This is a genomic window from Streptomyces sp. NBC_00557 (genome assembly GCF_036345995.1).
Taxonomy (GTDB): domain Bacteria; phylum Actinomycetota; class Actinomycetes; order Streptomycetales; family Streptomycetaceae; genus Streptomyces.
In genome coordinates this window covers 8,201,379-8,258,863 of the sequence record NZ_CP107796.1, presented here as the reverse complement: position 1 = coordinate 8,258,863, position 57,485 = coordinate 8,201,379, and the positions used below count along the sequence as shown (strand labels likewise).

The following is a 57,485-nucleotide window of genomic DNA, read 5'->3' as shown; positions in this document are numbered from 1 at the left end:
GCGCTGCCGATCACCGCCCAGCGGGCCGACCGCGAGGGCTTCCTCCTGGTCACCCACAACGCGTACGGAAATGCCCCAACGGCGAAGAGGGAAAGTGTGATCGCGGGCGGACCGAAGAATGCGAACAGAGACACCATGCGCCCTGACGTTACTTCGAGCGGAGCAACCGCTGCCGGTTCGCCCGGTACTCAGCCCGTCGGAAGGTTCTCGTGGAGGCGCGCTGTACAAGGTTTTGTCGCCGAACCAGAATCTCCTACCGGAGTCCGTTCAGGCGCCGCCAGCAGATGAGTGCGCATCCGAGGGCGAGGAAGGCTTCGTGGATGTCGTCGCGGATCTCCCAGCGGATCCGCAGGCGGCGGAACCAGTGCAGATGGGCGAACGCGCGCTCCACCACCGAGCGTTCGGTGCCCAGGCCGGAGCCGTGCTCCGTGCCACGGCGGGCGATCAGTGGTTTCACACCAAGGTCCCACACTAGGCGGCGGTACTTGTCGTGGTCGTAGCCGCGGTCGCCCAATACTGCGCCCGGGCGGCGCCGGGGGCGGCCGCGCTTGCCGCGAATGGGCGGCACCGCTTGGAGGAGCGGGATCAGTTGGGTGGCGTCGTTGCGATGGCCGCCGGTCAGCGTGACGGCGAGTGGGATGCTGGTCGCGTCGGTGATCAGGTGATGCTTGCTGCCCGTCCTGCCCCGGTCGACAGGGCTTCGTCCAGTCTTGGCTCCCCCTTTAACGCCCGGATGTGGGAGCCGTCGACTGCCGCCCGGGAGAAGTCCAGGGCGTTCGCGGCCCGCAGCTCGGCGAGCAGGGCCTCGTGCAGCCGGGGCCACACCCCGGCTGCGGTCCACTCCGCCAGTCGGCGCCAGCAGGTCATGCCCGAGCCGAAGCCCAGTTCCTGCGGCAGGTGCGTTAGGAGTTCTAAGGCCAGGCCGCTGCCTGGTTGCGGAGGCGGCAGAATCGGCCGCAGACCGGGCAAGCCTCTGGGCGGCGGCGGTGACCATGACGCCGCATGGGTCTGCGCGCCGGCGGCAACCTGGACCCGGCCGGCGGTGGGTGAGGCCCCGGCTCGGCCGGGCTCTCACCCATAGGCCCCACAGCGGCTGCGCGAACCACCGAACCGCCCTACGTTTGCAGTGCCCAGCTCGTGACAGGCAGTGCTCGGGCCTGGTGGTCCTGCGTCCCATGTGCACACGCAGGACCACCCCGGGCCCACCGCCGCATATCGCGGACGGGCTTCTGTGCTGCCGCGGGTGATCCGGCACCCGCCAGCTCCGCCGCCACCGCTCCACCGACCGCTCCGAGACCCGCAGCGCCACCGCGGTGCCCGGCGCGGAGTCGTCTCCCCGACCTCCAACCGCCCCACGGCCTCCAGCCGCACCCGCTCCCGCGCCGCCGTCTGCCCATCAGTCAACCCACCGCCTTGCGCATACCTCATAGGCGCCGGCAGTACCGATCACCCGCATCAACCCGCAGGCGAACCGCCCAACATGACCCGATGAAGTTCAGTAGCACAAGGGGGCCCCGCTGTCCCTGCTGACCACAACCACCGGATCGGCCTCGGGCTAGCGATGGTCGTGGTCGGCTACCTGTCGCCCGTCGCTGCCGACGAGCTCGCCGTAACGGCGTCCATCGTGCACAAGTCCTGCTCGCCGGATGACAAGGACGGCGGCATCGTCGCGGAGGGCGCCGCCGGTGTAGGTGAGAAGGTCCCGCTGGAGCCATTCGATGAGCGCTTCTGGACTGCACTTGGCCCACTGGGCAAGCCGCCCTTCCAGTGGGTAGAAAGCCCCGCTGGCGTCGCGGGCCTCGACCAGACCGTCGGTGAAGAGCAGGAGAGTGTCACCGGGCTCGAACGAGAAGGTGTGAGACGTGCGGATGCCCTGCTCCAGCGCGCACATACCCAGGGGCGGCGCCGGGGGGCTCGGGACACTTGTCACCTGCCCTCGGCTGATGAGCAGGGGCGATGGGTGCCCGCAGTGCGTCAGCCGTGCCACGAAGTCATCGTCGGGGATCTCCAGCAACAGCGCGGTGATGAAGTGCTCCTGCACCTCGTCGTCCGCACCGGGGAACTGGGTCAGGTAGCGGCACGCACTGTGGTCCAGGGCGCTGGCGAGGGCCGGGAGCGTGGCGTGCTGGTAGGCGGCCTCCTGGAACGCGCCCATCAGCGCGGCTGCCTCCCCGACTGCGGCCAGTCCTTTTCCTCTGACATCGCCGATGAGCACACGGGTGCGGTTACCGGTGCGGGCCACGGCGTACAGGTCACCGCCGATACTGGCCTCTTTCGCGGCGGCCAGGTACGTGGACGAGATGTGCAGGGGGCCGAGTCTGCGCGGCAGCGGGCGTAGCAGCGCGCGCTGCGCGGTTTCGGAAACGGAACGCACCTGGACGAGCTCTGAGCTGCGCCGGTCACGCACCAAGCGGACGATCACGGCCATGATCGAGAGGAATGCGAGCCCGATGATCTGCGCGATGTGGTTGGGCGTGGAGAGGCCCCCGTGGAACACGGCTATGCTCACCTGAGCCGCTACCGCCAGTGCACCGACCAGTCCGGTCAGCCAGGCCCCTCCGAATGAAACGGTGATGGCTGGTGCCACGACGAGAAGCGGACCGAGGTGGACTGATTCCGGGGTGCTGATGTCCACGACGGTGATGGCAGCGATCAGTGCTAGGGGGAGCACCACCAACCCCCAGGTGGGATACCACCGGTGCCGGGTGAGGGCGGAGTGCTGCCTAGGAGGGTACATATGTCCAATGTGCACCAACTATCCATGAAGCGGCACAGTCGAAAAATCCCCTTTACGATTGAACAAGTGAACGATATACCTCCGGGCTGCCACGCCTCCGCGTCCTGGACACCTGGCTCGTCCTGTCCCTGGACCGGGCAGGGCAGCACATCGCCGAGGCTGAACGTCGGGATCAGGAACGGCAGCGCGGCGCAGAGGCTCGGCCGCCGGCGCCGGACTGCTTGGAAGACCACGTATCGTTCCAGGTGGTACGCATGCCGACCTGGAAGCCTGGATGACGTGGCTGGACGAGTTGGGGGGCACCGGCCTGCTCATCCCACACCGTGAACGACGAGGTCAGACGCACCTCAGCCCCCACCAAGAAGCGGAGATCGCCGTCCACCGCCGGGCGCGAGCCCGGGTGGAACACGCCCTGTCCCGGCTGAAGAACTGGAAAATCCCGCGGGACTGCCGACTCAAGGGCAACGGCGTGCACCAGGCCATGCTCGTCATCGCCCAGCTCCACAACCTGGCCCTCACCGGATAACTCACGCCCTCATACGGGACAGTCTTCGCCGCGCCACCGCTCAGCCCGCGCACCGGCCAGATCAAGGACTACCTGCGGGGCAGCAACCCGGGGATCCCTTCCCACGAAGCCATGGTCAAGGCGACCCCGCCCGGACGCGGCTCCCGACTACCGCGTCCGCTCGGCGACGATGAGATCGACGGTCGTCACGTCCGGCAGGTCGCCGGCGTACCGCTCATGGTCACCGGCGCCTTTGACGAGAATGACCTCGGAGGGTCCTGCTACCACTCCAAGCTCGGCGCGGTTGAGCTGTACCTCAATCACCTCGTCGACGGTCCCGGCGAGTACGTCGTCGTTGACATGACCGCCGGCGCCGACGCCTTCGCCTCCGGCCTGTTCACATGCTTCGACATGACGTTCCTGGTGGTCGAACCGACCCGCGAGAGCGTCTCCGTGTACTGCCAGTACCGCGACCACGCAGCAGAGTTCGGCATCCTGGTCGCCGTCGCGGGCAACAAGGTCACCGGCGAGGACCACCTGCTCTTTCTCCAGGAGCATGTCGGCGACGACCTGCTCGCCCACTGCGAGCAGTCCTCCTGCGTACGCGCCCAGGAACAGGGCCGCGGCCACGGCGAGCTGGAGCCGCACAACACCCGCACCCTGAACCTGCTACGCGCAGCCGTGGACGCCCGCATCAAGAACTGGGCGGCCTTCCAGAAGCACGCCGTGGAGTTCCACCTGCGCAACGCCACCGCCTGGGCCAACGAGGCCACCGGCCGGGACGTCACCACCCAGGTCGACCCTGACTTCCAGCACGGCCCCGCGGCCCTGAGCGCCCTCACCTGACCTCCACCGCCTCAAGAACAGACCCAGAGAACAGGGCAGCCCTTCAATGTCAAACTGTCGCAAAAGCTGCTCGGTGCGCCGTGATCGGCCACACAACATCAGCGTGCGCACACACGGGCCCGAGCCCCCTCCAACAAGACTCGGGCGTCTGCGCGGCATACGGGATCGGCCAGTTGCGCCGACTCTTACCTTGGCCGTCCGTGAAGATCAGGGCGAGCATTCCCTCTCGTACGTTGCGATGCAGTCGAATGACAAATCGCCCTCCACGATCCACGGCCGACATCACCTGGAAATCCGGCCGGCTCGGGCGCTCCATGGTTCCGCTTCCGCGATCGAGTAGCTTGGCGCGGGCGAGTCGCGTGCTGCTGGTGGGCTGGGCGCACTGTGTTCGCTAGCGTCGACCCATGTTGCGTACGAGATTCACCGAAATGTTCGGTATCACCTACCCGGTGATGGCGGCCCCGATGGCACTGCACAGCGGCGGAACACTAGCCGCCGCTGTCTCCGCGGCCGGCGGGCTCGGCTCCTTCGGGGGTACACATCCCTGGAAAGGGCCGGACTGGATCCATGCGGAGATCGCAACCATCCGCGCTACGACCCACCTTCCTTTCGGAGTCGGCTTCATCACGCCGTTCCTCCCCTTCACCGAACCGCATTTCGAGGCCGCTCTGGAAGAGCGACCAGAGGTCATCGCGCTGTCGTTCGCGGACCCGCAGCCGTGGCTTGCTCGTGCCAAGGCCGTTGGAGCGCGGGTGATGTGCCAAGTACAGAACTACGATGACGCGCAGACGGCCGTCGCCGCCGGTGCCGATGTCCTCGTGGCGCAGGGCACGGAGGCCGGTGGCCATACCGGGAGGATGGGCCTTCTGCCGTTCCTGGCGGGGATCGTGAGGCGTTACCCCGATGTTCCTGTGCTGGCCGCAGGAGGAATTGGCGATGGCCGAACCCTGGCGGCCGTCCTGACCGCCGGGGCGGACGGCGCATGGCTGGGCACGGCGTTTCTCGCCACGCCCGAAGCGATCGAGGTACACGATGCCCACAAGCGCCTGATCGTGGAAAGTGACGGCAGTGACACCGCATGGACACGGACCTACGACATCGTGTCGGGGCTGCCGTGGCCGGAGACCATCGGTGAACGAGTTCGCCGCAATCGGTTCACCGATGAGTGGTCAGAGCGCGAGGCGGCTCTGCGGGACCGCAAGGAGGAATTCGCGCTTTCCAAGAATGTCAGTCCCGTGGAGGGCCCGCCCAACCCTGACACGAGCGCGATTCTCTATGGCCAGTCGGCGATCTTCGTCAATGCCGTCCGTCCCGCCGCAGAAGTGGTCCGGACGATCGGCGACGAGGCCGAGGCGATCCTGGCCTCACGGCCTCGATCGCTGCTGAGCTGACGAGCAACCCCACTCGCGCTGGGACGCCGAAGCTCGAGGGCCCGTTCGTGAACGCCTGAGCCACCGTCGACAGGAAGGCGGTTCCGGATGGTCGCTGGGAGCTGCTGACGCCGGCTGCTCTGTCATTCTCGTGATGTTTCCGAGGCGTGCTCGGTGATGGCCTCGAAGAGGAGGAGGCCCTGATCCACCAGTTCCTCCCTGGAGATGCCCAGCTCTCCGTTGAACCAGCTCAGCAGCATCTCGCTGACGGCCCCCACGACGGCCACGGACAGGGTGGCGGGGTCCATCCGAGGATCGTGAAGCCCTTCCCTCAGGAGGGAGTCCACGAGGCCGCTCATGCGCTGCAGGCCCAGACGCCGTTCGTGTGCTGTGAGAGGACCGGCTCCCAGGGACTCCGTGAGTTTGACGCGCCCTTTTCTCGGTTCTTCCACAGAGAGCGCGACGATGGCGTCGATCACGTTTCGAGCCCGGTCGCGCAGTGGCTGGTCTGTGGCGATCACGCCGGCGCACCGGGTGATCTGTTCCTCGTAGATGTCCCTCATGAGCGCCGCCATGAGATCGTCGAGGGAGGTGAAGCTCTCCGCGAAGTACCTGTCCTTCAGTCCGGCGTGGCGGAGTACCGCACGGATGGAGGTGTGGGCATATCCGCGGCTGGAGAAGAGTTCCAGGCCGCTTTCCATGAGGCGCCGGCGGCGGAGCGAAGCGCGCTCTTCCGCCGTGACTCCGCCATATGTCCTCACGATGTGCCACCTCCTTGAGGCGTACTGCTCTGCTCATGGCGCGATGTCATGCACCGGGGCCCGGCCGCCACCACGATGCTCAGGGGCCTCGTGTGAGGTCTTGAGCCGGCTGCCTGACTTCACCCATCGGGCGACGGCCATGCCTGTGGCCATCTCGCTAATATTCTTCCCATCTGGTAGCAGATTACCCCAGATGGGTGTAATGTCGAATTTATTCAGTTGTGAATCATGAAAGCGCTCCCCCAGGGCCGGCACCAGGCGCAAGGGGCGTCGCAGACGTGGCCCACCCGCAGATTCGACGCGCCGGGCCACCGCGCAGGAAAACCATGACCGTCAGCGGCCTGCGTACCGCGCTGAGCACCCTCGTGCCCGCTGGTCATCCACCTATCGAACACCACGGAGTGTCGTGGTCCCGTGGCATGCCGTGGGGAGAGTTCACCAATGCATCCCAACCATCTTTTCATCGGCGGACGCTGGGTGCACACGTCCAGCGACCGTGTCATCGACGTCGCATCCGCGAGTACCGGCGATCATCTCGGTGCCGTACCGGACGGTTCCCAGGACGACATCGACCGAGCGGTCGGAGCCGCTCGTGCCGCATTCGACGCACCGGCCGGCTGGTCCTCCTGGGGCCCTGAACATCGCGCGGCCGCCATGATCCGTCTCGCGGATGCGCTCGAGGCGAGGAAGGGGGCAACGTCCGCCGCCGTCAGCGCGCAGAACGGCATGCCGATCACCATCGCCCGGTCCTTCGAAGGTGTGGTGCCGTCAGCCCTGCTGCGCTACTACGCGGGTCTGGCCGACAGCATGACGTCCGAGGAACTGCGCACCGGACTGCCCCGTGGCACCACCTTGGTCCGCCGGGAACCCGCAGGCGTCGTAGCCGCAATCATGACGTGGAACTTCCCTCAGACCATCGCCTTCTTCAAGGCGGCCCCGGCACTGGCGGCCGGTTGCGCGCTCGTCCTCAAGCCGGCTCCGGAGACGGTCCTCGACTCGGTGCTGCTGGCGGAGGCCGTCGAGGAAGCGGGCATTCCCGACGGCGTGATCAACATCGTTCCGGGCGGCCGTGACACCGGCGCCTATCTGGTCTCCCATCCTGACATCGACAAGGTGTCGTTCACCGGATCCACCAGAGCGGGACGCCAAGTGGCCGCCGCATGCGCCGAATTGCTGCGACCGGTAAGCCTGGAACTGGGAGGCAAGTCCGCCGCCGTCGTCCTCGACGACGCCGACCTCACCGCGACCGCGGAGCAGTTCTTCATGGCCAGTCTGCTGAACAACGGTCAGACCTGTTACGCCAGTACCAGGATCCTGGCTCCCCGCAGCAGGTATCGGGAAGTGGTCGAGTTCTGTACGGCGATGGCCCGCGACGCCGTCGTCGGTGACGCGCTCGACCCCGACACCGAGATCGGCCCGCTCGTCAGTCGGCGCCAGCGCGAACGAGTCCTGGGTTACATCAAGACCGGCCTCAACGAAGGGGCTCAGCTCACCACCGGAGGGGGCCGGCCACCCGGCCTCGATCGGGGCTGGTTCGTCGAACCCACCGTATTCGTCGACGTCGAGAACTCATCGACCATCGCGCAGGAGGAAATCTTCGGCCCGGTCCTCACGATCACGCCCTACGACGGCGAGGACGACGCGGTGCGCCTGGCGAACGATTCGGCCTACGGCCTCGCCGGCACCGTCTGGACCACGGACCTGGACCATGGTGCCCAGGTGGCCCGCCGTCTGCGGACCGGCACCGTCGGGCTCAACGGCTATCTGCCCGACCTGACCTCCCCCTACGGAGGCAGGAAGGCCAGCGGCCTCGGCACCGAACTGGGGCCCGAGGGACTTCACGCATACCAGCAACTCCAGTCGATCTACCACCCCTGATGCGACAGCCGGCGCCCGTCGCCCGACTCGGGCGAGTCCGGGCGACGGCCGCTCGCCGGGCGAGGGAACCAGCATGACTTCCACCGGAACCGAAGGGTTCGACTACGTCATCGTGGGCGCCGGCAGCGCCGGTTGCGTACTCGCGCACCGTCTGAGCCGCGACGACCGCGTCCGCGTGCTGCTCCTCGAAGCGGGCGGCCCTGACACCGACGAACTCATCCACATCCCAGCCGCACTCGGAATGCTCTTCGGATCGCATACCGACTGGAGCTACCGGACGCTCGAACAGCCCCAGCCGGGACGCACCTTCTCCTGGCCCCGTGGCAAGACACTCGGCGGCTCATCATCCACCAACGTCATGATCTACACCCGTGGCAACCGGCACGACTACGACAGCTGGCGTGACGAACACGGTGCGAAAGGCTGGGGCTACGACGACGTCCTGCCCTATTTCATGAAGTCCGAGTCCAACTGCCGCCTCGGCGAGCCCTACCACGGTTCGGACGGACCCCTGCACGTCGAGGACCGCACCTACACCCACGAACTCTCACAATCCTGGCTGGACGCCGCTGTGGAATGGGGGTTGGACCGCAACGACGACTTCGCGGGTGCATCCCCTGTCGGTGCCGGCCCGTACCAGGTGACATGCCACCACGGGCGGCGATGGTCCACGGCCGACGCCTATCTGCGCCCGGCCCTCGGCCGACCCAATCTCACGGTACGCACCAGCGCCCTGGCAACAAAGATCACACTCAACGGATCACGCGCGGCCGGCATCACCTATCTCCGGGACGGACAGGAGCGGACGGCCCACGCCGACAGGGAGATACTGCTCTGCGGCGGATCCATCAACTCACCCCAGCTGCTGCTTCTGTCGGGCATAGGCGATCCCGATGAGCTGCACGATGTGGGGATAGACGTCCGAGTCCCCCTGCCCGGCGTCGGGCGTAACCTCCAGGACCATTTGATGGCTCCCATCGTGTGGGAGACCCAGAACTCCACCGATGTCGTGCGGGACCTGCTCACCCCGGACAACCTCGACCGGTGGCGCACACACGGCGACGGGCCCTTCGCCTCCAACTACGGCGAGGTCGGCGCGTTCCTCAACGTCACGGGCGGCCGCAGCAGCCGTCCTGACGTCCAGTTGGTGGGAGGGGCCACGGCACTCATTCTCAGCGGTGAGGAAAGACCTGACCGGCCGGTGTTCACGATGAACTGCGTCCCCCTGCACCCGCAGAATCGCGGCACCGTCCGTCTCGCGTCGCCTGATCCGCAGACCCCTCCGCTGATCGATCCCCGGTACTTCGACGTGCCCGCGGATGCGTCGGTCATGGTCGCCGGACTCAGAGCGGTCATGGGCATCGCCCACCGCGCACCGTTCGCCGACTACCTGGGGCGGTCGTACCTGCCCGCCAGTGACGACCTGGACCGTCTGGACGACGCGGCTCTCGAAGAGCACGTCCGCAGATGGAGTGCCACGGCCTATCACCCGGTGGGCACCTGCGCCATGGGAACCGGACACGGCTCCGTCGTCAATTCGGATCTGGAGGTCCACGGAGTCGAGCGACTCCGTGTCGTCGACGCCTCAGTCATGCCGACTGTCATCAGTGGAAACACGAACGCACCCACGGTCATGATCGCCGAAAAGGCTGCCGAGCGGATCGGGCAGCGACCTCGCTGAACTCGACGTATGAAGAGCCCCGGAGTCCGCCCGCGCCTTGGTGGACACACTGGTCACCGCACGCCCCTGAGCGGGCCGCCGTACCTCCCGCTCCCTGGGACGTGCGGTACCCGCAGCGCCCGGTGCGCGCTGCGGGTACTGTCGGTGGTGGAGCACAGGCGCCCAGGGCGTGGACCACGTTGACGATGGCGGTCATCTGCGGTGCGCCCGATGGGCCGCGCACATCCGGCGGGTGCTCACGCCAGGCCCAGGAGGCAGGTGATGCCACTCTCGACGTCGAGGAGGCCGCGATGTTCATCCTCAGCGCCTTGGAGGGCACACCGATAGCGCCCGGGGCCGCCAAGTCTTCCGCGTCCCTTCGATGCCGTCTTCCGCATGGTCTTCGACGTTGCGCTAAACGCGCCTACGGCGGCCAGGCCGTCCTGTCGGAGAGTGCGTACACCGCACCACGAGGACCCGGATTCAGAGGCTGAACAGGCTGGGGTTGTCACGGACGTAATCGGCCACCCCCGATGGAGGCCGCCCGGTGACCTGCTCGACACCGTCCGCCTTGCGGTCGTATCGATTCTCGGCGTGAAGACGAGCCATGGTGGAGATGTGCTGAAAGGCATGGTCCGGCAGCTCCAGCGGCCTGAGATCGTCGTTGATCCATTCCTGCAGCGGGACATCGGTGTACCCGACCGGTCGTCCCAGAGCTGCGGAAAGCTCTGCCGCCATGGCCGCGGTGTCCTCCGAGCGCGGGCCGGTCAGCTCGTAGATCCGGCCGATGTGCGGGCCCGGATCGGCCAGGATCTCCTCAACAACCGCGGCGACGTCCCGAGCCGTCACAGGGGAGGTTTTCGCCCGGCCGAAGGGCAGTCTGATGCTTCCGTTCTTCGCGATCGAGGAGAAGCCGACACGGAACAGCGGGTTCTCCATGAACACGGTGGGTCTGATCTGGACGACGGGCAGGCCTGACCAGCCGAGGACCTGCTCCACCATCCAGTGCTGCCGCTGCTGCACGGACTCGGAGGTGCTGGTGAGATCCATCTCCGAGACGGTGAGCTGCGACATGTTCACGAACACTTCCAGGCGTCCGTACGCGCGGGCGACGGCCGCTGCCGTCACGGCAGCCTCGAGATACTGTGCCGACACGCCCATGCCGAAGTACATACGTCCACAACCGGCCAGGGCGTCGGCGACGTCGACCGTGCGCGTCAGGTCTCCGACGACGACCTCGGCTCCCGTCGCGCGCAGCGCCTCCGCTCGCTCGTCCTTGCGATGCACCATGGCACGGACGCGCAGGCCCCGTTGCCTCAGCCCCTCCACCACAGATCGTCCGACGGCACCGACACTGCCCGCCGCGCCCGTCACCAGTATGGGCAGCGCACTGGCTTCCGGAGTGCCATCCATAGGAGCAGACTGGGCTGTGTACCTCCACGGCGCAACCGGAGGCGGCCAGCCTCGCCGAGGTTGTGCCATGCAGTCACCGTCTGGGAAGCAGGTCGGCCAACCGGCCCAAGGAGGATGCTTGTCGCGTTGGCTCCGTCATGCCGGCAGTTCGCAGCACTCGTTCTCAGGTGCTGAGCCCGAGGACGTCCAGCGCAGCCGCGACGTCCTTGCGCGCTGATCCGGCGAAGACCCCACCGACATGGTCGCCAGCGCCGGCTACCGCTCCCGCGTCGCCGTGCTCCAAGCCTGCGCAGTACCGGGACGGCGACCTGGCCGCTTACCGCGAGAATCTGCTCGACCACATCCGACGCGGCGAGGGCGCCCCGGCCACCTGACCCGACACATTCTCAGCTCCGAACCTCTTCGCACCCGGCACTCCTTCTCGCCCCGCTCAACAGGGCCGGTAACGAACGTCACCTTCCCCCATCAGGCCCCGGCCACCCGCTGACCAGCACGCGCCAAGAACATCAACCACCCGGAGGAAGCCATCAGGCTGGCGGTGCTGGGCTTGTACGCGATCGTGTCCGGGGTCGCCGGCGCGGTGATCGTGGGCCCGGTGTTCGACGCGCTGAGCGGTCACTTCTGGGCGCCGGGATCGGCACGCTGGTGGGAGCTCGGGCGGGGTGTACCCGTCGGTGCTGCTGCGTTGTTGCGGACCAGCATGTGCCCGCGCCCGGCGGCAGTGCCTGCCCGATCGCGCTCCAGAAACCCCGGCCCCCGCGGCCCGGGTTGAGGATGCCCCCGGGGTCGAAGACGCCCTTGATGCCGGCCATCAGCTCCCGCTCGGTGGGGCCGAGTTGTGCATCGGGGCAGCGCGTCTTGAGCGAGCCCACGCCGTGCTCGCCGGTGATCGTGCCGCCGAGCTCCAGCGCGGCGGCCACGATGTCGTCGAAAGAGGCACTGACACGGTCGGCGGTGTCGCGGTCGGTGGCGTCGTAGACGACGGTCGGATGCAGATTGCCGTCGGCGGCGCGGCCGAAGGTGCCGATCAGTACCCCGTGGCCGGCGGCCGCTCGCTCGATCGCGGCACGTCGCGGGTGTTGCCGGCGGAGACGCCGACGAGGAGGGGCAGGCCGTTCGCGTCCGACAGGACGTGCATCGACGTGCATCTTGGAACCCCGCTTGCCCCGGTCCACGGGGTGGGACCTCCGGCTTCGCATGTCTCCTGCCACCGGGGTCGTTGCGTCCGATTCGACCTGGTCAGACCGATCCGGCATCCCCGGCTTGCCTGAAGTACTTCGGAGCCGAGACACCACAGGTGGCTGGCCCTTGCCCTCCGGCCCTGGGGCGACTGTCCGAATCCGGTCGGGAAAACGGTCAGCGAACGGGCAGGCGCCAGTTCGCAAGCGGGCAGCAGTATCCCGCGCCGCTGGTCCCTCCACGGCAGCATCCAGGGGATCCGCACAGAGGGAAGCGGGCATATTCGGTCATGAACCGTTCTACGGCGAACCTGGCTAGTACGGGCATTCCCCTTGTAGAAATTTGGCCACCGAAGCCCGAACGGGCCGGGCTCGGGAAACAGCCGGCGCGGACAGAGCGCATAGAGCCGTGAGATGGAGGTGTCGCCGTGGACGCCGATGAACGAAGACGTGGAATTCTGGAGACGGCACGCCGTTTGGGATCCGTGGACGTCGGAGAGCTGGCTGCCGGTTTCGAGGTCTCCAAGGAGACCGTGAGGCGTGATCTGAACCTGTTGGAGAGGCAGGGGCTGGTCCGGCGTACTCATGGTGGTGCCCATCCCGTCGAGAGCGCGGGCTTCGAGACCACACTCGCCGTTCGCACCACCATGCACGTCCCCGAGAAATCCAGGATCGCGGCCGCCGCGGCCGAACTGCTCGGGGACGCCGAGACCGTCTTCATCGACGAGGGCTACACCCCGCAGCTCATCGCCACCGCTCTCCCCCGCGACCGGCCACTGACCGTGGTCACCTCCTCGCTGGCCACCGCAGGCAACCTGTCATCCGCCGAGAACATCACAGTGCTGCTGCTCGGCGGCCGAGTGCGCGGCGCGACGCTGGCCACGGTCGACCACTGGGCGACCCGCATGCTGTCCGGCTTCGTCATCGATCTGGCGTACGTCGGCGCGAACGGCATCTCCCGCGAGCACGGACTCACCACCCCTGACCCCTCGGTCAGCGAGGTCAAGGCCCAGGTCCTCAGGGCCGCCAGGCGACGGGTCTTCTCCGGAGTCCACACGAAGTTCGGTGCCGTGAGCTTCTGCCGCTTCGCGGACGTCACCGCGTTCGAGGCGATCGTCACCGACGCCGGACTGCCCGCGTCCGAAGCACACCGCTACTCCCTGCTGGGCCCCGAAGTCATCCGCGTCTGAGCCCAGTCCGTTTCCCTCTCCCGTTCCTCGTAAGTCCGAGGCGTGGTTCCCCATGCCCTCGAAACATCACCTGGAGTCAGTCATGCGTACACGAAGAATGATCCAAGTCCTCGCCACGGCTACGGCCGCGGGTTCGCTGCTGGTCGCCTGCAGCGGGGCCGGCAGCTCGGCGGGCTCCGGCGACGGCGGCAAGAGCATCAACGTGCTGATGGTCGGCAACCCGCAGATGGAGGACATCGCGAAGCTGACCAAGAGCACGTTCACGAAGGACACGGGCATCAAGGTCAACTTCACGATCCTTCCCGAGAACGAGCTGCGCGACAAGGTCACTCAGGACATAGCCACCCAGGCCGGCCAGTACGACGTCGCCACCATCGGCGCTTACGAGGTGCCGATCTGGACGAAGAACGGCTGGCTGCACGAGCTCGGCTCCTACGCCGACAAGGACGCGAGCTTCGACAAGTCCGACCTGCTCAAGCCCATGGTCACCTCCCTGTCCGGATCCGACGGCAAGCTCTACGCACTGCCCTTCTACGGCGAGTCCTCCTTCCTCATGTACAACAAGGACGTCATGAAGGCGAAGGGCATCACGGTGCCCGAGCACCCGACCTGGCAGCAGATAGCCGACATCGCGGCCAAGGTCGACGGCGCCGAACCCGGCATGCGGGGCATCTGTCTGCGGGGACTTGCCGGCTGGGGCGAACTCGGAGCGTCTCTGACGACCGTGGTCAACACCTTCGGCGGCACCTGGTTCACCAAGGACTGGAAGGCCGAAGTCAACAGTCCGGCGTTCAAGAAGGCGACGAACTTCTACGTCGACCTGGTCAAGAAGCACGGCGAGGCGGGAGCGGCCCAGTCCGGCTTCACCGAGTGCCTGAACGCCATGAGCCAGAAGAAGGTCGCCATGTGGTACGACGCCACCAGCGCGGCCGGGTCGCTGGAGGACCCCAGCGCCAGCAAGATAGCCGGTCACGTCGGCTACGCCTACGCGCCGACCGCCGAGACGAAGAGCAGTGGCTGGCTGTGGAGCTGGGCGTGGGCCATGCCCAAGACCACCAAGAACGCCGACGCCGCCGCGAAGTTCATGCTGTGGGCCTCCAGCAAGAAGTACGAGCAGCTGGTCGGCGAGAAGCTCGGCTGGGCACGCGTCCCGGCCGGCAAGCGGGCCAGCACATACGAGATCCCGCAGTACCAGAAGGCCGCCGCGTCGTTCGGTGACATCACCCTGAAGTCCATCGAGAGTGCCGATCCGGCCAACCCGGGCGTCCAGCCCAGGCCGACCGTGGGCGTGCAGTACGTGGCCATCCCCGAGTTCCAGGACCTGGGCACCAAGGTCACCCAGGAGATCTCCGCCGCCATCGCCGGCAAGACCAGCGTCGACCAGGCGCTGAACGACGGCCAGAAGCTCGCCGAGGACGTCGCGAAGAACTACCAGAAGTGACCTCCAGTGCCCGGCCGCCCCTCCCCCGGCCGGGCACCGCTTCCACGACTCCGGCCTTCACCGGCAGAGGAACATCCATGACCACACTCACCGCTGCCCCCAAGACGGCATCACCCCCCAGCCGACCGCGCACGTCCACCGGCATCAGCAGATGGAAGCGCCGCATCCCGCTGCTGCCGGCGCTCGTCTTCACCATCGTCGTCACCCAACTGCCCTTCGTGGCCACGCTCGTGATCTCCACGTTCCAGTGGAACATCCTCAAGCCTGGCGACCGTCACTTCGTCGGTCTGTCGAACTTCAGGTTCGTCTTCACCGACGACCGGCTGCGCACCGCGGTGCTCAACACCATGGTGCTGACCGCGTCGGTGGTGCTCATCAGCGTCGTTCTCGGACTCGGCCTGGCGATGCTGCTCGACCGGCGGTTCCTCGGCCGCGGTCTGGCGCGGACGATGCTCATCGCGCCGTTCCTCGTCATGCCGGTCGCGGCGGCCCTGCTGTGGAAGCACGCCATCTACAACCCAGACTACGGTCTGCTCAACGGCACCCTGAACGCCGTTTACCGGCTGTTCGGAGCCGCCAACGGACCCACCATCGACTGGGTTTCGTCCTACCCGATGCCCGCCGTCGTGGTGTCGCTGGTGTGGCAGTGGACGCCGTTCATGATGCTGATACTGCTGGCCGGTCTGCAGGCGCAGCCTGGTGACGTCCTGGAGGCCGCCCGTATGGACGGGGCCTCCGCGCTGCAGACCTTCCGGCACATCACCCTGCCGCACCTGCGCCAGTACATCGAGCTGGGCATCCTGCTCGGCACGATCTACGTCGTGCAGACCTTCGACGCGGTCTACACCATCACCCAGGGCGGCCCCGGCTCCCAGACGACCAACCTGCCCTACGAGATCTACCTGACCATGTTCCGCAAGTACGAGTACGGCCAGGCGGCCGCCGCCGGTGTGGTCGTCGTCCTCGGCTCGATCCTGATCGCGACCTTCGCGCTGCGCACGATCGCGTCGCTGTTCCGCGAGGAGGTGTCCCGATGACCGCTCCCGCAGCAGTCACCGCGCCCGGCGCGAGGCTCAAGAAGCTGCTGCGCCGAAGCGACGACCACGGCGGCACCCCCCGTCTGTCGCCCCTGTGGACCTTCGTTGCCTGGCTCGCCACCCTGGCGTTCTTCGCACCGGTGGCGTGGATGGTGCTCACCTCCTTCCACCAGGAGGCGGACGCGGCGACCAACCCGCCCAGCCTCTTCGCGTCCCTCACCTTCGACCAGTACAAGCTGCTGTTCAGCCGGAACATCACCCCGTTCCTGCTCAACTCTGTCATGGCCAGCGTCATTTCGACGCTACTGGTGCTCGCCCTGGCGGTGCCTACGGCCTACGCGCTGTCCATCAAGCCGGTCGAGAAGTGGACCGACGTGATGTTCTTCTTCCTGTCCACCAAGTTCCTGCCGGCCATCGCGGCCCTGCTGCCGGTCTACCTGATCGTCAAGGATGCCGGGATGCTGGACAACGTGTGGACGCTGATCGTCCTCTACACCGCCATGAACCTGCCGATCGCGGTGTGGATGATGCGCTCGTTCCTCGCCGAGGTGCCCAAGGAGATCCTGGAGGCCGCAGAGGTCGACGGCGCCGGACTGCCCACGGTGCTGCTGCGGATCGTCGCGCCGGTGACCATGCCGGGGCTCGCGGCCACCGCGCTGATCTGCTTCATCTTCAGCTGGAACGAGTTCATGTTCGCCGTCAACCTCACCGCGACCAACGCCTCGACCGCTCCGGTCTTCCTCGTCGGCTTCATCACCAGCGAGGGCCTCTTCCTCGCCCGGCTCTGCGCAGCCGCCACGTTGGTCTCCCTGCCGGTCCTCATCGCCGGTTTCGCCGCCCAGGACAAACTGGTCCGCGGCCTGTCGCTAGGAGCAGTCAAGTGAAAGCCGCCGTCATCGAAGCCCCCGGCCGGGTCACCGTCACCACGGTGCCCGACCCCACACCCGGGCCACGCGAGGTCGTGGTCGACGTGGCGGCCTGCGGGCTGTGCGGGACAGATCTGCATATTCTGCAGGGCGAGTTCGCACCGACTCTGCCGGTCGTGCCGGGCCACGAATTCGCCGGCGAGGTCGTGGGCCTCGGCAGTGAGGTCACCGAACTCTCCCTCGGCGACCGGGTCGCCGTGGACCCCTCCCTGTACTGCAACGAGTGCCGATACTGCCGGGCCGGCCGCAACAACCTCTGCGACCGGTGGCAGGCGATCGGCGTGACCGTGGCCGGCGGCGCCGCCGAGTACGCCGTGGCGCCCGTCGCCAACTGCGTACGCCTGCCCGGTCACGTCGACGTCCAGGACGCGGCCCTGATCGAACCGCTGTCCTGCGCGGTGCGCGGCTACGACGTGCTCAACAGCAGGATCGGCTCCCACGTGCTGATCTACGGCAGCGGCACGATGGGCCTGATGATGCTGGAACTGGCCAAGCGCGTCGGAGCGGCCTCGGTGGACATCGTCGACCTCAACCCGGAGCGGCTGGCGACCGCCGAGAAACTGGGCTGCTCCCAGGCGGCACCCTCGGCCGACGAGCTGGGGCGACCGCATGGCTGGGACGTGGTCATCGACGCGACCGGCAACGCCGCCGCCATCCAGGACGGCCTGCAGCGCGTCGCCAAGGCCGGAACCTTCCTGCAGTTCGGCGTCTCCGACTACGCGACGACGGCCACCATCTCGCCGTACCGCATCTACAACCAAGAAATCACCATCACCGGTTCCATGGCCGTGCTCCACAGCTACGAGCGCGCGGCGGAGCTGTTCGCCACCGGGGTGCTCGACCCGCAGGTGTTCATCAGCCATCGGATGCCGCTGACGGAGTACCCCCAGGCACTGGACCAGTTCGCAGCGGGCCGGGGACGCAAGATCGTCGTACTGCCCTGAGGTCCACCTGACGGCTGCGAACCAACATGCCCGCCGCCGAAGACGTCCTGGCGGCGGGCATGGGCGCTCCTGCTGTGCGGCGGCTAGACGACAAGATCTCCTGCCTGACCCGAAGCCGAACCGCCGTGAACTTACCTCAAACGCGCCGCCAGCCAGCAGCCGAGGCCAGTCGTGCCGCCGCCATCAACGTCCTGACCCGCAACAGCTGACTGCAGATGATCGGGCTGCGGCAGCAGGAGGCGTTGCGGGTGTTCCGCGGTCGCCTGCACCTCGGTGTGCAGACGAGCGTTGTCGACGTGCAGAGCGACACGGTGGGCCAGATCCTCCACCAGCGCCAGATCATCCTCGGCATACGGCCGCTCGCTGCCGCTGCGGGCCTGCCCATGCGACAGGCGGCGGCGCAGGCCTTCGGCAGCGCGCAACCAGCCCGACAGCGGGCGCTGGGCAACCGTCGTGTGCTGACGCAGCCGGGTCAGCCCGGCGTCCAGCCCGTTGGTGTACAGCAGGACGGTGGAGCGCGCCGGCAGTGCGACGATGGCCCGGCTGCGGGGACGGTTGGGGGGTCGACGCCCAGGAGCAGGTCGTGGTTGCCATTCAGGGACCGGGTGTCTCCCTCATCGTGACCAGCAGCGGAGGCAGGTGGCCGGCGATGGAACGGCAGGGGCGACGCCATCCCGGTGGCAGTGCGCCCTGGCAGACAAGCCGCCCTTGCCTGTCGCGCGGAGCTGACACGGCTCGCTCTCACCTGGGTACCCGGGAGCAGGGCATCGCATCCGATGCCTCGACATGGCAGACAAGCGGAGGTGACGAGACGATGCAGCACCACGAGTTCCTCGCTCGCGTACGCGAGCTCGGCGAATACGACAGCCAGGACGAAGCCGCGAAGGTCACCGAAGCGGTGCTGAGCGTGCTGGCCCAGCGCATCAGCCCGGGCGAGGTCGAGGACCTGGCCTCCCAGCTGCCCGGGCCGCTCGGCCAGACGCTGGCTGCGGCCAAGTCGGAGCAGGCCGAGAGCTTCGGGATCGAGGAGTTCTGCCGCAGGGTGGCCGACCGCACCGGCGCCCGGCCGCGCACCGCGGAATGGGACGCCAGCGCGGTCCTGACCACCCTCGCCGGCGCGATCAGCGGCGGGGAGCTGAACCAGATCCTCAGCCAGCTTCCCTCCGGCTACGCCGTCCTGTTCGGCAAAGCCGATCTGGCCAGCTGAAACACACCCCAGCTGGCCCACGCCGACACCAGGCGACGGGCGACGGGCGACTGGGCCCACTGCCCCTCTCCCCCGCACCCCCGCTCGAGGGAGTACAGCCTTCACTGCGCCTGCAGGATGATCGCAGTTTCGGCGTCGACGCGCAGCAGGTGCGGCAGCCGGTCCAGCGCCTGAAGGGCTCGCAGCCGAGCCAGAAGGCAGTTTCGTTACCGGCGGCCGGTGCCCGCGGGTGGCAGCCGCAGGGCCAGCAGGGCGACGTCGTCGCCCGCATGCTCCTCACCCGGCCCAACAACCTCAAAGCCGAACATCACGATCTCCTGGCCCGGCTCACCGGCGCCTGCCTCGAGATACCCCAACCAGCGTTCTCGAAGAGCACGCTGCGTCACCACCGAATGTGAGACTGGGCCGTTCGTTTGACAGACCCGAAGCAATTTCGGTGAGGACTTTGCCTGGGACCGGCGCAGCTCTCACCCGCGCTGATGGTCCGCAGACGTCCGCTTGCTCGCCGTTGTGCGTGGGCGTTGCCACTCAGGTGGACACTCAGGCTTCCTGGCCGGAGGACGCCGGCTCAATTCCGGTGAGCCGGCGTCCTCCAGCATGCGGATCAGGCGGTTGCTAGCTTCAGCCCTCGCCGAATCCGCCGCCTTCGCCGAATCCGCCGCCCTCATTCCCGTGGCGGCAGATGACGCGGAAGCTGGCGATGACTCCGTTCCTGACCTTCACGCCGTCCTCGCGATCCTCGTGGTGCTCGCCCCTCTCGTGGCGACCCTTCTCGTGGTGCTCGCCCTTCTCGTGGTGCTCGCCCCTCTCGTGGTGCTCGCCCTTCTCGTGGTGCTCGCCCCTCTCGTGGTGCTCGCGCTCCTCGCAGTTCTCGTGCTCGTGCTCGTCCTCGTCCTTGAACCTCGGGCAGACGCCGTCGGCGGAGCTGTGGGGGCCGACGACGGCGATGGGGGCACCGTTGTCGCAGACGGCCCCGCGGAAGACCTCGACCACGTTGCGGCTGTCGTTGCGGATGTTGAGGGTCTTGGCACCCAGGCCGCTGACGACGGTGATACAGCCGTCGGGGCGGCCGGAGTATTCGCGCTCGTTGATGAAGACCCTGCCCTCGAAGTGGGGGCGGAACTCCCTTCCTTCTCTTCCTTCGTTGCCCTTGCCTTCGTTGTTGTTGGTGCTGGGACCGCCGAGCGGTGCCCCCATGGCAGCCGCCGGGGCTGACTGGGGAACCGGCGCTGAGACGGCCGAGGCGTAGGTGATACCAGTCGCGGTCAGTGCCGCGGCGGCCGCGACGGCCGTGGTGATCTTGCGGGAATGGGTCATGAACATGTCGCGTGTTCTCTCTCTGAGAATGAAGACAGCAGCGCCCGCTGTGGCAGCCGGTGCGTGATTGAACGTACTAACGCCCCCTATCGCTGTCATATCGAGCAAATCGGAATCCCGGCTTCGTGGGGCCGATCGGGTATGCGGAGGCCCTCTACACCACTCAGAAGTAGAGCTGGTGAGCCATCAAAGTCCTTCCCTCCAGAAGAAGTTGAGTCGCAGTTAGCCCTTGCAGGTGATCTTCCGGCGCCTAGTCACCCTGCGGTGGGGGTGGGTTGCCGGGAAACACGAGCGAGTCGCTGCTTGACATGTGTCCTGTCGTAAGTTCAAAGGAGACCACGTGAACGGTGACTGTCCGGCGGGGGCGGCAGCGCGCAAGCCACCGAGGCACCGGCTTGGCGGCACGCCGCCGTCGCCTCCCACCGACCCTCGGTGGACGGCCAGGCCCAGGCGGCGAGGCCCGGAGACCAGGCTGGTACCTTCCCGGCGGCCCGTGTCCAGGGTTGCGGCCGGCCTTTCCGCTCAGAAAGCCGGCCGCAACCGTTTACGACGCCTCCGACCGCCTGGCAGCACCGGCCGCACCATCACCATCTTCCGACATCTGTGACCTTCGCCCTCGGCCCCCACACAAGGCCAGGCGCGTGTCCCACATGCCGGGAAGTCGTTGAGTACGGCATCGCGCCATGAACATCCGGCCCTGGGCGCGCGAGCCTTCGTGGAGGCCCGGGAACCACCACCTGGCCCCGGCCCTCACCCAGGTATCCCGCGGGTGTCCGCGTCGCGCTCCAGAGTCACCACTTCCGAGCGATGGCCCATGACCAGCAGCCACGCGATCATTCGCACCCGACGCCTACAGCCTTGCCCCGTGGAAGAAACCATGACCGAGCACCTGGACGGCCCTGACGACCGGCAATGCCGTCCCGACGGCCTGAGCGACAAGACGGTCGAGGCGCTCGGCGGGCCGTCCAAGGCGCTGGAGACCACCGAGCGGGCCAGAGGCCGCCTGTACGACTTCCACCAGCTGACCGGCACTGCCGACTTCCAGCTCGACCGCACGGTGGAACTCCTGCACCAGCGGGCCACCCCGAAGGGCCGAAACGGTCCGTACGCAGATCCTGGGCCGCAACGTCGTTCCCGGACACTGAACGTTCCAGATCGTCGAGGCCTACAACGACTCACCGCTCGCCCGGACGCTGCTGCTCGGACGGTACGACAAAGGCCGCCTTCAATACGTCGGCCGCACCACCACCCTGGCCCGGGCGGCGGGTGTCACGGTCTTCCTGACCCAAGCTGCTGAGCCTGGCGCGGACTTCGACAGGACGGAGCATCACTGGGCGCCCGCTCGCCACTTCGCCGCCAAACCCGCAGCGACTGACCGGGTGCGGCGGTTCAGCCGACGGGCGATGACGCTGATCGTCCAGCGCCGGTGGTACCCCGGCGCTGCGGAAGGAGACGACGAGCCCGTCGATCGCCTTCCGATAGTGCCGCCACCGGCCACAACGACCGATGCTGACGGGCAGAAATGGCCGTAGCCGCTCCCACTCGGCATCCGTTAGATCGCCTCGCCCCCGTGTCCGCACCAACGACCCGGACACGGACTGGTCACATGATCGGTCGAATAAATCCCAGGGCCTGTGCGGGTCCTGTTTTGCGATGCCGAGCGCCGGATCCGGGTCTGGGCTCCGAATGATGTCCACGGAAGACATCGGGAGCGTCGCTGGTGTCTGCAGACGCGTATGCGCACTCAACGACGAGTGAGAACGGTATGGAACCATTACAACTCCGCCGAGCAGTTGCGGCAGCACGGGCAACCGCTTCGGAGCTGGGCCTTCAGGTCGACGATGCCATCGTCATCCACAACTCGGACCGCGTCGCGCTGCGCTTGATCCCTTGCGATGTTCTCGTTCGGGTCGCGCCTTCGGGGCATCTGGCGGGTTCCGAGTTCGAAGTGGAGGTTGCTCGCCGTCTCGCCGACGTCGACGCACCGGTGGCTGAGCTCGATCCTCGGGTCGAGGCCCGAGTCCAGGTGCGTGACGCCTTCGCCATCTCGTTCTGGACCTACTACGAACCTGTGGGATCAGAGATCACGCCGACCGACTATGCAAACATCCTCATGCGGCACCATTTCGCCCTGCGCCGGATCGATCTGGACGCACCGCATTTCACCGATCGAGTCGCCGCGGCACTGAGAGAGGTGAACGACCGGGAGCAGTCCCCCGAGCTACCTGATGCTGACCGGGAACTCCTCAGCAACACACTCAGTGGGCTGAGTGCCACGATCAGCACCGACGAGACCGGCGACCAGTTGTTGCACGGCGAGCCGCATCCGGGCAACCTCCTCAACACGAAAAGAGGGCCGCTTTTCGCAGACCTCGCCACCTGCTGCCGTGGGCCGATCGAGTTCGACCTCGCCCATGCCCCCGAAGAAGCGGGAGAGCACTATGCGGGGGCCGACCACGACCTGATTCAGCGGTGCCGCGCCCTGAACTGGGCGATGTTCTCGGCCTGGCGCTGGCGCCGAGACGACCAAATGCCCGACCGAGCCCACTGGAGAGTGGAGGGACTCAACCGGCTTCGAGCAGCACTCGATCGCTGCGCGCCGGCCTGAACTGGAGAAAGTGCTGCCGGGTCCCGATGTGCGGCACCGTGTGCGGCGTCGGCCGCCCTGGCCTGGACTTCGCCCGGCGGGCCGCCAACCGCGTCGCCGACTTCACTCGGCTTCAGGCGGACAGGTAGGAGCAGAAGAGGCCCTGCGGGTCGTACGCGGCCCGCAGGGCTTCCAGGCGCTGCCAGTCGGCGGGGGTGAACGAGCGCCGGGCGCGGCACGGGTCGGCAGTCAGGTCCGCCTCGGCGATGTAGTGCCCGGTTCCGTACGGCTCCACGGTGCGCATGGTCTCGCGCAGCCAGCGGACGTTGTCGTCGTCGTCCGATGGGGCGTCCCAGATGGCATAGGGCACGACATAGCTGTCGCCGAGTACGGAAAAGGCCATGCTCCGCGCCACCGTCTCCTGCCGGGACACCGGTGAGACGGGTGCCAGCACGATGGACTTGCGGGAGGGGGCGGCGGTGAGCGCCTCGCCCATCGCCGCAAGGAGCGAGGCGTAGTCCAGGTGCGACCACAGCGTGTCGGCTGCGTAGCGGTGCCGTTCAGGCCACAGGCAGGCCGCTGCGTCGTACAGAGCACCAAGAGACGAGGGTTCGTCAACGCGTCGGGACAGCGCCTGGTCGCCGAGCGGCACGTCGTGCAGCGGCGCCAGGTCGCGGACGGCCTGGGGGCGCGAGTCGGCGAACGCGGTGGCGCTCACCGTCACGGTGACGGCTGTCCGGGATGCGTCGCCGGCGGCGAGGACGAAGGACACCTCGACGTTCGCCGGAAGCTCAGGTGCCGTCTCGGTCACCCAGCCGGCCACCGGGCCGACCGCCGTGAGAGGAAAGACGTAGGAGGTGGTGGCGAGTGCACCCGGGAACGGATGCAGGCGCAGGCGGAAGGCGGTGACGACGGCGAAGAAGCCGGGGCCGGCTCCACGCGCCGCCCAGAACAGGCCGGGGTGCTCGTCCTCGCTGCACCGGACCACCTCGCCGTCGGCCGTCACGGCGGTGATCTCCTCGACGGCGGCGCAGCCCGGCCCCCACAGCCGGGAGTTCCAGCCGAGGCCGCCGCTGAGGAGATAGCCTCCCAGCGCCACCGAGGGGCAGTGGCCCGCCGCGAAGCCGAGACCGCGCCGGGCGAGTTCGAGAGCGAACCGGCTGCCGATGACGCCGGGTTGCACGGTCGCCGTCGCGGAGTCGGCGTCGATCCGCCGCCGGTTGAGCCCGGAGAGGTCCAGCAGCAGAGTTCCGTCCCGCAGGGGTGAACCGCACCAGCTGTGGCCCCCGGCTCGAACGGCGACCCGCAAACCGCGCGAGCGGGCCAGCCTGAGGGCTTCCGGGACATCCCGCTCGCCGGCGGCCCGCACGATCACCTCGGGGTACCGCTGCGGCTTCAGCTCGTTCCACAACTCGCCGGCGCGGCAGGTCTCGTAGCCCGGGTCACCTCTGCGGATGACTGCGCCCTCAAGTGATGCCGGCCGGCCGGGTGCGCTCATGACGGTGCCGAGCTGCCGGGGCGGCTTTCGTCGTCAGTACGGATGCCGGTCGGGTTTGTGCGACCATGCCGCGTACGCCTTGGCACCCAGCTCCGGATAGATCTGCTCGACGTGGATCCGCCGCTTGTCCAGGGGCTTTTGGAAGTCCTCGTACTGGAAGGCATCGTCGAAGCCGATCTCTCGGGTGGCGTCCAGATCGCAGGCGAAGTAGACCGCGTCGATACGCGACCAGTAGATGGCGCTCATACACATCGGACACGGCGCGCCGCTGATGTAGATCGAGCACCCCTGGAGCATCCGGGCTCGCTCCGGCACGGGGTCGGGGGATCCCTCCGGGCGCGGTACGTATGCCAGGGTGCCCTCGTTCTGGTGGTCCGGGGGAATGGTGGGCGCCTGGGGGTTGAGGATCTGAGCGGCTTTCCGGATCGCCTCCACCTCGGCGTGCGCCGTCGGGTCACCGGTGAGCAGCACGCGGTTCTGACCACGGGAGACGATCTCGCCGTCCTGCGTGATGACGGCGCCGAACGGGCCACCCCAGGCCTGCTCGACCGACTCGGTCGCCAGCCGTACTGCCTCGGCCAGGAATTCCTTTTGGCCCATGGGAAACCTCCGTCCGACGCAACGAGAGCAGTTGCGAAGAATTCCGGTTTGTTATTTTTTGCGAGTAATGTCCGCCTGGAACTAGGCTACTCCGTATGAGTGCCGGTGCAAACCGTGAGCCCGGCGGGGCCGGGGCCACAGTCGTGACCTGTCAGAAGGTCCGCAGCGGCCGGGAGGAGGACTACCGGCGCTGGCAGGAGAGCGTTGACCGGGCCGTGCGGGAGCAGGACGGGTTTGAGGGCACGGAGCTCTATCCCCCGTCCTCCGATGCCGAGAACGAATGGGTCGTGGTGTTCCGCTTCTCCCGCGTCGACCAACTCCGCGCGTGGTTGGGGTCGGCCACCCACCGCGACCTGCTCGCCCGAGGCCGCCCACTGTTCGAGGAGCCCCCCACTCAGGAGGTGCTCAGCGGCGGGGCGCCAGCCCAGGACGTGGTGACGGCGGTCATCTCCCATGACGTCAAGACAGGGCGGGAAGAGGACTTCGCGCGCTGGCAGGAGAAGATCCTCAAGGCCCAGGAGCGGTTTGCCGGATTCATGGGGTCGGAGCTGTTCGCGCCGGTGGAAGGCGTCCAGGACCGATGGGTCGTCGTCTTCCGGTTCGACACCCGCGAACACCTTGACCAGTGGCTGGAGTCGGACATCCGCAGGAAACTCCTGGACGAGGGCCGCAAGTACTTCGCCGGCTACGACGTGCGCAAGGTCGACTCCGCCTTCAGCGGCTGGTTCCGTTTCGGGTCGGAGGCACGCGACGAGATGCCGCCCGGCTGGAAGCAGGCCATGACCGTCCTCCTCGCGCTCTACCCCACCGTGATGGTGCTCAACCTGACAGTGGGCAGCGCGCTGACCCACGCCGGTGTCGCCGGATACCTCGGCCTGTTCATCGGCAACGTGCTGAGCGTGTCGATTCTGACCTGGCTGCTGATGCCCTTGGTCAACCGCGTCCTCGCCTTCTGGCTGCTGCCCGACCGGGCGCTCGGCCGCCGCACCCAGCTGGCGGGCACCGCGCTGATACTGGCCTGCTACGCGGCCCTGATCGCCCTCTTCAGCCTCACCGCCTGAAGGGTGGCCGCTGGGCGGCCACCGATGCCACGTCAGGAAGCAGCGCAGTGTGGCGTGCAGTCGGCGGGCGGCGCGGTGTCACCCGAGTGGCCGCGACGGCCCCCAACCGCATGGCAGGAACTCGACGCCGCTGTCACAGCACATCCTGACCGATTCATCGGCTTCCCCTTCATCAGGCTCGATCTGCCCGCCGGGCAGATCGCCGCGGATGCCGAACAAGCGACCAGGAGTTCCTGGGGGCGCTGCAGGTGGCAGTCGAGGAACCGCACGCCGTCCTGGAAGGGCCTCTTCCCCGCGACAACAGCGGTAGCCGCGCCGCGAAGCGAACCTGCCGGCGGTGCAGCTGGGTCAACAGCACCTGGTGCAGCCGGTCCCACACCCTGGCCTCGTGCGAGTCCCCCAGCCGGCGCCAGCACGTCATCGCGGACCCGAAGCCGCGCTCCGGCAGCCACTCCCACTGGATCCCGGTGTGCAGCGCGAACAGGATGCCCTGCACGTAACCACGGTCGTCAGTGGCAGCCTCTTCCCCATGACTCGTTCAACGAGCCAGTCACGAAGGGGATATGACTACGACCAGGCTTTCTATCAGGTGCTCCAACTCCCGCAGCTGACGACCTGGAAAATAGGGTGCAGTCGGCTGAGCTGGGGTGATAGGCAAGCGATGTGACAGAGAGTCTTGAGTATTCCGCCCTGCTGCAACTGATCGACGAGCGGTCGGCCGCGTTCCGCAGTGCGGTTGCCGCCGCGCCCAGCCTTGACGCGCCGGTGCCGTCCTGCCCCGAGTGGACGTTGTTCGATCTGGTGCAGCACCTGGGTACGGGCCAGCGCTGGTGGGCCGCGATCGTCGCCGCGGGCCCGGCCGAGGCTCCGCCGGCCAAGCATGCCGCAGAGGTGCCGCGCGAGCTCGAGGCGCTGCTGGCCTGGTACGCCGAGTCGAACGCGCTGCTGCTGAGTGCGCTGCGCGAGGCTGGCCCGGAGCGCGAGTGCTGGACGTGGTGGCGCGCCGGCGTGTCGCCGGCGAATGCCTGGGGCGTTGCCCGGCGCCGGGTGCACGAGGTGCTGGTGCACACCTACGACGCCCAGCTCGCCGCAGGCGCCGTGCAGCCGATGCCGGTGGACGTCGCGATCGACGGCGTGGCCGAGTTTCTCGACACCTGCAACTCCACCCCGGCGGCCTGGCCGCACGAGGCCGCAACCATCCACTACCACGCCACCGAGGACCGCTCCTGGCTCCTCTCGCTGGACGGCACCGGCGCCTGGCCCGCACCCCTCACGGACGACGCCGCGCCCGCCTCCGCTTCGGCCACGGGCACGGCCGAGCAGCTGCTCCTCTTCGTCTGGGGCCGCCTCACGCTGAGCGACCTGAAGATCGTGGGCGACCAGCAGGTGTTCGAGCAGCTGATCGCCTGGGAGCCCGAGGAGTAGCCAGTCAGATCCTTTCATGAGCTCTTGCTCGCCCACGCCGTGCGTGGTCCACGTAGGGCCGAGACGCGGACCTGCAGAAACCCCCGGCGGCGTCGCCTCGAGTGGGCCGACTGCGGCTTTGGGCGCTCGGCGGCGACCTGACCACGCAACTCATAGGCTAGGGCCTCGCCTAGGGCAGGAGTGTGCCCGCTCGGCCTCGGCGCCGGCGTCTTCGTGGCACAGGGCGGTCATCGGTTCGCTGAACTGACGCGGCATCAGACCGAGGAGGGTCCGCGCCCTCAGGCATGGGTGTGACCTTGGCCTTGAGTGCTTGGCTGCGTGGGCGGGTTGCGTGTTGAGGATGACGAGACGGGCTCCTCGTCCGCGGGTTCAAGTCTCAGGCATCTCGCCGGCAACGGAAGTCAGGCTCATGTCGTAGCGAAGCTCCCAGCGGCGGTGACCGTCCGGCTGGTCTACGGGGCCGGCGTCTCGAGGGGCCCGTCCCAGGGCCGGCAGGACTGTCACGGGGCTGAGCACCGGGCTGGCCTGCGCCGGACGCGGACCTTTTATCAAGATCATTCTTGAGTGTCAAGTCGCGTCATTCAGTGGCATGACGACGCACAGCCCGGTTGGGCTTACTCGAAACACGACCTCACCGATCCGGGGTGAGGCTCATCCACCGGAAGAAGGACAGATCGTGTTTCGAACGAAGAAGAAGATCGCCAAGGTCGCGGCCATCACCGTAGCCGCCGCAGGTGCCCTCCTGGGCGGCGGCGCCGCCGCGCAGGCCGCACCCGCCACGACCCACGCCGACACCGTGGCAAGCGTCAGCAGCTGGGGCGGCTGGGGCGACGACGGCTGGGGTCACCACGGTGGCTGGGGCGGCTGGGGCGATGACGGCTGGTGTCACCACGGCGGCTGGGGCGACTGGGGTGGCTGGGGGGACTGCGGTGGCTGGGGGGACTGCGGCTGGGGGTAGCCGGCCCGGCGCGTGCAGGACCCACGCTGCCCTGACTCCCGCAGCATTCCAAGGCGGCGCCTGACCGGCCACGAGGAGACCCCGGTCAGATCGCCAAGGCCCGGGCGTGGGTGCGGCAGACGCACCTCAGGTGTGAGATCGCCGCACCCGCGCGCCCGGTGCCGGGCACAGGCCCGGCCCCCTTCTGTGCCCTCGGGCGCGCACCGACCCCCAGGCGCCAGGACTCAGCCCACCGAGTCAACCCAGACACTCAGCCCAGGAAGAGGAACCCATGCGACCGCTACTCCAAGGACCCGACCGGCAGGGGACGCCGGCCGGGACCGCCCTTCCGCCGCTGGGCGGCCCCAACCCGGCACAGACCGCGCACCAGGGTGCCGCAGCCGCGACGCGGCCGCCCGGCCGCGCAGCCAGAACGGGACACCCCATGAAGATCGTGTGCGTCGGCGGTGGACCCGGCGCGTTGTACTTCGCGATCGCAGCCAAGCGCCGGGATGCCGGCCATGACATCACCGTCATCGAACGCGACCCGCCGGGGGCCACCTACGGCTGGGGCGTGGGGTTTGGGGAAGACCTGCTCGACCACCTCTACCGCAACGACCCCGACAGCGCCCAGGCGGTACGTGCGGCCTCGGCCCTGTGGCAAGACCAGGAGGTCCGCCGCGGGGATCAGGCCGCGTATCTGGGCCGGTACGGCTACAGCATCGCCCGCGCCACCCTGCTCGACATCCTCACCCGACGGGCGACCGAGCTGGGGGTGGACGTCCAGCACCGCCGCAAGGTCGACGACCTTGCCGAGCTGGCCGACGCCGACTTGATCGTCGCCTGCGACGGGGCCAACAGCCGGGTGCGCCAGTTGCACGGCGACCACTTCGGCACCCGCCTGGAAGTCGGCCGCAACCCCTACATATGGCTGGGCACCGACAAGGTGTTGCCCCGCTTCACCTTCGCCTTCGAACCGACCCCGGCCGGGTGGATCTGGTTCTACGCCTACCCCTCGAGCGCGGAAATCAGCACATGCGTCGTCGAGTGCGCCCCAGAGACCTGGCGGGGGCTGGGGCTCGATACGCTCGACACCCCCGACGGTGTGCGGTTGCTGGAACAGATCTTCGCCTCCGCTCTGGACGGCCACGCCCTGTTGGGCCAGTCCCGGGGGGAGCCGGCACGCTGGCAGCACTTCGCCGAGGTACGCAACGCCACGTGGTGCCACGACAACGTGGTGCTGCTGGGGGATGCCGCTCACACCACCCACTACACCCTGGGCTCGGGCACCCGGCTGGCGCTGCTGGATGCGATCGAGCTCGCGCACAGCCTGTATACGGAGGCGGAGCTGTCTGCCGCTGTGCAGGCCTACGACGAGCGCCGCCGGGCCGCGCTCCATCCCGTGCAGGCCGCGGCCCGCACGAGCATGGCCTGGTTCGAGCATCTCGACCATTACCTTGAGCAGGATCTGGTGGACTTCGCCTACGCGATGTCGATGCGGCAGGGGGCCCAAGCGCCGTGGCGCTACCAGTTGCACAGGGCCACCCAGGTCCCGGTACTGCGCCGGGTACGACGGGAAGCCGGCAGGGGCCTGCGGAGGTATCTGGCGCTGCGGCGCGGATACGGCCCTCGGCACGGGCGGCGCCACCAGGAGGGCGACGACCACGGCGGCCCTGGCCGCACCGGCGGGGCACCAGTAGTGACGGCGCCGGACACGGCATCTCCGGCAATCTCGACCACTGCGCTTGTCGAGCCGTGATTCCTCATTCCCCGGCGATTTTCGGCCGGGGAGACTCGATGCAAAAACCCCGGAGGACACGAACCCCACCGCGGTGCTTTTCCTCATCCCTCGCGATGCGGCCGGCCCGGCGCACGACGAACACTCACCAACCCGTGTGCCGGGCCGAAGACCCTGCACCCCGGAAAGAAGAAAGCCATGAGCACTCACCGATGCACACATCACCCGGTGCCCGCGGCGGCCGCACCTGCCCAGGGCTTGCCACCGAGACAGCCCAGGCCGGCACCCCGTTCCCGGTTCTGCTACACCGCTCTCGCTGCCCCCGCCGTCGTCTTGGCCAAAATCTGAGCACGCCGATTATCGGCAATGAGGGACTGTCGCGGCTGGTCGAGCTGACCGGCAGCTGCGGCGACCGAGCTGTCTTCGACCTTCGGCAGCCAGCCCCTCATCATCCAGAGGAAATCTGCTTTTCAAGCGCTGTTCCTGCACCGGTCTCATTCGCCGGCGGGGTCTGCCTGACGACCGGTCCGGCGGTTCGCCCGTAATGTCCTTGGCCGGTGAAGGACGGGTCGCGTGACGCGGCGGCTGCGCCGGGCGCCACGGGCCCGGAGGCTGCTGGGTGTCCTCCTTCATGGTCCTCGTCGGGGTGGTGGCCGGGTCGAGGGTGGCAGCTGGCAGGCGGCCGAGCCGACTTCAGCTGGTGGTGAACGCCGATGCCCAGGGCCAGGTGGGCTCGATGCGCACGTGGCGACGGCGAGCGTCGCGGCCAGGCGGGCCGGCAGGCGCTTGAGACGGAACCGCTTGGCGTCCTGTTCGGCGTCGGCCAGGTCCTCGCTGTCGTGCAGGGCCAGCAGACCCAGCCAGGTCTCGAGGTCGCAGGCGAGGTCCGCGGCGAGCATCCATGCCGCATCGATGTGCCATGACTGTGAGGGCAGGTTGCGCAGGCCCATGGACTTGCTGGTGCGGATGCGGGCTTCGACCTCGGCGTGGTCGCGGCGCAGGGCGTCGAGGACCGGCTTTGGCAGGAGCCGGCGGTGCCCCGCAGGGGCCGGAATGTTCCTCGCCGTCATCGAGTAGCGCCAGCCGGTCCTCTCCTCGAAGCCGGTCAGCCCCTTCAGCTGCCGACTCGAGGGCTTGACGCGGCGGACGATCAGTCGCCTGCGCTCCGGCCCCCCTCGCAAGGGTTCAGGCCGGTCACTCTGCTGCCTGACACCCGCCTTGAAGCTCGCCGCGAAGTGTCAGCGAGGTTTCCCACGCGCCGGCGGGCTCGTCTCCCCGGCGCCGTTGTGCTCCGCCGGCGCCACACACTCGCCGGCCGGCAGGAGCAGGTAGACACCGTCGAGGACGAGGCGGTCGGTGCACCCTCGCCTTCCAAACCCGGCCGGCCGACGCGACGGCTGAGCAAGCTCGCAAAGCGGGACGTCCGGTCCGGGTGGCCGCCGACCAGGTCTGCGGCGGGCGTGAACCACGCACGCGGATACGCGAGCCGCGCTATACCCGTTCTGGGTGACTTGCCGCGCTTCGGGCGATGTGCGATACGTGGAGAGGGCCCGTTAAGCGCTCGCCGAGGACCCCCTGTCGGCCGTCCTGGAAGAAGAGTGCCATGACAGGAGCGCAAGAGGCCGCCGGGCGCGTGATCACCGGACGTTACCGGCTTCTGCGTCGGCTCGGCACCGGCGGCATGGGACGTGTGTGGCTGGCGTACGACCAGGAACTGGCCTGCGAGGTCGCGCTCAAGGAGATCATTCTGCCGCCGGACGTCCCCGAGTGCGAGATGGGCTCCCGGATCGCGAGGGCCCGCGGCGAGGCCCGGCACGCCGCCCGGCTGCGCAACCATCCGCATGTCGTCACCGTGCACGACATCGTGGAAGAGGACGGCCTGCCGTGGATCGTCATGGAATACGTCCCCGACGCCATGGACCTCGAGGCGGTGGTGCGAGAGCGGGGGCCGCTGCCGCCCCGCGACGTCGCCCGGATCGGTCTGGCGGTCCTCGACGCCCTGCTGGAGGGACACCGGCTCGGTGTCCTGCACCGAGACGTCAAACCGGCGAACATCCTGCTGACCCATCCGGAGCCCCAGCCCGCCTATCCGACGGAGGGCGGCGGCCGGGTGATGCTCGCCGACTACGGCCTCGCGCTGGAGCCGAGCTCCGGGGAGGACCGCCTGACCGCCACCCTGGAGATCCTCGGGACGCCGCGGTTCATGGCCCCGGAGCGGGCCAACAGTCAGCCCCCCACCCCTGCCGCCGACCTGTTCTCGCTCGGGGCCACCCTGTACTACGCCCTCGAGGGGGTGGGTCCCTTCGACCGCGACACCGCCCTCACCTCACTGAGCGCGCTGCTGTTCGAGTCCCCGAGGCCACCGCGCCGGGCGACGGAGCTGACCCCGGTCCTCGTCGGGCTGCTGGCCAAGGACCCCGCGGACAGGATGGACGGTGAGGAGGCCGCCCGGCGGCTCGCCTGCATCGCCGACCAGCCCCACCCCTCCCCCATACAGGAACCGGTTCCCTCCCCGGAGGTGCCGCCGCCCGAGCTGCCCTCCGCCCCGAAGCCGCCGTGCCCCCAGGAACCGGCCGCGCCGACCGAGGTCGTGTTGCCGGCCGAGGTCCTATTGCCGGCCGAGCTGGAGGAACCGACCCGCCCGCCCCCGGAATCCCTGCCGCACGAAGGGGACGAGGCCCTGCTGCGGCTCCGTCCGCCACGGCCCAGAATCCGCCGGGCCGGGCTCATTGCGGGGGTGACGCTGGTGGCGCTTGCCGCGGCGGGCGGCGGCATCTACCTGGCGCAGTCCCCTTCCTCGGGTCCTGAAGCCGCCGTACCGTCCGTGTCCTCGATCCAGGTCGGCAATTCCCCGGGCGGGGTGGCGGTGTCGCCAGACGGGCGCCGGGCCTACGCGACCAACTACTTCGGCCCGGCTTCGGTGTCGGTGATCGACACCGCCACCAACCGCACCGTGGGCAACCCCATCGAAGTCGGCAGCAAGCCGCAGGGGGTGGTGGTCTCCCCAGACGGGCGCCGGGCCTACGTGGCCAACTCCGGCTCGGCTTCGGTGTCGGTGATCGACACCGCCACCAACCGCACGGTGGGCAAGCCCATCGGAGTCGGCAAGAACCCCATCAGACTGGCGGTCTCCCCAGACGGACGCCGGACCTACACGGCCAACGCCGGCTCGGACTCGGTGTCGGTGATCGACACCGCCACCAACCACACCGCGGGCAACCCCATTCCCGTCGGCGACGACCCGCAGGGGCTGGCAATCTCCCCAGACGGACGCCGGGCCTACACGGTCAACGCCGGCTCGGACTCGGTGTCGGTGATCGACACCGCCACCAACCACACCGCGGGCAACCCCATCGAAGTCGGCAAGAACCCAGTCGGGGTGGCGGTCTCCCCAGACGGACGCCGGGCCTACACGGTCAACGCCGGCTCGGACTCGGTGTCGGTGATCGACACCGCCACCAACCACACCGTGGGCAACCCCATCGAAGTCGGCAAGAACCCAGTCGGGGTGGCGGTCTCCCCAGACGGACGCCGGGCCTACGCGGCCAACGCCGGCTCGGACTCGGTGTCGGTGATCGACACCGCCACCAACCACACCGTGGGCAACCCCATTGTTGTGGACGAGTACCCGGTATGGGTGGCGGTCTCCCATGACGGACGCCGGGCCTACGCGGCCAACGCCGGCTCGGACTCGGTGTCGGTGATCAAGATCTAGCCTCCCCTTTTCGCTTGGGACCGCGGAGTAGAGCTGGCCGCGTGGGGCCGCTGGGTCTCGGCTGTTGGTCACCGGGCGGGCATGGCCGCGGCCGACGCCGGGGTAGGAATCTCCAGGCATCCCCGGTTGCAGGCGGGCCGGGAAAAGTACCGCAGGTCAGGTGGCAGGCCATGGCGGGACGGAGAGGTGGGCGAACGTGCTGACGAGTTCGTGCCGCCATGGCCAGGTGGCGACGGCCGACAGGCGGAGGCGGCATCCGCCACTGGTGACGCGGGCAGCCGCGGTGCCGGAGCAGCAGCGCTGGGCGCCGGCGGAGGCGGTGCCCTTCTTCACGAAGCTGGTGTCGTCGACGATCAGTACACCGTCCGGCTCGGCGACGTATGCCGACGCATGCTTCGAGCTCGTCGCGGACCTTGACCGCTTCACAAAAGGCCGCGGGACTGCAGGTGCTGCAGCCTGTCCGGGGTGTGTGGCCGGCGTACGCGGCGAGCTGCCGACAATTCTCGCGGTCCACCGGGCGAGCAGACCCTGCGCGCAGTCCCGCCTGCATGCGGCAGGGGCACACGTCCGCGGGCCGGCTCCGGAGCGGCCGTCCCACTACCGCCCGCCCCCACCCTCAGGCCGTTGACCAGGGAAATCGCAGTGAATCGGCGGTAGCGCCAGCTGTGGTACTAAACTGCCAAACCAGGAGTAATCCATCACCCCCGGCCACAGGAGATCATCATGGCGACAAGCGCCCGGAGGCGCATCCGGCACCTCGTCGGTGCGTTTTGCCTTGCTGCGCTGCTCGCCGGAACGGTGGGCGTGACGAGTGCTGGGGCAATGCCTCAGACAACGAAGTCCACGGGCCGAAGCGCGGCGCCAAACGTGCCCTGCGCGGGCCCCGAGGACCCGCCGGGCTGTGTCCCTGAGTGAGGCAACCGGCAAGACACGGGGAGCCTGCCCCTGGTGCTCCAGGCGGGGTGAGCCGGCACAGGGACCTGTTCATGTGTCGCGAGCGCTGAGAGACGACGGAAGAGGGCGGGAGACGGTGAGACCGGCTCCCGCCCTCTTCTGTCGGCATCCGCCCTGATCAGCGCGATCTCAGCTGATCTTCGGTCAGTGCCCTCGGTCAGGTTTCGAACCTGCGCACACTGCTTCGAAGGTTCCTGCAGTGTCTGGTGCTCCCGAAGGCCAAGCACCGCGAAGGCTCTCCGAGCGACCAGCGGTCCGCAGGCGGTCCACAGCTCGGCAACTGTACGGGCGTTCCTTCGCGGATTCCGACGGCGACGGCGTGGGCGACATACCCGGCGCATTGTCTCGCCTGGACGATCTGGCCTGGCTCGGGGTGGACGCGATCTGGGGCACGGCGGTGAACGCCTCTTCCGACTACGACCAGCGCGTGCCTCTTTGGTCGGTTCGTCAGTCGATCGGATGTGTCTGTCCGATTAGTGATCACTGATGCGATGTGGGATCGGATCGGCCTGCTCGCGACCACTGCGCGCTGCACTACCTGGCCGAACGCGAGTTCCGTGACCGCGCCATGCTCTATAGAGATCGTCTCGTCCTGAAGTCGCTGGTCACGGGTCTGGTGTGACCGGTGGCCGCGGTACTCGCCCTGGTCGGCGGCGTGATCGGCACCAAGTGATCGCCTGCCTCGGGGTGTTCGCCGGAACCTGCCGCTGTTCGCGCGTGCTGCAAGCGCCCGAGCCGGTCCTACGCGGCAAGCGGCCTGTTGCGGGAGCTGGATCCTGTTCGGCAGCGATGAGTTTTGCGGTGGTACCAGGTCCGTATGTCAGACCGCTTCATCGCATTCGAATCGGGAGGTATCGTGCGGCTTCTTCTCACATCCGCCGGCATCAAGAACGCGAGCATCCACGACGCGCTGGTCGACCTTCTGGGCAAACCGGTTGCCGAGGCCAACGCCCTGTGCATTCCCACCGCGGCGTATGCCATGCCCGGCGGTGTCGCTTCGGCATGGCGGTTCGTCAGTGGACGATCCGTCATCTCCCTGTGCGAGGTGGGCTGGAAGTCGCTGGGGCTACTGGAGCTCACCGCGCTGCCTAGCCTCGGCGAGGAGCTGTGGCTCCCCTCGGTCCGAGAGGCCGACGTCCTGCTGGCAGGTGGCGGCGATGCCCTGTATCTGTGTCACTGGATGCGGCAGTCCGGGCTGGCCGACCTGCTGCCGTCGCTGCGCGAGACGGTCTATGTGGGAGCGAGCGCCGGGAGCATGGTGATGGCCCCCAGCGTCGGGAAGGACTTCAGCGAGTCCTACGTCTGGAAGCCGCCTACCGGTGGCGACGGTGCGCTGGGCATGGTCGACTTTTCGATCTTCCCGCACCTGGACCACGAGAATCTCCCGGACAACTCCATGGCCAACGCGCAGAAGTGGGCCGCCGGGATCCCGCGACCGGGGTACGCGATCGACGACGAGACCGCCATCAAGGTGACCGACGGCAGCGTCGAAGTCGTCTCCGAGGGGCACTGGAAGCTGTTCGCCCCTTGAGCTGGGGATGGTGTGCTCGCACTGGTTACGGGCGAGATCACTGGGCGATCGTCCGTCGGGGGCGGTTTCCGGGGTTCTCGGGCGACGGGGCTGGGCATTCCGTAGGTTCCGCGGCGGGAGGGATGTGGATGACGGACGTGCTGACGTGGACGATCGAGCGGCGGATCCAGCTGGCGGATCGGGCCGATCTGCTCCGCAAGGAACTGGCCGGGATTGAGTCGGAGGTGGCCCGGCTGGAGGCCGCTGAAGTGGTGTTCGGTCAGTGCGCCGAGGCCACGGACGGCGGGCGTCGACAGTCGAGGATCTGGGAGCCGGAACCGGAACCGGAACCGGAACGGGTGGTGGTCGGGCCGGGAGCCGGCGGGATGCGGCTGGTGCCGGACCGGGCCGAGGGCATGGGCGTGGAGGTCTTCACGCCCATGTACCGGCGGATCGTGGAGATCGTGGCCGGCGCGGGCGGGCCGATGATGGCCAAGGATGTCGCGATCACCCTGGGCCGCGAGACGACGCCGGGCAAGGTCGAGCCGCTCCGTGGTCAGTCGCGTAAGTTGTCCGACCGGGGCTGGCCGGCGAGGACCGGGGCGGGCCGCTACCTGCCGCGCTGATCGATCGAGGCGGCGGCAGACCGGCCGGTTGTGGGCGTAACGCGCGGGCCCGCGGCGGGAGTTGGAGCGTGGGTGAAGACGTCCCGCCCCGCCGAGGGCTCGTGTGACGCTGTCTATCAGGTTCGGCTTCCGGTGTGGAAGTCGACCATCACTCTCGTCGCCGACCTGGTACGTGCCCGGCGCAGACAGCTGGGCACCCGCTGGCGGAAGGTGGACCCGGGTAACCTGGCGGTCATCGTGCTCGCCGTGCTCCGCCATGACCAGCGCCTGGCCGATATGGCCGGCGGCAACAACGTCTCCGCTTCCACCGTGCGTCGCCGGCTGCAGGAGGTCGTCGAACTGCTCGCCGCCCGGGCTCCGCGCCTCGACCGGGTGCTGATGAAGATCGCCAGGATCGGCAGTGTCGTGGTGCTACTGGACGTCACTCTCGTCCGCACCCGCCGCCGCACCGGGACGGACAACCGGAAGAATTACAGCGGCAAACACAAGGCCCTGCCCGCCGCGCCGACGCCACAGCTCGACGCGGCGCCTCGTCCCCTCACCGATCCACTGCGCTCGCAGGTCACCGCGGCCGATGCCAGACTGGCGACGTGGCCGCCTTGTGGTGGCGTGGCCGAAGGGGCACAAAAGACGCGCAACGCTGTCAGCCCACCGGGCCGGCCATCCCCACGGAGCGAGTCGGTCCACGGCCGCCCCGACCTGCGGACCCTGCTCGGGCCCCGCCTTAGTGGCACGGCTCAGGGAGGTCTGTTACATGAAGACCTTCATACGGGACGCTGCTGTCGCCGTGCTCGCCATGTCGATGGCTCTTGCTGCCTGTGGGCAGGGGGGCGGGACCGGCGGCCGCGCCGGGAGCGGCCCGAGGATCGGTCTGCTGCTACCGGATGCCATCACGTCCCGCTGGGAATCCAAGGACAGGCCTCTGCTGGAGGAGAAGATCAAGCGGTTGTGCCGCGACTGCACGGTCGAGCACGCCAATGCCAACGGCGACGTGGCCGCCCAGCAGCGACAGGTGGACTCCATGATCACCAAAGGAATCGATGCGCTGCTGCTCGTGGCCGTCGACGCCAGCGCGCTCAGCGCCGCAGTCAGGAAGGCGCACGACGCGGGCGTCCCCGTCATCTCCTACGACCGCCTCGGCGAGGGCCCGATCTCGGGCTATGTGTCCTTCGACGGCCAAGAGGTCGGCAGGCTCCAGGCGAGGGCGCTGCTGGAGGCCATGGCCCGCCGGGGGGCCGGTGATCAGATCGTGATGATCAACGGCGATCCCACCGACCCCAACACCCTTCTGTTCGAAGCAGGCGCCCTGTCGGTGCTCAGGGGCAAGGTCAAGATCGGCAAGATGTACGACACGCCGATGTGGCGTTCGGACATCGCCAACATGAACATGTCCGGCGCCATCGCCGACCTCGGAGCCCGCAACATCGACGGCGTCTACTCCGCAAACGACGCCCTTGCCTCCGGCATCATCTCCGCTCTCAGGGCGAACAAGGTCTCCCCACTGCCCCCCGTCACCGGCCAGGACGCCGACCTCGGAGCCGTGCGCCGCATCGTCGGTGGCGAACAGTACATGACCGTCTGGAAGCCCACCGGCGCCGAGGCCTCCGCGGGCGCCGCCATGGCCGTGGCCGCCGCCCGCGGCGAGAACCTCCACCGCATCGCCACCGGCACGGTGCGCACCCGCGGTGGGAAGGTGGTTCCGGCCGTCCTGCTCACCCCGGTGTCAGTGACCGTCGGCACCATCAAGGACACCCTCGTGAAGGGCGGCGTCTACACGGTCCAGCAGATCTGCGTGCCCCGGCTCAGAACGGCCTGCCACCGGGCCGGACTGACCGGATAGGCCGGTCCACCACAGCGGGCCCAGGGAAGGAGATGGTTTCCGTGCCGGCTCCACCACTGCTGGCGCTGCACGGCGTGTGCAAACGCTTCGGCGTCGTTCAGGTCCTCACCGACATCGAACTGAAGATTCGCGCCGGCGAGGTCGTGGCGCTTCTGGGGGACAACGGGGCCGGCAAGTCCACCCTCGTCAAGGTGATCTCGGGCGTGGCCCCCGCGGACTCGGGCACCATCGAATGGGAGGGCCGGACGGTCCACATCAGGCGTCCCCAGGACGCCCGGGATCTCGGCATCGCCACCGTCTACCAGGACCTCGCCCTGTGCGGCAACCTCGACGTCGTCGGCAACCTGTTCCTCGGGCAGGAGATCCGCAGGCTCGGCTTCCTCGACGAAGTGGAGATGGAACGCCGTACCCGTGACCTCCTGAAGCGCCTGGCGACGGGCCTGCCCGACCTGCGCTCCCCCGTCGTGGCCCTGTCCAGCGGCCAGCGACAGACGGTCGCCATCGCCCGCTCCCTCCTCGGCGACCCCCGGGTGCTGCTCCTGGATGAACCGACGGCATCCCTGGGCATCGAACAGACCGCCGAAGTCCTGGAACTCGTCGACCAGCTGCGTGACCGCGGCATGGGAGTCCTCCTCGTCAGCCACAACATGGCCGATGTCAAAGCCCTCGCAGACCGGGCGGCGGTGCTGCGACTGGGCCGCAACAACGGCTTCTTCAATGTCAACACCGCGTCCCACGAGGAGATCATCTCCTCCATCACCGGGGCCACGGAGAACGTTCCCCACCGGATGGCCCAGCGGGAGGTGGACTGGTGACACAGGACCGCAAGAACACGGACGACAGGCAGCCCGCCCCCGCCGCCGCACCCCGCCGACCGGGTCCCGGCCGGGAAGTCGTCCGTGTGGTGGAGGGCTGGGTCGCCGCGTCACGGCACAAGTTCATCGCCGGCGAACTGGGCTCGCTCCCGGTCGTCCTCGTCCTCCTCGCGGTATGGGTCGTCTTCCAGTGCCTCAACCCGAACTTCCTCTCGCCCCGGAACCTGTCCAACCTCAGTGTGGACATCGTGGGTACGGGTCTGATCGCGGTCGGCATCGTCTTCGTGCTGCTGATCGGCGAGCTCGACCTGTCGGTCGGTTCGGTCAGCGGTCTCGCGGCAGCCGTCTTCGCCGTACTGAGCGTCAACAACGGCGTCCCCGAATGGCTCGCCGTCATCCTCGCGGTGCTCGTGGGCACAGCTGCCGGCACCATCCAGGGTTTTTCCTTCGCCAGGACCCGTGTGCCCGCATTCGTCGTCACGCTCGCGGGGCTGCTGACCTGGAATGGCGTCATGCTCTACGTCCTCGGCACCAGTGGCACCATCGACCTCGACGAGAACGGCCTCGTCGCCAGGCTGACGAACCACTACTTCAGCAACCCCGGCGTCGCCTACGGTGTGGCGGCGCTCGGCGCGGGCCTGCCCTTCGTCATCTCCTACCGGAACAGGAGCCGGCGGCGGGCCCTGGGCCTGCCGCACCGTTCGCTCTCCGAGCTCGGGGTACGCACAGGAGCGCTCACGGTGGTCGCGTTCGCCGCCGCGTACGTGCTCAACCAGTTCCACGGACTGCCACTGGCCCTCCTGATTTTCCTCGTCGTGGTGGCCGGACTGGACGTGCTCCTGCGCCACACATACCTCGGACGACAGGTCTACGCACTCGGCGGCGGTGTCGAGGCAGCCCGCCGCGCCAGTATCGGCGTGGTGCGGGTGCAGACCGTGGTGCTCGCCGCCTCCGGCACGATGGCCGCGATCGGCGGCCTGTTCCTCGCCTCACGGATCACCTCGGTCAGCCAGTCCTCCGGCTCGGGCGTCCTGTTGCTGAACGCCATCGCGGCGGCGGTCATCGGCGGCACCAGCCTGTTCGGGGGACGCGGCACGACCTGGTCCGCGGTGCTCGGTGCGCTGATCATCCAGTCGATCGCCTCAGGCATGGCGATCACAGACACCCCGGTCGCCCTCCAGTTCGTGATCACCGGCGGGGTGCTGTTCGCCGCCGCGGTCATCGACGCACTGTCGCGCCGCTCCCAGGAGGCGCACGGCCGGGCCTGAGCAGTCCGTTCCCCCGACCGCCCTGTCCGCCAGGGACGACGGGCCTCGGGACCGCGACGAGGGCGGGGCCCTGGGGTGGTGCGTGGGCACGGGCATGGGGCCCAGCGAGCGCACAGAACGGCATTCTCATGCGCACGGTCGCCTCGATGTCCGACGCCCGCACGGTGACTGGCTGGCGTCCGCCGGGACCGCGAGGAGTTCCAGGAGTTCGCCGACGCCGGGGTGGCAAGGGTTCGGCGATCGTGCAGCTGTAGGAGAAAGCGTGGGAGGAGTCCACCCCCGTTCCCAGGTTCGACCTGGAAGACGCTTCGAACGCCTTCGGCATCACCTCCGGCGGCCGACTCCCAGCCGCCCGCCGGTGACCGCGACCACCCTGGTCAAGCCCGTCGTCTGGCAGACCCTGCCCGTGGGGTCAGCCGCGCTGAAGTGTCTCCTTCAGCCAGTCGAAGACGACCTCGCAGTGCTGCCTGGGCGCCATCGGCGAGCAGTGCAACTGGGCACCGGTCGCTGCGGTGAGCTTCACGTATTCCTTCGGGGCCGTCAGCCTGTCGAACATCTCGTGCGGCTGGCCGGGGTAGAACTGTTCGAAGTCGTAGTCGAGAACGAGGGTGGGCGCCTTGATGCGGCCCACAACATCCGTGATGTCCAGAGACTTGATGAGCTGGGCGGGGGTGTAGAAATCGGTGAAGAGCCTGCCTTGGCGAGCGGCGAGCATCGCCGGCGCGGAGAAGGGTTCGAAGCGTTTCTTCACGGTCGCCGCCTCAGCGGGTGACAGGTGTGGGGCTACCTCCTTGTTCCAGACGTGGTTGGTCTCTTGCCTGTTCGGAGTGAGAATCTTCCGGAGCTCCCCGAAGCCGCGCCAAGGATCCAGGCAGCCGGGCATCGCGACCACTGCTGCGATCCGATGTTCGAAGGCCGCGGCCCGGGGAGCCAAGTCGCCCCCCATGCTCAGCCCGGTGAGAGCGATCTTGTCCGCGTCCACGTCAGAACGGGCGGTCAGCCAGTCGACGAGCGGCGTCACGACCGTCTCCCACCGAGCGCTGAACACCGTCTGGTCCAGGAAAATCATCTGTCCCTGGCCAGGGCCCTCGTAGACGAGGGCGTTCCAGTCCCGGGCCAGCGCAGCGGAGACACCGTACGTCCACATGTCGACGTTCTGTCCATCGCTGCCGTTGGTGAGGATCACGGTGGGGCGGCGGCGTCCTGATGCGTCCGGGCGGAACAGCCACACGGGCAGCGGAGTCCTTCCGTACGGAACACTCGCCGTCACCGGTGCCGGGTCGCACAGTGTGCAGAAGGTGTCCCAAGCGCCACGGCAGGCCTTGTACAGCTGCTCCTCGTTGCCCGGCTCCTCGGAGCCGAGGACGAAGAAGAGCGCCTGGGAGTAGTACTGCGAAGCTCTCAGCGCCCGGAAGCGCGCGGTCTCCCGGTCGGGTTTCCGGCCCTCCGGCGCCTTCATGAGACGGTCGCCGAGCTTCCTGAAGGTCTCGACGTACACCTGCGCTGACAGACCGGCCTTGTTGATCGCGTTCACAGCCGTGAGCACCTCGCCCACGTCGCCGCTTCCCTGGTCGGACCCGCCGAGCGCCAAGAGGCTGTTGAAATTGAACTCCGGGTTGCTGAACAGCGTCATCGCCCCCGGCGTGGGTCCCCCTGCGGACGGAGAGGTCGTTCCCGAGGCGGGAACCTGCTCCGAGGAGGCCTGCGTGGTGCAGCCCGCCGTCAGCAGCGCGGCCCCCGCCACCCCGACGAGCCCGGACAGGGCACCGCGCCGTCCTACGCCGAGGACCTCATGTGGAGGAACATGACTCATGGCTGTCGAATGTATGCCGGAGTTCCGCTCGGCCCGTCGCACGACGCTCGAAGTGGCCCCTAACAGCCGATGCCGCGGCTGCCGTCCTGGAGCGGCGGGCAGGTGCGGCCCGGGGATTCACCTGTCCCGCCGGTGGGCGAGGCGGTCCGCCGCAACGGACAGCGGCACAGCGGCGGCCCAGGAGCACATCACGGCAGTCGGTGAAAGTTGGGCGATGCCTACGGAGGCGAGAAACACGAACGCCTGGAGGACAACGGAATGGTGCCCAGCCGCTCACCCGCCTGACGGCAAAGGCGCAGGGCGATGAGGTACAGGAGCAGCGCCGCCAGACCGACCACCGCTCCGTACAGACCCGGACCGAGTGGTCGGTCGCCGTAGTCACGCGGGGGGTAGGGAAGGGGATCAGCGACAGCAGTGCCAGGAAGACCATGTTCAGCCAGAACAGAACGGTGTCGGCATGGGCGGCCCCGCGCATGACGGCGTGATGAGCTGTCCAGAAAGTCGCCAAGCGTTCGGGGCGGGGCGGAACCCGTTCGCGCCGGGGCGGGCGTGCGCTTCAGCGTGTGCCTTCTGCCCTGGTCCGCGGCCAGGCTGCCTGGCGGGCACGGCGCTTGACGCAGACGCGGGGACCACGACCCTCATGGCCCACACGCGCGCAATGAGCGCGTCCGCCGGCGAGGCGGTGTCTACGCTGTCTTGCGCTGCGTCTCCGGGGGTGTCACGTCCGATCGATCGCTGCGCGAGCCGGGCCGGGCCGGGCAAGGGGACCGGCGTCCGTGGAGAGCGGCAGGGTGACGTCCGCGACGGTGCCGGCGGGGTGGCGGGGGCGGATGGTCAGGCTGCCGCCCGCCTCCTCGACGCGGACGCGGTGGGAGGCGATGCCGATGTGACCGCTCGCCGTGGCGACGGCCTGGGGTTCCACCGCCGTTCCGACGCCGTTGTCGATCGCCTGCAGCCGGGCGAGGTCTGGCCAGTTGGCGCTGCTGCGCAGCACGGCGGCCCTACGAGCGGCCCGTCGGCTGCCCGGCGCACGCGAAGCGGTGACCGGCGCCGTGGACTCGACCGCGGTGCTGCGCCGCCGCGACGGCTTCGCCTCCCGCTGGGTGTTCATCGCGGCGCGGCCGAGGGGCGACCATCCTCGCGGGCGGGAAGCCGCCCATGCCGACCGCGTCACGGAACGCGTCCCCGGGGCCATCCGCGGGTGCGGGGACGGTCCCCCGGCCTCCACCAGCTGCGCCAGGCCCTCGACCTGCTTCCCTCACCGGCGGGGAGCAGTCGGAGCGAGCGCATCAAGCGTGCTCGTGATCAAGCGCAGCGGCACGGCATCGCCACCGCTACGAGCGGCCGGCAACCATCTGCCTGGCCACACTCCATAGCGCATCTTCACTGGTCACAGGCCGCTGACTGATCACGAGGAAACCGTCCAGGCAGTCGTCCGCCCGTCCCGCCCGCAGGGACGGTGAGCCGTCCCCTACGTTCCCGCTCCGACAGGATCCAGGGTCACAGGCAGACTCCGGTGTCCGTTGGAGATGAAGGAGGGAACCGGCTCGATACGGGCGGCGGATCGGGCCAGTGCAAGGGAAGGGAAGCGCTGGAACAGTGCCGGGAGCGCAGTGGCCGCCTCCATGCGGGCGAGTGGTGCGCCCAGGCAGTAGTGAACGCCGTAGCCGAAGGCAAGATGGTCCTTGACCTCGCGGGTCGCGTCGAAGACACCTGCTGACGGGCCGTGGTGCTCGGGGTCCTGGCCGGCGGCTGCGTAGGACGCCAGGATGGCGTCCCCCTTCGGGATGGTCGTGCCCGCGACGGTGATGTCCTCGACGGCGTAGCGCAGAGGCAGGTGGGCCACGGGCGCGTCGACGCGCAGGCTTTCTTCGATGACATCGGTCCACGTGACTTTGCCGGTGCGGACCAGGTGGAGCTGGTCGGGCGAGGTCAGCAGCGCGTACACGGCGTTGTCGAGCAGGTTCACGGTCGTCTCGTGGCCGGCAGCGATGATCAGCAGGAGCGTGTCGACGACTTCGGTCTCAGTCAGTGACTCGTTGCTGTCGCCAGAGGCGATCAGGTAGCTCGTCAGGTCGTTCCCCGGTTTCCTCCTGCGGTAGTCGATCAGTTCGTTGAGCAGGCGGTAGGTGGCGTGGTGGTTGGCAGCAGCGTCCTCTGGGCCGAGTCCCGTGTTGAAGATGTTGTCGATGCAGGCGCGGATGCCGACGGCCATGGATCCCTCGGGGACACCCATGAGCTCCGTGATCACCAGCACCGGAATCACGTATGCGAAGTGCTGTCGCAGGTCAACCACGCCGTCGGTCACGGCGCCAGGCAGATCATCCAGGACACTCGCCACTATGCGCTCGACCCGAGGGAGCAGCTGGGCCGTTCTGCGGGCGGTGAAAGCCGGCGTCACCAGTCTGCGGAGCCTGCGGTGGTCGCTCCCATAGGCGGTGAACATGCTGGTGACGGACACCCAGGCGTACAGCGGCCACTCGGGCGTGATCTTGCCGGCGATGAATCGGGGCCAGTGCTGACGGGGGTCTTTCGATACCCGCGGATCGGTCAGGAGTTGCTCGAGGAGAGTGTGGCTGCTGATCGACCACGCCGGGACGTCACCGGGAAGGATCACTTTCGTGACGGGACCACGGGCGCGGAGCTGGGCGCCTTCCGCGCGTATGTCGTGACCTGCCGGGTCGAGAACGTACGGTTGCTGATCGTCGGTTGGCAACTGCCCGCCTCTCGTTGGTGTGCAGTGGTTTGCCGATGGCCTCGGTCTGCGACCTGGCCGGCAGAAGCGGCCAGCATGGACGGGCGGGTCCGTCGGCAGGCGCTGGACGCTGCGTTGTGATTGTGCTGTGTAGTCGACGGCGTGGCGATTCCGCCTGTGGCCGGTTGGCCGGGATACGAATCGAGGTCGACGGGGGTCCGTCGGCAGAAAGCCACTTGTGGGCGACGGTGTCGGGGGCGGCGCCTTGGCGACCGGCGTGGAGAGTTCGTCCAGAAGCCCGGCGGCGAGCTTGGCCAAAACCACATCGCAGGCATCGGCTGTGGGATGGGTCAGGACACCCCGCTCGTGAACTGTCCGGTTTGATCACCAGAGTGTCCAAGGCCGCGCTGGGCGCGACGGGTGGGAATGAGCGGCAGGGTCCCCCTTTTACGCGGTGACCGGGCTGCTGCGGCGCGCCGGGGGCCGAGCAGCCCCCGGCAGGGGCGAGCGGCCACGCGCCGCCGGAGGGCGGACCGGCCGCGCCCTGGGCCGTTTCGGGCGGAGCCGGCGGTGCGGGCGCGCCGACCGCCACCACCAGGCAGCCCGGCCAGGGCCCCGCGCCGACCGCCACAAGCCCGCGGTCGCTTGGATCCCTGGCTCGGTGGCGGCGTCCAACGGCTGCGAGGCGTGCATGAACTACCGCAGTGACGGCTTCCTCCAGGCCCTGCTGGAGTCCTGGGGCAACAACTCCAAGATGAACTACTTCCGCGGTCCGACCCAGCAGTTCAAGGACTCCCGGCAGCAGAACGGCACCGGCACGCTCACGACGGACTCCTACTGGGACGGCCCCGGCGTCTGCCTATGGGTGTGCGTGTGGCGGGACGGCTACTACAAACGGTGGTCCGGGAGGCCGGCGGTCCTCTTACAGGACCGCGGAAAACATGACGGGGGCTGTCCCAGACCCCGCCTTGCGGATCATCGCTCCAGCGGGGGGCTGTCCCAGACCGCCGACTGGGCGGGGGTGCCTTCGGCGGACTGAAGGACCGTGCGCACCACATCGTGGTGGAAGCGCCGGATGTGGGCCTCGACCAGGTCGCCGGCGCTTTCCGCGTCTCCGGCCGCGATGGCGGCGTGGATGGCGTGGTGTTCCGCACGCAGGCGGTCCCGTTCGTCCTCCCAGTCCTCCAGCCGGTGGAAGGATGCCAGGAGGGTGTGTCGCACCGCGTTGCGTACGGCGACGGTCAGATCGGTGACCAGGCGGTTGCCCCCGGCCTCGGCGATGGCGACGTGGAAGCGTGTGTCGCGGTCGTTGAACTCCTCGCGGGAGATCTCGGGGGCGTCCATGTGGGCCAGGCATTCGGCCATCCGGGCCAGGTCCGCTTCGGTGGCCTGATCGGCGGCGAGGCGGGCGCTCGACCGCTCCAGCGCGGCGCGGGCCTCCACGACGTCTTTGACGGGAAAGTTCGCCAGCGCGATGTGCAGCCGCAGCAACTGGGTCAGGCCGGCGCTGGGCATGGCGGCGATGACGCTGCCGGAGTCGGGGCCGGTGCCCACCCGGGCCCGCAGGACCCCCTGGGCCTCCAGGACCCGCAAGGCCTCGCGAATCGCCGCGCGGCTGACCCCGAGCAGCTCGACGAGCTCCCGCTCGGTCGGCAGCCGGTCCCCGACACGCAGCTTGCCGGCCAGGATCTGCTCCTCGATCCGCGCGAGGACCAGCTCGTAGGTGCGCGACCGCGGCACAGGTTCCCAGATCGTCGGCTCAGCCATGAAAGCCCTTCTCGTCCTGGTGGGGGTGCGAGCGGGTGTCCGCCCGCCTGGAGTTGATGGTATCCCGATCTGCCCATTACTTGGTCTGACCAAAGGAACAATCTCTCGTCGACATCTGGACGGTAGAGGGCGACAGACCTAGCTTTGAACTGTCCAGGCTATGGTCTGACCAAGCTAGATAAGGGTCCTCCATGTACCAGCCCCACCTCTCGCCAGTCGCAGGCAGCCTCGCGTTGTCCGCTCTCGTGGCCGCCCTTCCCCTGCTCACCCTGTTCGTGCTGCTCGGCGGTGCGCGGCTGCGTGCCCACTGGGCCGGGCTCGCCTCCGTCGCCGTTGCGGTCGTCGTCGCCGTCGCGGGCTACCACATGCCCGCCCGCCTCGCGCTGCTGTCCGCGGGCGAGGGCGCCGCGTTCGGCCTCTTCCCGATCGTGTGGATCCTGGTCACCGCCATCTGGCTGTACCAGCTGACCGTCATCACGGGGCGGTTCGAGGATCTGCGCCAGGCGTTCCACCTGATCAGCGATGATCCTCGGGTCCAGGCAATGATCATCGCCTTCTGCTTCGGCGGCCTGCTGGAGGCGCTCGCCGGATTCGGCGCCCCGGTGGCGATCACCGGCGTGATGCTCATGGCCCTCGGCTTCTCGCCGTTCCGCGCCGCGCTCACCGTCCTGGTGGCCAACACCGCTCCCGTCGCCTTCGGCGCCATCGGCATTCCGATCATCACTGCCGGCGGTCTGACGAAGATTCCCTACACCGAGATCGGCGCGTACGTGGGGCGGCAGACACCGCTGCTCGCGCTCTTCGTGCCGCTGCTGCTGGTCGCGCTGGTCGACGGCCGGCGCGGTGTCCGCCAGACCTGGCCGGTGGCCCTGGTGTGCGGGGCGGTCTTCGCGCTGGCCCAGTTCACCAGCTCCAACTTCCTCTCGGTCGAGCTCACCGACATCATCGCCTCACTCGCCGCCCTTGCCGCCGTCGTCGTCTTCCTGCGCCTGTGGCAGCCACGCGGCGGCGAGCAGGCCCGCGCCGATCTGAGCGCAGTCCACCCGTCGGCTTCCGACGGCCCGGCAGGCTCCGCCTCAGCCCCCGGCCCCGCCGCCGCGGTGGGCACCCGGGTCCGGTCGGAGGCGTCCGGCACCACCCAGGGACCGCGGGAGGCGATCCCCGGCCCCCGCCTGTTGATGGCATTCCTGCCCTACCTCGTGGTGATCGCCGTCTTCTCGGTCGCCAATCTGGTCAAGCCGGTGCAGCGGGCGCTGGCCGCAACGACCACCGACATCCACTGGCCCGGTCTCGACGGCCAGGTCCTCACCATCGCCGGGAAGGTCAGTTCGACCACCGTCTACCACCTTCCGTGGCTGTCCTCCCCGGGCACCCTGCTGCTGCTGTCCGGCCTGCTGGTCACCGCCGCCTACCGCATCACCCCGGCCGCGGCCGTCCGCGAGTTCGGCGCCACGCTCTTCAAACTGCGCTGGGCCGTGCTCACCATCGCCGCGGTGCTCGCCCTCGCCTACGTGATGAACCTTTCCGGCCAGACCATAACCATCGGATCCTGGATCGCCGGCACCGGTACCGCCTTCGCGTTCCTCTCCCCGGTACTCGGCTGGCTTGGCACCGCCGTCACCGGGTCGGACACCTCCGCCAACGCGCTCTTCGCCACGCTGCAGCAGACCGCCGCAGCCAAGGCCGGCCTGTCACCGACGCTGCTGGTCGCCGCCAATACCTCCGGGGGTGTCCTCGGCAAGATGATCAGCCCGCAGAACCTCACCATCGCTGCCACCGCCGTGGGCCTGGCAGGCCGGGAGTCGGACCTGCTGCGCGGAGCCGTCAGATGGAGCCTGGGCTTGCTGCTGGTGTTGTGCGCGCTGGTCTACCTGCAGTCCGGCGTCCTGGCGGGGATGCTTCCGTGAACTTCCGAACTGGAGTGACCATGCGCACCGCGTTGTTCGTCACCTGCCTCAACGACACCCTCTTCCCCGGCACCGCCCGGGCGATGGTCAGGCTGCTGGAACGGCTGGGCTGCACCGTCGACTTCCCGGCCGGGCAGACCTGCTGCGGCCAGATGCACTTCAACACCGGCTACCAGCGCGAGTGCGTGCCGCTGGTCCGCCGCTTCACGGAGGCCTTCGAAGGCTATGACGCCGTCGTGACCCCCTCCGGCTCGTGCGCTGCCATGGTCCGCGAATACCACGGGCGGGTGGCCGAGGTGGCCGGCGAGTCCCGGCTGGCGGCGGCGGTGCGCCGTACCCCGCCGGTGTACGAGCTCTCCGAATTCCTGGTCGACGTTCTCGGTGTGGTGGACGTCGGCGCGTACTTCCCGCACCGGGTCACCTACCACCCCACCTGCCACACGCTGCGGATGCTCAAGGCGGTCCGCCAACCCCTGGCCCTGCTGCGGGCCGTACGCGGCATCGACCTGGTGGAGCTGCCGTCGGCCACGGAGTGCTGCGGCTTCGGCGGCACCTTCGCGCTGAAGAACGCCGACACCTCTGTGGCCATGTGCGCGGACAAGGTCCGGCACGTCCTCGACACCGGAGCCGAGGTGCTGTGCGCCACGGACAACTCCTGCTTGATGCACATCGGCGGCGCGCTGACCCGGCTGCGCACCGGTGTGCGCACCCTCCACCTCGCCGAGATCCTGGCGTCCACCGAGGACGAGCCGGCGTCCGCGTCCCATACCGGGGAGGAGGTGGCCCACCGGTGAGCGGCACGACGTTCCTCGGCATGCCGGCGTTCCCTCAGGCCGCACGGGACGCCCTCGGCGACGCGCAACTGCGCCGCAACCTCGCCGAGGCGACCCGCACCATCCGCGACAAGCGCGCCGAGGCGGTCGGCGAGCTGCCCGACTGGGAGGAGCTGCGCGAGGCCGGGCGGGCGGTCAAGGAGCACACCCTGCGCCACCTGGATCGCTACCTCCTGCAGTTCGAGGAGCGGGTCACCGCCGCGGGTGGCAGCGTGCACTGGGCCCGCGACGCCGCGGAGGCCAACCGCATCGTGGCGGACCTGGTACGGCGGACCGGCCGGAGCGAGGTGGTCAAGGTCAAGTCGATGGCCACCCAGGAGACCGGCCTCAACACCGCGCTGGAGCAGGCCGGGATCCGCGCGTACGAGACGGACCTGGCCGAACTGATCGTGCAGCTCGGCCATGACCGGCCCTCGCACATCCTGGTGCCTGCCATCCACCGCAACCGCGCGGAGATCCGGGAGATCTTCCGCCGCGAGATGGGCACGGGCGCGGCCGGCGACGACGCCGGGGACGCCGGCCCCCTCGGCGACGAACCGCACGAGTTGGCGGAGGCGGCCCGGCGGCACCTGAGGGAGAGGTTCCTGCGCGCCGAGGTGGGCATCTGCGGCGCCAACTTCCTCGTCGCCGAGACCGGGACGGTCGTCGTGGCCGAGTCGGAGGGCAACGGGCGCATGTGCGTCAGCCTTCCCGAGACCCTGATCTGCCTGGCCGGCATCGAGAAGGTCGTTCCGCGCTGGCAGGACCTGGAGGTCTTTCTCCAGCTGCTGCCCCGGTCCTCGACGGGCGAGAGGATGAACCCCTACACCTCGAGCTGGACCGGCACGGCCGACCACGACGGGCCCCGGGAGTTCCACGTCGTCCTCCTCGACGGCGGACGCACCGCGACCCTGGCCGACCCGATCGGCCGGCAGGCGCTCAACTGCATCCGCTGTTCGGCCTGCCTCAACGTCTGTCCGGTCTATGAACGGGTGGGCGGGCACGCCTACGGGTCGGTCTACCCGGGCCCGATCGGCGCGATTCTCGGACCCCAACTGCGCGGCACCGCTTCCGCGGTGGACCGTTCGCTGCCCTACGCCTCGACGCTGTGCGGTGCCTGCTACGAGGTGTGCCCAGTCAAGATCAACATCCCGGAGGTCCTGGTCCACCTGCGCGCCCGCGTGGTGGACAGCAGGCGCCGGCGCCCGCTCCCGGGATGGGAACGGCTGGTGATGGGGGCGGCGCGCTGGACGCTGTCCTCCCCGCGCCGGCTGGCCGGGGCGCAGCGCATAGCGGCCGCCGCCGCCCGTCTTGTGCGCCGTGACGGGCGGATCCGTCGGCTGCCCGGCCCCCTCGCGGGGTGGACCGACGCGCGCGACCTGCCGGCTCCCGCCCCGGAGAGCTTCCGTACCTGGTGGAGGAGGACGCACCCATGACGGTTTCATCCCGTTCGGCCGCCCGCGAGGAGGTACTGGCCCGCATCCGGAGCGCGGTGGGCGACTCGTCCGCGGTCGAGCAGAGCTACGCGCAGGTGCCGCGCGGCTACCGCGACGCGGGCGGGGGACGCCCGCGGGAGGCCGGGGCGCCGCAGACGGTCGCGCTCTTCTTGGAACGCCTCGCCGACTACGGGGCATCGGCACGCCTGGTCGACGCGAGCGCGGCGCCTTCCGCGATCGCCGAGGCGCTCACCGGGCGGAGCGCCGGCACGGTGGTGGTTCCGCACGGGTTCCCCGAGCGGTGGCGCGCCGGCCTGGCCGGCGTTCGGGTGCTCGATGACGACCCGCCCGTGGGCCTGGGCGCGCTGGACGCCGTCGATGGCGTGGTCACCACCGCGGCAACCGCCGTGGCAGCCACCGGCACGTTCGTCCTGGACGGCGGCCCCGGACAGGGGCGCCGGGCGCTGACCCTGGTCCCCGACTACCACCTGTGCGTGATCCCGGCCGAGCGGATCGTGCGCTCGGTCCCCCAGGCCCTGGCCCGCCTGGCCCCGGCCCGGCCGCTGACCTTCGTCTCCGGCCCGTCGGCCACCAGCGACATCGAGATGAAGCGGGTGGAGGGCGTACACGGCCCACGCACCCTCGAGGTCCTGGTCGTCGCCGCCGAGCCACCGCTTCCGCCCGAAGACCACCGGCCCATCGACGATCCCGCGGAGTCGTGATGTCCATGCGCCATCTTGCACGTCTTCTCCTTCCTGCGGCCCGGCCCGGGCCGAGCGCCCGGGCGGACCGGCCGTCGCCCGGACGACGGCGCAGGTCCCGAGGCGATCCGCCCCCGAGTAGCGTGGCGGTGTGCGCGATGCGCGCCGAGTGCCGCGCGGCCGCGCTGGCCCGGTCGTTCACCGTCACCCAGCTCAGCCGGTGGCACGTGGGGGAAGAGGTGACCGACGCCGCCCGCATCGTGGTCTCCGAGCTCGTCACCAACGCCGTGCTGCACAGCGGCGCGACCGGGGTGACCCTGCGCCTGGACTGTACCGCCGAGAAGATCGTGATCCGCGTGCAGGACGACGGGGTCTGGCGGAAGCGGCCCACCGCAAACCACCACGACCCGGCCGGGCAACTCGCCGAGAGCGGCCGAGGCCTGCACCTGGTGCATGCGCACGCCACCGACTGCGGTGTGCAGCGCACCCCGGCGGGCTCCTGCGCCTGGGCATGCCTGCCCCGGCCACGGAGCGAGCGGTGACCCCCCAAGTGCCCGGCAGGCCCCCTTTCGACCCCCCGCACATCGCACCGGGCGCGCCTGCTGTCGCGGATGCGCCCCGCACACGTAGGCGGCCGCGATGGGGGCCGCCTACGGCCTGCACGTGACGCCGCTGACCGTGGTGCGGGGGTTCAGGGCTCAGGCAGAGGGCTCGGAGGCGACCGAGCGTGCTCTCGCGGCACACGAGGGACGAGAACGAGGGCTCGCGTACTGCCGACTGGCCGCCGTCGTGGGCTCGACCGTCGCGGACCGCGAAGCCCGGCCGCCTCGCGGTGATGAACACTGGCCCGTCACATGGCCATGCACAGTCGCCGGGCGTCGAGCAGTGCCGCATGGACGTTGCGGTGGGCGACCGCGTCACCGATTCGGAACAGCTGGTAGGTGCCGTGCTGGTTGGTCGCCCGGTCCTGTGGCCGGCCCTCGGCGAGCGCGGTCGGATCGGTCTCGCCGAGGTTGCGGGAACCCGCCCGCAATTGGTGGTACAGGTCGTCGGCGGGGGTGGTCCCGTGTTCGACGACGACCTGGTCGACCACGCGCTCGCACACCGCGTCGGTGTAGGCGTTGGCCAACGTGGCCACCAGGGCGCCTGACTCGCGTCGTACCGCGCGCAGCACATGGTCGGGGGTCAGCACTGCGCCGTGCGCGTACAGGGCTCGCAGATAGTCCGGGTAGAGGGTGCCGGTGACGTCGGTCCCGACCGTCCGGTCGGGGGTGACGAGCTCCACCGCCACGCCGGCGGTGGCCAGTCGCTCGGCGGCGGTCAGCGCCTGCTCGCCGCCGTGGTCGTCGAAGATCAGAACCCGGTGGCCGGGCCGGGGGGTGCGGCCGAGTACGTCCCAGGTCGAGTCGACCAGTTCCTCTCCGCTCTGGCCCACGGCGGTGTTCGGCAGGCCGCCGGTGGCGACCACCACGGCGTCGGGCCGCAGGGCCAGGACGTCGGCGGGCTCGGCGAGGCAGCCACGTCGGACGGTCACTCCCAGATGCTCGATCTCCCGGGCCAGCCAGTGGACGATGCCGGCCTTCTCGGCGTGCCGTGGGGTCCGGGCGGCGAGCAGGACCTGCCCGCCGAGCCGGTCGGCGGCCTCCAGCAGTGTGACGTGGTGCCCACGTGCCGCGCAGACGCGGGCGGCCTCGAGCCCCGCCGGGCCGCCGCCGACGACGACCACGCGCTTGGTGACCTCTGCCCGGGTGACCAGTTGCGAGATCACCGCTTCCCGGCCGGTCGCGGGGTTGTGCAGGCAGAACGTCTCCACGCGGGAGGCGCAGTAGGTGGCGCCGACGCACGGACGGATGCGCTCCTCCTGTCCGGCGAGCAGTTTGGCGACGATGTGCGGGTCGGCGATGTGCGCCCGGGTCATGCCGATCATGTCGGCGTAGCCGCCGTCGAGGGCGTGCCGGGCGGTGGACAGGTCGGCGATCCGGCCGGCGTGGAAGACCGGAATGCCGACCTCCTTGCGGATCGCTGCCGCCGCCGGGAGGTGGGCGCCCAGCGGTCGGCCGAACACCGGGATGACGTCGGCCAGTTCGCGGTCGGTGTTGCCGGAGCCGTAGATGACGGACAGGAAGTCGAGTTTCCCGGTGCCGGCCATCGCGGTCGAGATGTCGACGCAGTCGGCGGGTGTGAGGCCGTCGGCCACGCCCTCGTCTCCGGGGACGCGCATGCCGACCACGAAGTCGTCGCCGACCTGTTGGCGGACCTCTTCGAGCACCATGTGGCCGAAGCGCAGCCGGTTTTCCAGGCTGCCGCCGAACTCGTCGGTGCGGTGGTTGGTGCGCGGCGACCAGAACTGGTCGATCAGGTGGCCGGCCATGGCGGCGATCTCGATGCCGTCCAGGCCGCCCTCCCGTGCCCTGCGCGCGGCCGCACCGTAGGCCTGGACGATTCTGTGGATGTCGTGGAGCTCGATCTCCTTGGGGAAGCTGCGGTGCGCCCGCTCGCGCACCGGGGACGGGCCGAGGGCGGGCAGCCATCGGTCGATGTCCCACTTGGACCGGCGGCCCAGGTGGGTCAGCTGGATCATGACGGCCGTGCCGTGCCGGTGCAGGCGCTCGGTGATGGAGCGGTAGAACGGCAGGATGGCGTCGTCCCCGGCGTCGATCTGGTCGAAGACGTTCGCGGAGTCCGCCGCGACGTTGCTCGACCCCCCGATGATCGTCAGGGCGATCCCGCCCTTGGCCTTCTCCTCGTGGTACAGCTCGTACCGCAGGCCCGGCGCGCCGCCCTGCAGATAGCCGGAGGGTGCGTGCCCGGTGCTGTAGATCCGGTTCTTCAGGACCAGGTTGTTGATCCGCAGTGGCTGCAGGACGGGGTCGTTCACACGCACGGGCGGGGCTCCTTCGCCGGATCGAGAGGGTTGGTGCGAGGTCAGGACAGGCTTACGGTCCCGCCGCTGCGGGCGGCGGCGCGGGCGGCGTCCAGGACGGTGGCGGTTTCGACCGCGCCCCACGGGTCGACCGGCACCGGGCCGGTGCCGCGGACCGCGGCCGCGAAGGCGGGGTAGAACAGGTCCCAGGCGCCGCGGGCGGACGGTACGGGCTCGGCGTACGCTCCGCGCAGCACGTGTCCCCAGCAGTCCTCGGGCTCGACCCCCCAGCGCTCGCCCTCCGATGCCGGGGACGCACCGGCGGTCAGCAGCGCCTCCTGCCCGTCCATGCCGTCGACGAGGAAGGTGCCCGAGGTGCCGGTCGCCCGGAAGCGCGGCCCCGGGGCGCCCTGCCGCCAGCTGCCCCACAGGTGCGACCGCACGCCGCTGCGGTGCGTCAGCGCGACGAAGACGTCTTCGTCGAGCCCGCCCGCGCCGTCACGGTGGCGCGTCTCCGCGTACACCCGCTCCACCGGCCCGGACAGCACCAGCGCCTGGTCGACCAGGTGGCTGCCGAAGTCGAGCAGGGTGCCGCCGCCCGCGGCGGGCGGGCCCGGCTCGGGATCGAACCGTTCGAACCGCGACTCCAACCGGGTCAGCGTGCCGAGCCTGCCCTGGTCGACGAGGCGTCTCAGTGTCAGGAAGTCGGAGTCCCAGCGCCGGTTCTGATAGACCGTCAGCGTCAGCCCCAGCCGGTCCGCCAGTTCGGCGGTCTCCCGTGCGGAAGCCGCGTCGAGGGCGAACGGCTTGTCGCAGACCACCGCCAGGCCCAGCTTCAGCGCCTCCTGCGCCAACGCCACGTGGGTGGCCGCCGGCGTGGAGATGGCGACCGCCTCGGCTCCGGCCCGGGCCAGCTCCTCGAGCGAGGCGTACGTCGGCCGGTCCAGGTCGCGGGCGACCTGTGCACGGCGTTCGGGCGAGGTGGTGATCACCCCGAGGAACTCGCAGTCGTGCGCGCAGGCGAGCAGCGGCGCATGGAAGAAGCGGCCGCCGAAGCCGTAACCGGCCAGTCCGATGCGTACGGGCGTGGTCATGGGTGGTCCCTTGGTCGTGACGGCCAGTGGTCAGTGGAAGCGGCAAGGCCGGAACGCCTCGAGCAGCGGGCTGCGCTCGCCGGTCGTCATCTCGTCGGCCAGCAGTTCTCCGGCGATCAGGGCGAGGGTCGCGCCGCTGTGGGTGAAGGCCACGAACAGGCCCGGCACCTCGTCGAGCTCGCCGAAGACCGGCTCGCCGTCACCGGGGATGGGCTTGCGGCCCACGCCGTAGGAGTCCAGCTCCAGCTGCGGATGGCCGGCCAGCACGGCCGACGCCTCACGCAGCAGCTGCTCGACGGTGGAGTCCTTGACCTCGTAGCTGCCGTCCGCGTGGGCGATGACCTCGGCCGCCGAGGCGTCGGAGTCCATCACCAGCGCCCCGCCCGGTGCGGGGCGCAGCGCCACACGCGGGGTGTTGAGGGTGGCCCGCAGCGCGGTGTCGACCGCCTTGGTGCGCACGAGCAGCGCCTGCGGCGTCGCGTCCGGGATCTCCACCCCGTACCGGCGCACCATGGCCGGCACGTCGGCGCCCGTCGCCAGCAGGACCGCGTCGGCGTCGATCCGCTCCCCCGCGCCCGTCCGCACGGCGACCGCCCGGCCGCTCTCGACCACTACCTCGGCGGCGCCGCCACCGGTGAGGATCCGGCCGCCGGCCGCGGTGAACTGCCCGGCCAGGTGCTGGACGAGCGCGACCAGGTCGACCCAGCCCTCACCGGGGTTGAAGACGGCACCCTCGTCGGGGATCGCGGCCGGGTCCACGCCGGGCGTCCACTGCGCGACCTCGTCGCGGGTCAGCCAGACGGCGTCGTAGCCGTTGTGCCGCATGTGCTCGAACGCCACGCGGTGCGACTCCTCCCCCGGCGCCGCCCAGGTCAGTCCGCCGTCGAACTTCAGGAAGTCGGAGGACGGAAGGCGGGCGGCGAGCGTGCGATACCGGTCGATGCCCAGCAGCCGCAGCTGGTGGTAGGCCTGCGAGCGCATGCCGCCGAAGGAGTTGAGCCAGGACAGGGAGCGGCCCGATGCCCCGTCGGCCAGTTCGGCCTCGGTGACCAGGACGACCTCGGCTCCGCGGCGGGCGAGCTGCGTCGCGGTCGCCACCCCGATGACGCCACCGCCCAGGACGGCGACACGGGCGCGGGAAGGGGAAGTACGCATGGAGAACCTCTCGATGTTCCGGTGGCAGGCATGGCCGTGGTGCCCACGTGGGCACAGCGCCTGCCGTGGGCTGGGTACGGTGCGCCGGAGGCGCTCCCGCCGGGGATGGAGTGGGGTGGGGTGGGTGTGGGGCGGATCAGACGGGGCGCTTACGCACCCTGTCCGTGCCCGGCGGTGCTGGAGCGGACGATCAGCTCGGTCGGCAGCACGAGCCGCTCGGCGGGGCGGTCGTCGCCCTTGATCCGTTCGAAGAGTCGT

The 57,485-nt window shown here is 69.2% G+C and carries 48 protein-coding genes and 6 pseudogenes (2 of these 54 cut by a window edge); 29 read left to right on the top strand and 25 right to left on the bottom strand.

What is annotated here, in order from left to right:
• From OG956_RS36810 to OG956_RS36800, 4 genes and pseudogenes are all read right to left on the bottom strand, one after another.
• Positions 1–137 carry the 5' end (the start) of a hypothetical protein gene (locus tag OG956_RS36810; protein WP_330342350.1) on the bottom strand. The gene continues 292 nt to the left of window position 1, outside the view, so the window shows 137 of its 429 coding nt (coding positions 1–137); the start codon lies at positions 135–137; its stop codon lies beyond the left edge, outside the window.
• 116 nt (positions 138–253) lie between these two features.
• Positions 254–969, bottom strand: a pseudogene (locus tag OG956_RS36805) (IS5 family transposase).
• Positions 970–1,255: 286 nt separating this feature from the next.
• Positions 1,256–1,428 (bottom strand): annotated as a pseudogene (locus OG956_RS40345) (helix-turn-helix domain-containing protein); the annotation flags it as partial.
• Positions 1,429–1,555: 127 nt separating this feature from the next.
• The gene (locus OG956_RS36800) at positions 1,556–2,635 is read right to left on the bottom strand and encodes a PP2C family protein-serine/threonine phosphatase (RefSeq protein ID WP_330342349.1); all 1,080 of its coding nucleotides are present in this window, start codon (positions 2,633–2,635) and stop codon (positions 1,556–1,558) included.
• 376 nt (positions 2,636–3,011) lie between these two features.
• Here OG956_RS36800 and OG956_RS36795 point away from each other — a divergent pair, with 376 nt between their 5' ends.
• The 3 genes and pseudogenes from OG956_RS36795 to OG956_RS36785 all read left to right on the top strand — a co-directional run bounded on the left by OG956_RS36795 (position 3,012) and on the right by OG956_RS36785 (position 5,479).
• Entirely contained in the window at positions 3,012–3,263 is a 252-nt protein-coding gene (locus OG956_RS36795; RefSeq protein WP_330342348.1) for a transposase, read from the top strand.
• 24 nt (positions 3,264–3,287) lie between these two features.
• A pseudogene (locus OG956_RS36790) lies at positions 3,288–4,088 on the top strand (ATP-binding protein); the annotation flags it as partial.
• Between the two features lie 404 nt (positions 4,089–4,492).
• On the top strand, positions 4,493–5,479 hold the full coding sequence (locus OG956_RS36785) for an NAD(P)H-dependent flavin oxidoreductase (protein WP_330342347.1): 987 nt from the start codon (positions 4,493–4,495) through the stop codon (positions 5,477–5,479).
• A gap of 122 nt (positions 5,480–5,601) precedes the next feature.
• Here the strand turns inward: OG956_RS36785 and OG956_RS36780 are convergent, their stop codons facing one another.
• Positions 5,602–6,219: a TetR/AcrR family transcriptional regulator gene (locus OG956_RS36780; protein ID WP_200418085.1), complete on the bottom strand. Its 618-nt coding sequence runs from the start codon at positions 6,217–6,219 to the stop codon at positions 5,602–5,604.
• Positions 6,220–6,660: 441 nt separating this feature from the next.
• On the opposite strand from OG956_RS36780, the gene OG956_RS36775 reads away from it, so the two are divergent.
• Both OG956_RS36775 and OG956_RS36770 read left to right on the top strand, forming a co-directional pair.
• Positions 6,661–8,097, top strand: a complete 1,437-nt coding sequence (locus tag OG956_RS36775; RefSeq protein ID WP_330342346.1) for an aldehyde dehydrogenase — start codon at positions 6,661–6,663, stop codon at positions 8,095–8,097.
• A 73-nt stretch (positions 8,098–8,170) separates the two neighbouring features.
• Positions 8,171–9,778, top strand: coding sequence for a GMC family oxidoreductase (locus OG956_RS36770; RefSeq protein ID WP_330342345.1), 1,608 nt, complete (start codon positions 8,171–8,173; stop codon positions 9,776–9,778).
• 462 nt (positions 9,779–10,240) lie between these two features.
• Here OG956_RS36770 and OG956_RS36765 read toward each other — a convergent pair whose 3' ends face one another.
• From OG956_RS36765 to OG956_RS36750, 3 genes and pseudogenes are all read right to left on the bottom strand, one after another.
• Positions 10,241–11,170 carry an NmrA family NAD(P)-binding protein gene (locus OG956_RS36765; RefSeq protein WP_330342344.1) on the bottom strand — a complete coding sequence of 310 codons (930 nt, stop codon included), beginning with the start codon at positions 11,168–11,170 and terminating at the stop codon, positions 10,241–10,243.
• Positions 11,171–11,697: 527 nt separating this feature from the next.
• Positions 11,698–12,198, bottom strand: coding sequence for an FAD-linked oxidase C-terminal domain-containing protein (locus OG956_RS40340; RefSeq protein WP_443065706.1), 501 nt, complete (start codon positions 12,196–12,198; stop codon positions 11,698–11,700).
• A gap of 41 nt (positions 12,199–12,239) precedes the next feature.
• A pseudogene (locus OG956_RS36750) lies at positions 12,240–12,348 on the bottom strand (IS5/IS1182 family transposase); the annotation flags it as partial.
• 428 nt (positions 12,349–12,776) lie between these two features.
• On the opposite strand from OG956_RS36750, the gene OG956_RS36745 reads away from it, so the two are divergent.
• From OG956_RS36745 to OG956_RS36725, 5 genes are all read left to right on the top strand, one after another.
• The gene (locus OG956_RS36745) at positions 12,777–13,538 is read left to right on the top strand and encodes a DeoR/GlpR family DNA-binding transcription regulator (RefSeq protein ID WP_330342343.1); all 762 of its coding nucleotides are present in this window, start codon (positions 12,777–12,779) and stop codon (positions 13,536–13,538) included.
• 82 nt (positions 13,539–13,620) lie between these two features.
• Positions 13,621–14,979: an ABC transporter substrate-binding protein gene (locus OG956_RS36740; protein ID WP_330342342.1), complete on the top strand. Its 1,359-nt coding sequence runs from the start codon at positions 13,621–13,623 to the stop codon at positions 14,977–14,979.
• 77 nt (positions 14,980–15,056) lie between these two features.
• On the top strand, positions 15,057–16,016 hold the full coding sequence (locus tag OG956_RS36735; protein WP_330342341.1) for a carbohydrate ABC transporter permease: 960 nt from the start codon (positions 15,057–15,059) through the stop codon (positions 16,014–16,016).
• Positions 16,013–16,900, top strand: coding sequence for a carbohydrate ABC transporter permease (locus OG956_RS36730; RefSeq protein ID WP_330342340.1), 888 nt, complete (start codon positions 16,013–16,015; stop codon positions 16,898–16,900). Before OG956_RS36735 ends, OG956_RS36730 begins: the two co-directional genes overlap by 4 nt.
• A complete protein-coding gene (locus tag OG956_RS36725; protein ID WP_330342339.1) occupies positions 16,897–17,886 on the top strand; it encodes a zinc-dependent alcohol dehydrogenase family protein in 990 nt (329 codons plus the stop codon). The genes OG956_RS36730 and OG956_RS36725 overlap by 4 nt, the downstream gene beginning before the upstream one ends.
• 131 nt (positions 17,887–18,017) lie before the next feature.
• Here the strand turns inward: OG956_RS36725 and OG956_RS36720 are convergent, their stop codons facing one another.
• On the bottom strand, positions 18,018–18,308 hold the full coding sequence (locus tag OG956_RS36720; RefSeq protein WP_330342338.1) for a hypothetical protein: 291 nt from the start codon (positions 18,306–18,308) through the stop codon (positions 18,018–18,020).
• Between the two features lie 392 nt (positions 18,309–18,700).
• On the opposite strand from OG956_RS36720, the gene OG956_RS36715 reads away from it, so the two are divergent.
• Positions 18,701–19,093 carry a DUF2267 domain-containing protein gene (locus OG956_RS36715; protein ID WP_330342337.1) on the top strand — a complete coding sequence of 131 codons (393 nt, stop codon included), beginning with the start codon at positions 18,701–18,703 and terminating at the stop codon, positions 19,091–19,093.
• Positions 19,094–19,299: 206 nt separating this feature from the next.
• Here the strand turns inward: OG956_RS36715 and OG956_RS36710 are convergent, their stop codons facing one another.
• Positions 19,300–19,482, bottom strand: a complete 183-nt coding sequence (locus OG956_RS36710) for a hypothetical protein (RefSeq protein ID WP_330343065.1) — start codon at positions 19,480–19,482, stop codon at positions 19,300–19,302.
• A gap of 232 nt (positions 19,483–19,714) precedes the next feature.
• Positions 19,715–20,416 carry a hypothetical protein gene (locus tag OG956_RS36705; protein WP_330342336.1) on the bottom strand — a complete coding sequence of 234 codons (702 nt, stop codon included), beginning with the start codon at positions 20,414–20,416 and terminating at the stop codon, positions 19,715–19,717.
• 871 nt (positions 20,417–21,287) lie between these two features.
• Here OG956_RS36705 and OG956_RS36700 point away from each other — a divergent pair.
• Together OG956_RS36700 and OG956_RS36695 are read left to right on the top strand one after the other, a co-directional pair.
• A pseudogene (locus OG956_RS36700) lies at positions 21,288–21,552 on the top strand (hypothetical protein); the annotation flags it as partial.
• Between the two features lie 623 nt (positions 21,553–22,175).
• Positions 22,176–23,018 (top strand): aminoglycoside phosphotransferase family protein, encoded by an 843-nt coding sequence (locus OG956_RS36695; protein ID WP_330343043.1) that lies wholly within the window; start codon positions 22,176–22,178, stop codon positions 23,016–23,018.
• A 112-nt stretch (positions 23,019–23,130) separates the two neighbouring features.
• On the opposite strand, the gene OG956_RS36690 is transcribed toward OG956_RS36695, so the two are convergent.
• Together OG956_RS36690 and OG956_RS36685 are read right to left on the bottom strand one after the other, a co-directional pair.
• A complete protein-coding gene (locus OG956_RS36690) occupies positions 23,131–24,495 on the bottom strand; it encodes an FAD-binding oxidoreductase (protein WP_330342335.1) in 1,365 nt (454 codons plus the stop codon).
• A 33-nt stretch (positions 24,496–24,528) separates the two neighbouring features.
• The gene (locus OG956_RS36685; protein WP_330342334.1) at positions 24,529–25,095 is read right to left on the bottom strand and encodes a nucleoside deaminase; all 567 of its coding nucleotides are present in this window, start codon (positions 25,093–25,095) and stop codon (positions 24,529–24,531) included.
• A gap of 95 nt (positions 25,096–25,190) precedes the next feature.
• On the opposite strand from OG956_RS36685, the gene OG956_RS36680 reads away from it, so the two are divergent.
• Positions 25,191–26,156, top strand: coding sequence for an antibiotic biosynthesis monooxygenase (locus OG956_RS36680; RefSeq protein WP_330342333.1), 966 nt, complete (start codon positions 25,191–25,193; stop codon positions 26,154–26,156).
• A gap of 340 nt (positions 26,157–26,496) precedes the next feature.
• On the opposite strand, the pseudogene OG956_RS36675 reads toward OG956_RS36680, so the two are convergent.
• Positions 26,497–26,673, bottom strand: a pseudogene (locus OG956_RS36675) (transposase); the annotation flags it as partial.
• Between the two features lie 146 nt (positions 26,674–26,819).
• Between OG956_RS36675 and OG956_RS36670 the strand changes: the two are divergent.
• From OG956_RS36670 to OG956_RS36660, 3 genes are all read left to right on the top strand, one after another.
• Positions 26,820–27,581 carry a maleylpyruvate isomerase family mycothiol-dependent enzyme gene (locus tag OG956_RS36670; protein WP_330342332.1) on the top strand — a complete coding sequence of 254 codons (762 nt, stop codon included), beginning with the start codon at positions 26,820–26,822 and terminating at the stop codon, positions 27,579–27,581.
• Positions 27,582–28,257: 676 nt separating this feature from the next.
• Positions 28,258–28,539 (top strand): hypothetical protein, encoded by a 282-nt coding sequence (locus OG956_RS36665; RefSeq protein ID WP_330342331.1) that lies wholly within the window; start codon positions 28,258–28,260, stop codon positions 28,537–28,539.
• Positions 28,540–28,963: 424 nt separating this feature from the next.
• Complete coding sequence (locus tag OG956_RS36660; RefSeq protein ID WP_330342330.1) at positions 28,964–30,277, top strand: FAD-dependent monooxygenase; 1,314 nt, start codon at positions 28,964–28,966, stop codon at positions 30,275–30,277.
• Positions 30,278–30,885: 608 nt separating this feature from the next.
• Here OG956_RS36660 and OG956_RS36655 read toward each other — a convergent pair.
• A complete protein-coding gene (locus OG956_RS36655) occupies positions 30,886–31,437 on the bottom strand; it encodes a hypothetical protein (RefSeq protein ID WP_330342329.1) in 552 nt (183 codons plus the stop codon).
• Between the two features lie 422 nt (positions 31,438–31,859).
• On the opposite strand from OG956_RS36655, the gene OG956_RS36650 reads away from it, so the two are divergent.
• The gene (locus OG956_RS36650; RefSeq protein ID WP_330342328.1) at positions 31,860–33,971 is read left to right on the top strand and encodes a serine/threonine-protein kinase; all 2,112 of its coding nucleotides are present in this window, start codon (positions 31,860–31,862) and stop codon (positions 33,969–33,971) included.
• A 156-nt stretch (positions 33,972–34,127) separates the two neighbouring features.
• Here the strand turns inward: OG956_RS36650 and OG956_RS36645 are convergent, their stop codons facing one another.
• A complete protein-coding gene (locus tag OG956_RS36645) occupies positions 34,128–34,304 on the bottom strand; it encodes a hypothetical protein (RefSeq protein ID WP_330343064.1) in 177 nt (58 codons plus the stop codon).
• An 820-nt stretch (positions 34,305–35,124) separates the two neighbouring features.
• On the opposite strand from OG956_RS36645, the gene OG956_RS36640 reads away from it, so the two are divergent.
• From OG956_RS36640 to OG956_RS36615, 6 genes are all read left to right on the top strand, one after another.
• Complete coding sequence (locus OG956_RS36640) at positions 35,125–35,412, top strand: alpha-amylase family glycosyl hydrolase (RefSeq protein ID WP_443065647.1); 288 nt, start codon at positions 35,125–35,127, stop codon at positions 35,410–35,412.
• Between the two features lie 330 nt (positions 35,413–35,742).
• A complete protein-coding gene (locus OG956_RS36635) occupies positions 35,743–36,456 on the top strand; it encodes a Type 1 glutamine amidotransferase-like domain-containing protein (protein ID WP_330342327.1) in 714 nt (237 codons plus the stop codon).
• Between the two features lie 128 nt (positions 36,457–36,584).
• Positions 36,585–37,061, top strand: coding sequence for a hypothetical protein (locus tag OG956_RS36630; RefSeq protein WP_330342326.1), 477 nt, complete (start codon positions 36,585–36,587; stop codon positions 37,059–37,061).
• Between the two features lie 754 nt (positions 37,062–37,815).
• A complete protein-coding gene (locus tag OG956_RS36625) occupies positions 37,816–38,901 on the top strand; it encodes a sugar ABC transporter substrate-binding protein (RefSeq protein ID WP_330342325.1) in 1,086 nt (361 codons plus the stop codon).
• A gap of 32 nt (positions 38,902–38,933) precedes the next feature.
• On the top strand, positions 38,934–39,716 hold the full coding sequence (locus tag OG956_RS36620; RefSeq protein WP_330342324.1) for an ATP-binding cassette domain-containing protein: 783 nt from the start codon (positions 38,934–38,936) through the stop codon (positions 39,714–39,716).
• The gene (locus OG956_RS36615) at positions 39,713–40,984 is read left to right on the top strand and encodes a sugar ABC transporter permease (protein WP_443065646.1); all 1,272 of its coding nucleotides are present in this window, start codon (positions 39,713–39,715) and stop codon (positions 40,982–40,984) included. The genes OG956_RS36620 and OG956_RS36615 overlap by 4 nt, the downstream gene beginning before the upstream one ends.
• A gap of 412 nt (positions 40,985–41,396) precedes the next feature.
• Here OG956_RS36615 and OG956_RS36610 read toward each other — a convergent pair whose 3' ends face one another.
• The 5 genes from OG956_RS36610 to OG956_RS36595 form a co-directional block, all read right to left on the bottom strand.
• Positions 41,397–42,839, bottom strand: coding sequence for an alpha/beta hydrolase family protein (locus tag OG956_RS36610; RefSeq protein WP_330342323.1), 1,443 nt, complete (start codon positions 42,837–42,839; stop codon positions 41,397–41,399).
• Positions 42,775–43,305 carry a TMEM175 family protein gene (locus OG956_RS40335; protein ID WP_443065645.1) on the bottom strand — a complete coding sequence of 177 codons (531 nt, stop codon included), beginning with the start codon at positions 43,303–43,305 and terminating at the stop codon, positions 42,775–42,777. The genes OG956_RS36610 and OG956_RS40335 overlap by 65 nt, the downstream gene beginning before the upstream one ends.
• 210 nt (positions 43,306–43,515) lie before the next feature.
• Positions 43,516–43,971 (bottom strand): hypothetical protein, encoded by a 456-nt coding sequence (locus tag OG956_RS36605; protein WP_330342322.1) that lies wholly within the window; start codon positions 43,969–43,971, stop codon positions 43,516–43,518.
• A 297-nt stretch (positions 43,972–44,268) separates the two neighbouring features.
• Positions 44,269–45,513, bottom strand: a complete 1,245-nt coding sequence (locus OG956_RS36600; RefSeq protein ID WP_330342321.1) for a cytochrome P450 family protein — start codon at positions 45,511–45,513, stop codon at positions 44,269–44,271.
• A gap of 954 nt (positions 45,514–46,467) precedes the next feature.
• Entirely contained in the window at positions 46,468–47,259 is a 792-nt protein-coding gene (locus OG956_RS36595; RefSeq protein WP_330342320.1) for a FadR/GntR family transcriptional regulator, read from the bottom strand.
• 191 nt (positions 47,260–47,450) lie between these two features.
• Between OG956_RS36595 and OG956_RS36590 the strand changes: the two genes are divergently transcribed.
• The 5 genes from OG956_RS36590 (at position 47,451) to OG956_RS36570 (ending at position 52,657) form a co-directional block, all read left to right on the top strand.
• Positions 47,451–49,166, top strand: coding sequence for an L-lactate permease (locus tag OG956_RS36590; protein ID WP_330342319.1), 1,716 nt, complete (start codon positions 47,451–47,453; stop codon positions 49,164–49,166).
• 20 nt (positions 49,167–49,186) lie between these two features.
• Entirely contained in the window at positions 49,187–49,960 is a 774-nt protein-coding gene (locus OG956_RS36585) for a (Fe-S)-binding protein (RefSeq protein WP_330342318.1), read from the top strand.
• Entirely contained in the window at positions 49,957–51,414 is a 1,458-nt protein-coding gene (locus OG956_RS36580) for a lactate utilization protein B (protein WP_330342317.1), read from the top strand. The genes OG956_RS36585 and OG956_RS36580 overlap by 4 nt, the downstream gene beginning before the upstream one ends.
• Positions 51,411–52,136 carry a LutC/YkgG family protein gene (locus OG956_RS36575; RefSeq protein ID WP_330342316.1) on the top strand — a complete coding sequence of 242 codons (726 nt, stop codon included), beginning with the start codon at positions 51,411–51,413 and terminating at the stop codon, positions 52,134–52,136. The genes OG956_RS36580 and OG956_RS36575 overlap by 4 nt, the downstream gene beginning before the upstream one ends.
• Before the next feature lie 137 nt (positions 52,137–52,273).
• On the top strand, positions 52,274–52,657 hold the full coding sequence (locus OG956_RS36570; protein ID WP_330342315.1) for an ATP-binding protein: 384 nt from the start codon (positions 52,274–52,276) through the stop codon (positions 52,655–52,657).
• A 308-nt stretch (positions 52,658–52,965) separates the two neighbouring features.
• On the opposite strand, the gene OG956_RS36565 is transcribed toward OG956_RS36570, so the two are convergent.
• The 4 genes from OG956_RS36565 to OG956_RS36550 form a co-directional block, all read right to left on the bottom strand.
• Positions 52,966–54,999, bottom strand: coding sequence for an NADH:flavin oxidoreductase (locus tag OG956_RS36565; RefSeq protein ID WP_330342314.1), 2,034 nt, complete (start codon positions 54,997–54,999; stop codon positions 52,966–52,968).
• Between the two features lie 41 nt (positions 55,000–55,040).
• On the bottom strand, positions 55,041–56,072 hold the full coding sequence (locus OG956_RS36560) for a Gfo/Idh/MocA family protein (RefSeq protein WP_330342313.1): 1,032 nt from the start codon (positions 56,070–56,072) through the stop codon (positions 55,041–55,043).
• 30 nt (positions 56,073–56,102) lie between these two features.
• Positions 56,103–57,227, bottom strand: coding sequence for an NAD(P)/FAD-dependent oxidoreductase (locus OG956_RS36555; RefSeq protein ID WP_330342312.1), 1,125 nt, complete (start codon positions 57,225–57,227; stop codon positions 56,103–56,105).
• A gap of 149 nt (positions 57,228–57,376) precedes the next feature.
• Positions 57,377–57,485 carry the final stretch of a LacI family DNA-binding transcriptional regulator gene (locus OG956_RS36550; RefSeq protein ID WP_330342311.1) on the bottom strand. It continues 959 nt past the right edge of the window, so the window shows 109 of its 1,068 coding nt (coding positions 960–1,068); its start codon lies beyond the right edge, outside the window; it ends in the stop codon at positions 57,377–57,379.

Excerpts from the sequence above, each read along its gene's own strand:
- OG956_RS36560 (WP_330342313.1), bottom strand. The coding sequence starts at position 56,072 with ATGACCACGCCCGTACGCATCGGACTGGCCGGTTACGGCTTCGGCGGC.
- OG956_RS36705 (WP_330342336.1), bottom strand. The coding sequence starts at position 20,416 with ATGTTCATGACCCATTCCCGCAAGATCACCACGGCCGTCGCGGCCGCC.
- OG956_RS36625 (WP_330342325.1), top strand. The coding sequence starts at position 37,816 with ATGAAGACCTTCATACGGGACGCTGCTGTCGCCGTGCTCGCCATGTCG.
- OG956_RS36715 (WP_330342337.1), top strand. The coding sequence starts at position 18,701 with ATGCAGCACCACGAGTTCCTCGCTCGCGTACGCGAGCTCGGCGAATAC.
- OG956_RS36660 (WP_330342330.1), top strand. The coding sequence starts at position 28,964 with ATGAAGATCGTGTGCGTCGGCGGTGGACCCGGCGCGTTGTACTTCGCG.
- OG956_RS36635 (WP_330342327.1), top strand. The coding sequence starts at position 35,743 with ATGTCAGACCGCTTCATCGCATTCGAATCGGGAGGTATCGTGCGGCTT.
- OG956_RS36695 (WP_330343043.1), top strand. The coding sequence starts at position 22,176 with ATGGAACCATTACAACTCCGCCGAGCAGTTGCGGCAGCACGGGCAACC.
- OG956_RS36555 (WP_330342312.1), bottom strand. The coding sequence starts at position 57,227 with ATGCGTACTTCCCCTTCCCGCGCCCGTGTCGCCGTCCTGGGCGGTGGC.
- OG956_RS36775 (WP_330342346.1), top strand. The coding sequence starts at position 6,661 with ATGCATCCCAACCATCTTTTCATCGGCGGACGCTGGGTGCACACGTCC.
- OG956_RS36795 (WP_330342348.1), top strand. The coding sequence starts at position 3,012 with ATGACGTGGCTGGACGAGTTGGGGGGCACCGGCCTGCTCATCCCACAC.
- OG956_RS36690 (WP_330342335.1), bottom strand. The coding sequence starts at position 24,495 with ATGAGCGCACCCGGCCGGCCGGCATCACTTGAGGGCGCAGTCATCCGC.
- OG956_RS36620 (WP_330342324.1), top strand. The coding sequence starts at position 38,934 with ATGGTTTCCGTGCCGGCTCCACCACTGCTGGCGCTGCACGGCGTGTGC.
- OG956_RS36730 (WP_330342340.1), top strand. The coding sequence starts at position 16,013 with ATGACCGCTCCCGCAGCAGTCACCGCGCCCGGCGCGAGGCTCAAGAAG.
- OG956_RS36765 (WP_330342344.1), bottom strand. The coding sequence starts at position 11,170 with ATGGATGGCACTCCGGAAGCCAGTGCGCTGCCCATACTGGTGACGGGC.
- OG956_RS36685 (WP_330342334.1), bottom strand. The coding sequence starts at position 25,095 with ATGGGCCAAAAGGAATTCCTGGCCGAGGCAGTACGGCTGGCGACCGAG.
- OG956_RS36735 (WP_330342341.1), top strand. The coding sequence starts at position 15,057 with ATGACCACACTCACCGCTGCCCCCAAGACGGCATCACCCCCCAGCCGA.
- OG956_RS36785 (WP_330342347.1), top strand. The coding sequence starts at position 4,493 with ATGTTGCGTACGAGATTCACCGAAATGTTCGGTATCACCTACCCGGTG.
- OG956_RS36630 (WP_330342326.1), top strand. The coding sequence starts at position 36,585 with ATGACGGACGTGCTGACGTGGACGATCGAGCGGCGGATCCAGCTGGCG.
- OG956_RS36680 (WP_330342333.1), top strand. The coding sequence starts at position 25,191 with ATGAGTGCCGGTGCAAACCGTGAGCCCGGCGGGGCCGGGGCCACAGTC.
- OG956_RS36770 (WP_330342345.1), top strand. The coding sequence starts at position 8,171 with ATGACTTCCACCGGAACCGAAGGGTTCGACTACGTCATCGTGGGCGCC.
- OG956_RS36575 (WP_330342316.1), top strand. The coding sequence starts at position 51,411 with ATGACGGTTTCATCCCGTTCGGCCGCCCGCGAGGAGGTACTGGCCCGC.
- OG956_RS36590 (WP_330342319.1), top strand. The coding sequence starts at position 47,451 with ATGTACCAGCCCCACCTCTCGCCAGTCGCAGGCAGCCTCGCGTTGTCC.
- OG956_RS36650 (WP_330342328.1), top strand. The coding sequence starts at position 31,860 with ATGACAGGAGCGCAAGAGGCCGCCGGGCGCGTGATCACCGGACGTTAC.
- OG956_RS36595 (WP_330342320.1), bottom strand. The coding sequence starts at position 47,259 with ATGGCTGAGCCGACGATCTGGGAACCTGTGCCGCGGTCGCGCACCTAC.
- OG956_RS36570 (WP_330342315.1), top strand. The coding sequence starts at position 52,274 with ATGCGCGCCGAGTGCCGCGCGGCCGCGCTGGCCCGGTCGTTCACCGTC.
- OG956_RS36585 (WP_330342318.1), top strand. The coding sequence starts at position 49,187 with ATGCGCACCGCGTTGTTCGTCACCTGCCTCAACGACACCCTCTTCCCC.
- OG956_RS36740 (WP_330342342.1), top strand. The coding sequence starts at position 13,621 with ATGCGTACACGAAGAATGATCCAAGTCCTCGCCACGGCTACGGCCGCG.